Source organism: Shewanella sp., from assembly GCF_048265805.1.
Classification (GTDB): domain Bacteria; phylum Pseudomonadota; class Gammaproteobacteria; order Enterobacterales; family Shewanellaceae; genus Shewanella.
Genome location: NZ_JBLXAT010000006.1, coordinates 1 through 57,671 on the forward strand (window position 1 = coordinate 1; position 57,671 = coordinate 57,671).

Annotated in this window: 52 protein-coding genes and 1 other RNA gene; 29 read left to right on the forward strand and 24 right to left on the reverse strand. The window is 47.3% G+C overall.

Annotated features, from left to right (window positions below):
- Positions 1-322: 322 nt before the first annotated feature.
- The gene (locus ACN0TT_RS05640; protein WP_417761172.1) at positions 323-2,845 is read right to left on the reverse strand and encodes a penicillin-binding protein 1A; all 2,523 of its coding nucleotides are present in this window, start codon (positions 2,843-2,845) and stop codon (positions 323-325) included.
- A 178-nt stretch (positions 2,846-3,023) separates the two neighbouring features.
- On the opposite strand from ACN0TT_RS05640, the gene ACN0TT_RS05645 reads away from it, so the two are divergent.
- The 9 genes from ACN0TT_RS05645 to ACN0TT_RS05685 all read left to right on the forward strand — a co-directional run bounded on the left by ACN0TT_RS05645 (position 3,024) and on the right by ACN0TT_RS05685 (position 12,026).
- Positions 3,024-4,106 carry a pilus assembly protein PilM gene (locus ACN0TT_RS05645; protein WP_417761173.1) on the forward strand — a complete coding sequence of 361 codons (1,083 nt, stop codon included), beginning with the start codon at positions 3,024-3,026 and terminating at the stop codon, positions 4,104-4,106.
- Positions 4,094-4,681: a PilN domain-containing protein gene (locus ACN0TT_RS05650; RefSeq protein WP_417761174.1), complete on the forward strand. Its 588-nt coding sequence runs from the start codon at positions 4,094-4,096 to the stop codon at positions 4,679-4,681. The genes ACN0TT_RS05645 and ACN0TT_RS05650 overlap by 13 nt, the downstream gene beginning before the upstream one ends.
- Positions 4,681-5,310, forward strand: coding sequence for a type 4a pilus biogenesis protein PilO (locus ACN0TT_RS05655; protein WP_417761175.1), 630 nt, complete (start codon positions 4,681-4,683; stop codon positions 5,308-5,310). Before ACN0TT_RS05650 ends, ACN0TT_RS05655 begins: the two co-directional genes overlap by 1 nt.
- Positions 5,307-5,822: a pilus assembly protein PilP gene (locus tag ACN0TT_RS05660; RefSeq protein ID WP_417761176.1), complete on the forward strand. Its 516-nt coding sequence runs from the start codon at positions 5,307-5,309 to the stop codon at positions 5,820-5,822. Before ACN0TT_RS05655 ends, ACN0TT_RS05660 begins: the two co-directional genes overlap by 4 nt.
- Before the next feature lie 21 nt (positions 5,823-5,843).
- The gene (locus ACN0TT_RS05665) at positions 5,844-7,895 is read left to right on the forward strand and encodes a type IV pilus secretin PilQ (RefSeq protein ID WP_417761177.1); all 2,052 of its coding nucleotides are present in this window, start codon (positions 5,844-5,846) and stop codon (positions 7,893-7,895) included.
- 196 nt (positions 7,896-8,091) lie between these two features.
- Positions 8,092-8,607, forward strand: a complete 516-nt coding sequence (aroK, locus tag ACN0TT_RS05670) for a shikimate kinase AroK (RefSeq protein ID WP_238897145.1) — start codon at positions 8,092-8,094, stop codon at positions 8,605-8,607.
- Entirely contained in the window at positions 8,607-9,689 is a 1,083-nt protein-coding gene (aroB, locus tag ACN0TT_RS05675) for a 3-dehydroquinate synthase (RefSeq protein WP_417761178.1), read from the forward strand. Before aroK ends, aroB begins: the two co-directional genes overlap by 1 nt.
- 15 nt (positions 9,690-9,704) lie before the next feature.
- Positions 9,705-11,114 (forward strand): AAA family ATPase, encoded by a 1,410-nt coding sequence (locus ACN0TT_RS05680; protein WP_417761179.1) that lies wholly within the window; start codon positions 9,705-9,707, stop codon positions 11,112-11,114.
- A 45-nt stretch (positions 11,115-11,159) separates the two neighbouring features.
- Positions 11,160-12,026, forward strand: a complete 867-nt coding sequence (locus tag ACN0TT_RS05685; protein ID WP_417761180.1) for a Dam family site-specific DNA-(adenine-N6)-methyltransferase — start codon at positions 11,160-11,162, stop codon at positions 12,024-12,026.
- A 4-nt stretch (positions 12,027-12,030) separates the two neighbouring features.
- Here the strand turns inward: ACN0TT_RS05685 and ACN0TT_RS05690 are convergent, their stop codons facing one another.
- Positions 12,031-12,384, reverse strand: coding sequence for a hypothetical protein (locus ACN0TT_RS05690; RefSeq protein ID WP_417761181.1), 354 nt, complete (start codon positions 12,382-12,384; stop codon positions 12,031-12,033).
- 187 nt (positions 12,385-12,571) lie between these two features.
- Here ACN0TT_RS05690 and rpe point away from each other — a divergent pair, with 187 nt between their 5' ends.
- From rpe to trpS, 3 genes are read left to right on the forward strand one after another with little or no spacing between them, the layout of a single operon-like run.
- The gene (rpe, locus tag ACN0TT_RS05695; protein WP_417761182.1) at positions 12,572-13,243 is read left to right on the forward strand and encodes a ribulose-phosphate 3-epimerase; all 672 of its coding nucleotides are present in this window, start codon (positions 12,572-12,574) and stop codon (positions 13,241-13,243) included.
- Positions 13,243-13,926, forward strand: coding sequence for a phosphoglycolate phosphatase (locus ACN0TT_RS05700; RefSeq protein WP_417761183.1), 684 nt, complete (start codon positions 13,243-13,245; stop codon positions 13,924-13,926). The genes rpe and ACN0TT_RS05700 overlap by 1 nt, the downstream gene beginning before the upstream one ends.
- Positions 13,927-13,943: 17 nt before the next feature.
- The gene (gene trpS / locus ACN0TT_RS05705; protein WP_417761184.1) at positions 13,944-14,951 is read left to right on the forward strand and encodes a tryptophan--tRNA ligase; all 1,008 of its coding nucleotides are present in this window, start codon (positions 13,944-13,946) and stop codon (positions 14,949-14,951) included.
- 295 nt (positions 14,952-15,246) lie between these two features.
- On the opposite strand, the gene ACN0TT_RS05710 is transcribed toward trpS, so the two are convergent.
- Genes ACN0TT_RS05710 through ACN0TT_RS05725 form a run of 4 tightly spaced genes read right to left on the reverse strand, consistent with a single transcriptional unit; the run spans position 15,247 to position 18,603 of the window.
- Complete coding sequence (locus ACN0TT_RS05710; protein WP_417761185.1) at positions 15,247-15,822, reverse strand: BON domain-containing protein; 576 nt, start codon at positions 15,820-15,822, stop codon at positions 15,247-15,249.
- Positions 15,819-16,412 (reverse strand): phosphoheptose isomerase, encoded by a 594-nt coding sequence (locus ACN0TT_RS05715; RefSeq protein WP_417761186.1) that lies wholly within the window; start codon positions 16,410-16,412, stop codon positions 15,819-15,821. Before ACN0TT_RS05715 ends, ACN0TT_RS05710 begins: the two co-directional genes overlap by 4 nt.
- A 55-nt stretch (positions 16,413-16,467) precedes the next feature.
- Entirely contained in the window at positions 16,468-16,794 is a 327-nt protein-coding gene (locus tag ACN0TT_RS05720) for a YraN family protein (RefSeq protein WP_417761187.1), read from the reverse strand.
- A gap of 12 nt (positions 16,795-16,806) precedes the next feature.
- A complete protein-coding gene (locus tag ACN0TT_RS05725) occupies positions 16,807-18,603 on the reverse strand; it encodes a penicillin-binding protein activator (protein WP_417761188.1) in 1,797 nt (598 codons plus the stop codon).
- A 136-nt stretch (positions 18,604-18,739) separates the two neighbouring features.
- Here ACN0TT_RS05725 and rsmI point away from each other — a divergent pair, with 136 nt between their 5' ends.
- The 3 genes from rsmI to ACN0TT_RS05740 all read left to right on the forward strand — a co-directional run bounded on the left by rsmI (position 18,740) and on the right by ACN0TT_RS05740 (position 20,692).
- Positions 18,740-19,582 (forward strand): 16S rRNA (cytidine(1402)-2'-O)-methyltransferase, encoded by an 843-nt coding sequence (gene rsmI / locus ACN0TT_RS05730; RefSeq protein WP_417761189.1) that lies wholly within the window; start codon positions 18,740-18,742, stop codon positions 19,580-19,582.
- Positions 19,583-19,623: 41 nt separating this feature from the next.
- Positions 19,624-19,979: RNase P RNA component class A (gene rnpB, locus ACN0TT_RS05735), an RNA gene on the forward strand.
- 296 nt (positions 19,980-20,275) lie between these two features.
- Positions 20,276-20,692, forward strand: coding sequence for a hypothetical protein (locus ACN0TT_RS05740; protein ID WP_417761190.1), 417 nt, complete (start codon positions 20,276-20,278; stop codon positions 20,690-20,692).
- 60 nt (positions 20,693-20,752) lie between these two features.
- Here ACN0TT_RS05740 and ACN0TT_RS05745 read toward each other — a convergent pair whose 3' ends face one another.
- Together ACN0TT_RS05745 and ACN0TT_RS05750 are read right to left on the reverse strand one after the other, a co-directional pair.
- Positions 20,753-21,721 (reverse strand): ribonuclease Z, encoded by a 969-nt coding sequence (locus ACN0TT_RS05745; protein WP_417761191.1) that lies wholly within the window; start codon positions 21,719-21,721, stop codon positions 20,753-20,755.
- 714 nt (positions 21,722-22,435) lie between these two features.
- The gene (locus tag ACN0TT_RS05750) at positions 22,436-23,506 is read right to left on the reverse strand and encodes an aldo/keto reductase (protein WP_417761192.1); all 1,071 of its coding nucleotides are present in this window, start codon (positions 23,504-23,506) and stop codon (positions 22,436-22,438) included.
- Between the two features lie 436 nt (positions 23,507-23,942).
- Between ACN0TT_RS05750 and ACN0TT_RS05755 the strand changes: the two genes are divergently transcribed.
- Entirely contained in the window at positions 23,943-25,349 is a 1,407-nt protein-coding gene (locus ACN0TT_RS05755; RefSeq protein WP_417761193.1) for an HD-GYP domain-containing protein, read from the forward strand.
- 164 nt (positions 25,350-25,513) lie between these two features.
- Here the strand turns inward: ACN0TT_RS05755 and ACN0TT_RS05760 are convergent, their stop codons facing one another.
- Positions 25,514-26,173 (reverse strand): DJ-1/PfpI family protein, encoded by a 660-nt coding sequence (locus ACN0TT_RS05760; RefSeq protein ID WP_417761194.1) that lies wholly within the window; start codon positions 26,171-26,173, stop codon positions 25,514-25,516.
- Positions 26,174-26,355: 182 nt separating this feature from the next.
- Between ACN0TT_RS05760 and ACN0TT_RS05765 the strand changes: the two genes are divergently transcribed.
- A complete protein-coding gene (locus ACN0TT_RS05765; protein ID WP_417761195.1) occupies positions 26,356-26,946 on the forward strand; it encodes a TetR/AcrR family transcriptional regulator in 591 nt (196 codons plus the stop codon).
- A 73-nt stretch (positions 26,947-27,019) separates the two neighbouring features.
- On the opposite strand, the gene ACN0TT_RS05770 is transcribed toward ACN0TT_RS05765, so the two are convergent.
- The 3 genes from ACN0TT_RS05770 to ACN0TT_RS05780 form a co-directional block, all read right to left on the reverse strand.
- Positions 27,020-28,117: an NADH:flavin oxidoreductase/NADH oxidase gene (locus ACN0TT_RS05770; RefSeq protein ID WP_417761196.1), complete on the reverse strand. Its 1,098-nt coding sequence runs from the start codon at positions 28,115-28,117 to the stop codon at positions 27,020-27,022.
- Between the two features lie 106 nt (positions 28,118-28,223).
- The gene (locus tag ACN0TT_RS05775) at positions 28,224-29,840 is read right to left on the reverse strand and encodes a hypothetical protein (protein ID WP_417761197.1); all 1,617 of its coding nucleotides are present in this window, start codon (positions 29,838-29,840) and stop codon (positions 28,224-28,226) included.
- 350 nt (positions 29,841-30,190) lie between these two features.
- Positions 30,191-31,411, reverse strand: a complete 1,221-nt coding sequence (locus ACN0TT_RS05780) for a threonine/serine ThrE exporter family protein (RefSeq protein ID WP_417761345.1) — start codon at positions 31,409-31,411, stop codon at positions 30,191-30,193.
- Between the two features lie 157 nt (positions 31,412-31,568).
- On the opposite strand from ACN0TT_RS05780, the gene ACN0TT_RS05785 reads away from it, so the two are divergent.
- Both ACN0TT_RS05785 and ACN0TT_RS05790 read left to right on the forward strand, forming a co-directional pair.
- The gene (locus tag ACN0TT_RS05785) at positions 31,569-31,979 is read left to right on the forward strand and encodes an MAPEG family protein (protein ID WP_417761198.1); all 411 of its coding nucleotides are present in this window, start codon (positions 31,569-31,571) and stop codon (positions 31,977-31,979) included.
- A 122-nt stretch (positions 31,980-32,101) separates the two neighbouring features.
- Complete coding sequence (locus tag ACN0TT_RS05790) at positions 32,102-34,423, forward strand: YgiQ family radical SAM protein (RefSeq protein WP_417761199.1); 2,322 nt, start codon at positions 32,102-32,104, stop codon at positions 34,421-34,423.
- 339 nt (positions 34,424-34,762) lie between these two features.
- On the opposite strand, the gene ACN0TT_RS05795 is transcribed toward ACN0TT_RS05790, so the two are convergent.
- Both ACN0TT_RS05795 and ACN0TT_RS05800 read right to left on the reverse strand, forming a co-directional pair.
- Entirely contained in the window at positions 34,763-35,413 is a 651-nt protein-coding gene (locus tag ACN0TT_RS05795) for a glutathione S-transferase family protein (protein WP_417761200.1), read from the reverse strand.
- A 14-nt stretch (positions 35,414-35,427) separates the two neighbouring features.
- Positions 35,428-35,949 carry a GNAT family N-acetyltransferase gene (locus tag ACN0TT_RS05800; protein ID WP_417761201.1) on the reverse strand — a complete coding sequence of 174 codons (522 nt, stop codon included), beginning with the start codon at positions 35,947-35,949 and terminating at the stop codon, positions 35,428-35,430.
- Positions 35,950-36,200: 251 nt separating this feature from the next.
- Here ACN0TT_RS05800 and ACN0TT_RS05805 point away from each other — a divergent pair, with 251 nt between their 5' ends.
- Positions 36,201-37,238, forward strand: coding sequence for an acyltransferase family protein (locus ACN0TT_RS05805; protein WP_417761202.1), 1,038 nt, complete (start codon positions 36,201-36,203; stop codon positions 37,236-37,238).
- A 216-nt stretch (positions 37,239-37,454) separates the two neighbouring features.
- On the opposite strand, the gene ACN0TT_RS05810 is transcribed toward ACN0TT_RS05805, so the two are convergent.
- Together ACN0TT_RS05810 and ACN0TT_RS05815 are read right to left on the reverse strand one after the other, a co-directional pair.
- A complete protein-coding gene (locus tag ACN0TT_RS05810; protein WP_417761346.1) occupies positions 37,455-38,006 on the reverse strand; it encodes a YSC84-related protein in 552 nt (183 codons plus the stop codon).
- A gap of 355 nt (positions 38,007-38,361) precedes the next feature.
- Positions 38,362-38,790 carry a nitrous oxide-stimulated promoter family protein gene (locus ACN0TT_RS05815; protein WP_417761203.1) on the reverse strand — a complete coding sequence of 143 codons (429 nt, stop codon included), beginning with the start codon at positions 38,788-38,790 and terminating at the stop codon, positions 38,362-38,364.
- Positions 38,791-39,615: 825 nt separating this feature from the next.
- Between ACN0TT_RS05815 and ACN0TT_RS05820 the strand changes: the two genes are divergently transcribed.
- The 4 genes from ACN0TT_RS05820 to ACN0TT_RS05835 all read left to right on the forward strand — a co-directional run bounded on the left by ACN0TT_RS05820 (position 39,616) and on the right by ACN0TT_RS05835 (position 43,162).
- Positions 39,616-39,738: a hypothetical protein gene (locus ACN0TT_RS05820; protein ID WP_417761204.1), complete on the forward strand. Its 123-nt coding sequence runs from the start codon at positions 39,616-39,618 to the stop codon at positions 39,736-39,738.
- A 371-nt stretch (positions 39,739-40,109) separates the two neighbouring features.
- Complete coding sequence (locus ACN0TT_RS05825) at positions 40,110-41,426, forward strand: tyrosine-type recombinase/integrase (RefSeq protein WP_417761205.1); 1,317 nt, start codon at positions 40,110-40,112, stop codon at positions 41,424-41,426.
- A gap of 158 nt (positions 41,427-41,584) precedes the next feature.
- A complete protein-coding gene (locus ACN0TT_RS05830) occupies positions 41,585-41,902 on the forward strand; it encodes a helix-turn-helix domain-containing protein (protein WP_417761206.1) in 318 nt (105 codons plus the stop codon).
- A 12-nt stretch (positions 41,903-41,914) separates the two neighbouring features.
- Positions 41,915-43,162 (forward strand): type II toxin-antitoxin system HipA family toxin, encoded by a 1,248-nt coding sequence (locus ACN0TT_RS05835; protein WP_417761207.1) that lies wholly within the window; start codon positions 41,915-41,917, stop codon positions 43,160-43,162.
- 321 nt (positions 43,163-43,483) lie between these two features.
- Here ACN0TT_RS05835 and ACN0TT_RS05840 read toward each other — a convergent pair whose 3' ends face one another.
- The 5 genes from ACN0TT_RS05840 to ACN0TT_RS05860 form a co-directional block, all read right to left on the reverse strand.
- Positions 43,484-44,290 carry a hypothetical protein gene (locus ACN0TT_RS05840; RefSeq protein WP_417761208.1) on the reverse strand — a complete coding sequence of 269 codons (807 nt, stop codon included), beginning with the start codon at positions 44,288-44,290 and terminating at the stop codon, positions 43,484-43,486.
- Positions 44,291-44,292: 2 nt separating this feature from the next.
- On the reverse strand, positions 44,293-44,517 hold the full coding sequence (locus ACN0TT_RS05845) for a helix-turn-helix domain-containing protein (RefSeq protein WP_417761209.1): 225 nt from the start codon (positions 44,515-44,517) through the stop codon (positions 44,293-44,295).
- A 331-nt stretch (positions 44,518-44,848) separates the two neighbouring features.
- Positions 44,849-46,804: a Calx-beta domain-containing protein gene (locus tag ACN0TT_RS05850; protein ID WP_417761210.1), complete on the reverse strand. Its 1,956-nt coding sequence runs from the start codon at positions 46,802-46,804 to the stop codon at positions 44,849-44,851.
- Positions 46,805-47,080: 276 nt separating this feature from the next.
- Positions 47,081-47,482, reverse strand: coding sequence for a hypothetical protein (locus ACN0TT_RS05855; protein ID WP_417761211.1), 402 nt, complete (start codon positions 47,480-47,482; stop codon positions 47,081-47,083).
- Positions 47,482-47,676, reverse strand: coding sequence for a hypothetical protein (locus tag ACN0TT_RS05860; RefSeq protein WP_417761212.1), 195 nt, complete (start codon positions 47,674-47,676; stop codon positions 47,482-47,484). The genes ACN0TT_RS05855 and ACN0TT_RS05860 overlap by 1 nt, the downstream gene beginning before the upstream one ends.
- A gap of 95 nt (positions 47,677-47,771) precedes the next feature.
- Here ACN0TT_RS05860 and ACN0TT_RS05865 point away from each other — a divergent pair, with 95 nt between their 5' ends.
- Positions 47,772-48,041, forward strand: a complete 270-nt coding sequence (locus ACN0TT_RS05865) for a helix-turn-helix domain-containing protein (RefSeq protein ID WP_417761213.1) — start codon at positions 47,772-47,774, stop codon at positions 48,039-48,041.
- Between the two features lie 22 nt (positions 48,042-48,063).
- On the opposite strand, the gene ACN0TT_RS05870 is transcribed toward ACN0TT_RS05865, so the two are convergent.
- The gene (locus ACN0TT_RS05870; RefSeq protein WP_417761214.1) at positions 48,064-48,750 is read right to left on the reverse strand and encodes an integrase domain-containing protein; all 687 of its coding nucleotides are present in this window, start codon (positions 48,748-48,750) and stop codon (positions 48,064-48,066) included.
- Between the two features lie 799 nt (positions 48,751-49,549).
- On the opposite strand from ACN0TT_RS05870, the gene ACN0TT_RS05875 reads away from it, so the two are divergent.
- The 3 genes from ACN0TT_RS05875 (at position 49,550) to ACN0TT_RS05885 (ending at position 52,574) form a co-directional block, all read left to right on the forward strand.
- Complete coding sequence (locus ACN0TT_RS05875; RefSeq protein WP_275482505.1) at positions 49,550-49,753, forward strand: hypothetical protein; 204 nt, start codon at positions 49,550-49,552, stop codon at positions 49,751-49,753.
- Between the two features lie 206 nt (positions 49,754-49,959).
- Entirely contained in the window at positions 49,960-51,171 is a 1,212-nt protein-coding gene (locus tag ACN0TT_RS05880) for an NnrS family protein (RefSeq protein WP_417761215.1), read from the forward strand.
- Positions 51,172-51,218: 47 nt separating this feature from the next.
- Positions 51,219-52,574: an ammonia-forming cytochrome c nitrite reductase subunit c552 gene (locus ACN0TT_RS05885; RefSeq protein WP_417761347.1), complete on the forward strand. Its 1,356-nt coding sequence runs from the start codon at positions 51,219-51,221 to the stop codon at positions 52,572-52,574.
- 102 nt (positions 52,575-52,676) lie between these two features.
- Here the strand turns inward: ACN0TT_RS05885 and norR are convergent, their stop codons facing one another.
- Complete coding sequence (gene norR, locus ACN0TT_RS05890) at positions 52,677-54,215, reverse strand: nitric oxide reductase transcriptional regulator NorR (protein ID WP_275482502.1); 1,539 nt, start codon at positions 54,213-54,215, stop codon at positions 52,677-52,679.
- Between the two features lie 224 nt (positions 54,216-54,439).
- Here norR and hmpA point away from each other — a divergent pair, with 224 nt between their 5' ends.
- Positions 54,440-55,624, forward strand: coding sequence for an NO-inducible flavohemoprotein (gene hmpA / locus ACN0TT_RS05895; RefSeq protein WP_275482501.1), 1,185 nt, complete (start codon positions 54,440-54,442; stop codon positions 55,622-55,624).
- A gap of 401 nt (positions 55,625-56,025) precedes the next feature.
- On the opposite strand, the gene ACN0TT_RS05900 is transcribed toward hmpA, so the two are convergent.
- Entirely contained in the window at positions 56,026-56,976 is a 951-nt protein-coding gene (locus ACN0TT_RS05900; protein WP_133040660.1) for a TerC family protein, read from the reverse strand.
- Between the last annotated feature and the right edge of the window lie 695 nt (positions 56,977-57,671).

Below are 57,671 nucleotides of genomic sequence, written 5' to 3' on the forward strand. Positions count from 1 at the left end.
ACATAAGATTGTCAGATTAATGTTGTGTCACCAATCATGGTGATTGGAGTATGCATGAGCCGTATACGAGGCCCGTACGTACGGTTCTGTGAGAGGGATGAGGCGTTAGCGCCTCACCCTACTCGATGTTGCTGCGTTACTGGTCGAAGCTGGCGCACATCTTTCGTTATCGCAGCCGTTTATTCATCGCCACACGCTGGTGTGATGCGCTAACCAACCCTGCCCAAATGCCAATGCATGCGACCTGCTGTGGCGATCCTTTGTGGCATAAAAAGCCCCCTAAAGTAGGGGGCTGATGTTTGCGATAAGACAGTGTTATGCGCTAGAACAGTTCTTGTGTCGCTGCTTTGTTATCGATAAAGATATTGTTGTCTTCGCTGTTATTGTCCTGAGCGTATTCCGTTGGCTCTGTGCCTCGAATGAAATACTCAAAGTCGCTGGTATAGTCGGTCTTACGTGACAATAGCCCCGTCGCCAGATCGATACGTACTGACACTATGCCTTCTGGCGGTTGCATCGGTTGCTCTGGGGTGCCTTTCAATGCGTGGTACATAAACTGGTTCCACGCTGGTCCCGCAGTCTTAGCGCCTGACTCACCGCCGGTAATTTGGTCTTTTGGCGCATTGGCATTCCATGCTGTACGGCCAAGCTGACGGCCATGGTCATCAAAACCGACCCAAGCGGTGGCCACCAAACTTGGGTTAAAACCACTGAACCAGGTATCACGCGCTTCGTTAGTTGTACCGGTTTTACCTGCAATGTCATGCCGTTTGATCAAACGAGCTGCACGCCAAGCGGTGCCGTTCCAGCCGGTGCCATGGTTCCAGTCGCCACCGCCCCAGATGACACTCTTCAGCGCTTCGGTGATCAGGAATGCCACTTGCTTCGACACAATCCGTTTAGCATGGCGGGCTTTTGGGTTAGCACAGTTATATGCCATTGGCGACGCAGCGTTATCGTCAAAAGCTGGCGTTGGTGCAATATCGTTGCTATTAGGCAACTTAGCCTCGTCGCAGGCCAATGCGGGTTGCGCTTGCTCAATGGTTTTGCCGTAGCCATCATCAATATGGTCAATATAGTAAGGCTCGACCAAGTAACCACCGTTAGCAAAGGTGGTGAAGGCAGTAACTACTTGCAGTGGTGTGACCGATGGTGAACCTAACGCCAATGATTCGTTGCGGTTTAAGTCTTCACGGTCAAAGCCAAACTCTACTAATTTGTCGATGGCGTTATCGACGCCAACATAACGCAGCGCCCGTACCGCCATCACGTTAACTGATTGCGCTAAGCCGACTTTTAAGCGAGTTGGGCCGCCATAGACGTCCGGCGAGTTTTTCGGACGCCATGCGGTACCTTGGCGGAGGTCAGGCTTATTGATTGGTGCGTTATTAATTAGCGTGGCTAAGGTGTAGCCCTTTTCAAGTGCAGTGGTATAAATTAACGGTTTGATATTAGAACCCAATTGGCGCTTCGCTTGTGTCACGCGGTTATATTGGCTCATGGAAAAGCTAAAGCCACCGACCAGTGTTTGAATTGCGCCATCGAGTGGTGCCAGCGATACCATAGCGCTAGATACTTCAGGAATTTGCGATAACTGCCAGGTGTCGTTAATCGGACGCACCCACACCATTTCCCCAACCTTGAGCACATCGGCGGCAGTTTTTGGCGCAGCGCCTTGGCGGCGATCTGAAATATAGCTACGCGCCCACTTTATCCCATCCCAAGCGAGTTCAATCTGCTTGCCACTGGTTAACATTACTGTGGCATTTTGCTCGCCCAACTGCATCACTGCTGCGGGTTGAATATCATCGACAGCGTTGGTTTTGGCTAAGGTGTCCAAAATCTGCTGCTTGGCTGGGGCGGTATCAGTCCAAATAGTGCTGATAGCACCGCGGTAGCCATGACGTTCATCGTAGGCAAATACGTTGTCACGCACGGCTTGCTGCGCTTCATTTTGCAGGCGCGAGTCAATGGTGGTGTAAACGTTGTAACCACCAGTGTAAGCCTCTTCTTCACCGTACTTTTGTACCATGTAGTCGCGCACGAGCTCCGACACATAAGGCGAGTACAGGTCGATTTCCGCACCGTGATAGCTGGCGGTAATCGGTGCTTGAATTGCGGTTTGGTATTCTTGCTGGTTGATGCTGCGTTTTTCTAGCATGCGGCTGAGTACCCAGTTACGACGATTCAGTGCACGGACTGGATTACGCAGTGGGTTAGCGGCGGAAGGGGATTGCGGCAAACCAGCAATCATTGCCATCTCTGGCAGCGTCAGTTCACTCAGGCTTTTGCCGTAATACACTTGCGCTGCAGCGCCAACGCCGTAGGCACGGTTCCCTAAAAACGAACGGTTGAGGTATAAGGTCAAGATCTCTTGCTTAGTGAGCACTTGCTCAATCTTCAGCGCCAGTATGATCTCTTTAACCTTACGGATATAGGTTTTTTCACGAGAAAGGAAGAAGCCCCGCGCCACCTGCTGAGTAATGGTACTCGCTCCCTGACTTTTCTTACCGGTCGTTACCAAAATAAAAGCAGCACGCGTGATACCAATCGGGTCAATCCCCATATGTTCAAAGAAACGAGCATCTTCAGTATCTAATACAGCGTTAACTAATTGCGGTGGTACTTGGTCATATTCCACCGGAATTCGTCTTTTTTCACCGAATTGTGAGATCAGCTTACCGTCTTTTGAATAAATTTTGAGAGGTGTCTGCAATTGCACAGTTTTTAATGTGGCAACATCCGGCAAATCAGGTAAAACGTAAAAATAAATTGCGGTTACTGAGATGACTCCCAGCAACATTAAACTGAAAAAGGCAATGACAATCCGTTTTAACCACTTCACAGGATAAAATTCCGCTCGTTGTTTTGGCGCCTTAGTATATAAGGCCAAGGGGTCAGCGTGAAGTAAAAAGCTGCGTTAAAAACAAGCAAAACAATGTTAATGCTAAACTTGTTTTGATCACATATGCGTAAACTATGTGCTACGCTAGAAATCAACAACTAAAAGACGGCACGGGACTATGCTTTCAAACTTATGGAGGCGTCAGGCACCGCAGATGGTGGGGATAGATATCGGTTCCCATGAAGTCAAAGCCATTCTGCTGGGTAAGGTCGCTGACGGTTATAAAATTTTGGCTCATGCCGCTGTGCCAGTGAAAAAAGGTGCCGTGAATGACCATGAAATAAGGGATTTAGATGCGGTGATCGAATCGCTGCGTCTGGTGCGACGTTTGTTACCTAAATCATCAAAATTCGCGGCAGTTTCAGTGTCTGGCTCGGCGGTGATGACCAAAGTGATCTACATGGACGCCGCGCTCAGTGAAGTCGAAATGGAAGCGCAAATTGAGATTGAAGCTGACACTCTCATTCCGTATTCTCTTGATGAAGTCAGCATTGATTTCGAAACGCTCTCCGTTAACAAGAACGACAACACCAAGGTTGATGTGTTACTCAGCGCCTGCCGCACAGACAACATTGATGCTCGTATTGATGCCCTCGACGGTATTGGTATGGAAGCCAAAGTGGTGGATGTTGAAGGTTATGCCCTAGGGCGTGCCTATCAACTCGTTAAAGCCCAAGTGCCAGAAAACATTCAACAACAAGGCGTGGCGGTGCTAGTGGATATCGGTGCCAACATGATCACCATTGCGGTGGTCGAGAATGATGAAACCACCTTCATCCGCGAACAAGCCTTTGGTGGCGAACTTTTCACTCAATCCATCCAATCATACTACGGCATGCCATATGAACAGGCGGAGAAAGCCAAAATCGATGGTGATCTGCCACGTAACTATATGCTGGAAGTGTTATCGCCATTCCAGATGCAGTTACTGCAGCAAATCAAGCGTACCTTGCAAATCTATTGCACCTCTAGTGGCAAGGATAAAGTGGATTTTCTGCTGCTTAGCGGTGGAACTTCTAAACTGGAAGGTATGGTCAATGTGCTCAAGAGCGAACTGGATGTGCAAGCCGTCATTGCAGATCCTTTCAAAGGAACATTGAAGGCTGACGATAAAGTGCGGCAACTGCTTCAGAAAGATATCAATAAATACTTGGTTGCTTGTGGGCTCGCATTAAGGAGTTATGGTCAATGGCGAACATAAACCTGCTGCCTTGGCGGGAAGAAGCTCGCGAGAAAAAGAAACGCGACTATTTAGGCGTACTCGCATTAGTATTTATTGCAGCCGCTTTTGGCGTTTATCTCACGATCAGTTTTATCGGTTTACTCACCGAAGACCAGCGTGAGCGTAACGCTTATTTGCAAAATGAAATTCAGCTACTCGATAAACAAATTGCCGAAATTAAAAAAATTCGAGAGCGCAAAGCCGATATTGAAAAACGCACAGAGATTATTTTAAACCTTCAGCAATCGCGAAATCTGCCGACTCATATTTTAGATGAGTTAGTTCGTGTGATTCCGCCGGGCGTTTATTTATCCAGTGTGGAGAAAAAAGGAAGCGTTATTTGGATTGAAGGGCGTAGCGAATCCAATAACAACGTCGCTAACATGATGCGTAAGATCAAGGCCTCCGAGTGGCTACAAGATCCATCTATGCAGTCGATAGTTTCCCAACAAGAAGATATTCGTGAATTACAGCGGTTCCGCTTAAAGGTAACGGTTAAAGGGGTTACTCAAGATAACCTTGATGCCACCAAAACCAAGGGAGCTGGCAAATAATGAAACTAGATTTAAGCCAGTTTAATGATCTGGATATGGAAAACATTGGTGGTTGGCCAACCCAAGTCAAAACCGTATTTGCCATTATATTAGCCTTATTGGTATTCGCCGGTGGTTACTATTTCTTTGTGGGGGATGCGTTAGATAGTTATGACGCCGAACAGCGTAAAGAAGTGCAATTGCGACAGGATTTTCAAAGCAAATACCAACTGGCTGCTAACCTTGAGTTATATCGCCAACAACTGGTTGAAATGGAAGCACAGTTCGCTGAATTGTTAAAAATGCTGCCTTCACAAAACGAAATGCCTGGACTATTGGATGACCTGACGTTTGTGGCGACCGATTCCGGTTTAAAAATTCTCAGTATCGACTGGGACGCTGAAATTCAGCGAGAGTTTTATATCGAATATCCCATTCGAATGTCGGTAGAAGGCGGTTATCACCAACTGGGCAGCATGGTATCTGGTGTCGCTGATTTACCGCGCATTGTGAGTTTGCATGACTTCACGATTAAACGTGATGAAAGCGGCGAGCAGTTATCGATGGAGATATTGGCGAAAACCTACCGCTTTAAAGAGGGCGCGGCTCAACCAGCAGCAAATGCTAAGACACAGGGGAAAGCCAAATGAGATTCCTACTAATTGTCTGCATGATGCTGTTGCTGGTGGGCTGTATTGGCGACCGCGCCGATTTAGAACAATTTGTGGCGTTCACCAAAGAAAATCATAAAGCGCGCATTCCGCCGCTGAAGGAGCCGCCCAAGTTTGAACATTTTGTTTACCAAGCAGAATTGTTACGCAGTCCATTTGTTCCGCCTGCACGAGAATTAACTGAAGAGGTGGTGGATAGCTCAAGAGATTGCTTGCAGCCTGATTTGAAACGCAAGAAAGGCCGTTTAGAAACCTACGCACTCGATAATCTCAAAATGCGTGGCACCCTCAGTCAAGGCTCGGTGATTTGGGCGTTGGTGGAAACCGCGGATAGCAGCGTGTATCGCCTAGGCGTGGGAGATTACTTGGGGCTGTACCATGGACGTATCGAGGCAGTTTCTGCAAACAGTATTAATATCAGAGAGTTAATTCCTGACGGTGCCGGCTGTTGGACTGAACGGAATAGCAGCCTAGAACTAACAGGCGAATAACTGGCGAAGGATGAGAAAATAATGAGATCTATTGTGGCGCATAGCCGACCTGAAAAGACAGGCACATGGTTGCGACTCGCATTGGGATGTGTTTTGGCGGTTAGTCTCATTCCTTGTGCAATGGCAGACAACCAGCTCTTGAATGTCAAATACCACACCATTATTGACCATCAATTAGAGATGGAACTGGTATTTGCTGATCCTATTGTTGAACCCAAAATTTCCCTTGATGCTAATCCTGCAGGTATTCGTTTAGTCTTTGCCGATACCTCTTCTAAGTTGGAAAAAAGCGAGTTGCCGATTAACCAAGTCGGTGTCACTGAAATGACCACCCAGCAGCAAGATAGTGCGTTGCAAGTGGTATTGACACTGAAAAAGGTAAAACCTTATCAAGGTAAAGTGATTGGTAACACCTACCGCTTAACCATCAATGACGAAGTGATGGATCCCAAAACGCAAGACAGCAATCCTTTTGTTAACAGAATTAAAAATATTGATTTTCACCGTAGCGGTAGTAAAGGCGGAGAACTGGTAGTGGAGTTGAATAACTCTTCCGTGGCAGCCAATGTAGAGCAGGTTGGTGCCAAACTGGAAGTGAAGTTTTTCAACACCGACATTCCCGATGACATGCTGTATGTGATGGACGTACAAGACTTTGCCACGCCAGTTACTAGCTTTGAAACCTTTAGAGATGGCATGACTACGCGGTTTATGATCGACGTAAAAGGTCAGTATGAATTTAGCTACAAGCAAGAAGGCACTCAGTTTAAGGTGGTAATGTCAAAAGCCGAACAAGCTGCTTCTATTGAGCCGAAAAAGAAATATTCTGGAAAGAATATCTCGCTCAACTTCCAAACGATTTCTGTCCGTACTGCCTTGCAGATCATTGCTGACTATAACAACTTCAACTTAGTGACCAGTGACACCGTCGAAGGCAGCATTACTTTGCGTCTAGATGATGTGCCATGGGATCAAGCGTTGGATTTGATTCTGCAAACCAAAGGCTTAGATAAGCGTATTGAAGGCAACATTTTGATGGTCGCGCCAGCGGAAGAGATTGCTATCCGTGAAAGCCAGAACCTGAAAAACAAACAGGAAGTGGCACAGTTGGCACCGCTGTACTCTGAGTATTTGCAAATCAACTATGCCAAAGCGACTGATATTGCGACTTTACTGAAAGGTGAAGGCTCCAGCCTATTGTCTGAACGCGGCAGCGTGGCTGTGGATGAACGCACCAACACCTTATTGGTAAAAGATACTGCCGAGACATTAGAAAATGTGCATCGTTTGATTGATGCGCTCGATATTCCTATAAAGCAGGTATTGATTGAGTCGCGCATGGTGACCGTGAGCGACACCGTGGCACAGGATTTAGGCGTGCGCTGGGGCGTGACTGATTTACAAGGTGACTATGGTACATCCGGCTCGTTAGAAGGTTCATCTGGCTTGGTGTCTGGCACCACACCAGATCTCGCCGACCGTCTTAACGTTAACCTGCCTGCCGGTGCCAGCAACGCGGCCAGTATCGCCTTTAGTGTGGCAAAACTGTCGGATGGTACCTTATTGGATTTAGAGCTGAGTGCACTGGAGCAGGAAAACAAAGGCGAGATTATCGCTAGCCCACGCATCACTACGTCTAACCAGAAAGCGGCCTACATCGAGCAAGGGGTGGAGATCCCTTATGTGGAATCAGCGTCGAGTGGGGCTGCAACGGTACAGTTTAAAAAGGCCGTATTGTCGCTGCGGGTAACGCCACAGATCACGCCAGACAATAAAGTGATTCTAGATTTGGAGATCACCCAAGATTCGCAAGGTGAGACAGTACAAACGCCATTAGGTGAAGCAGTATCGATCAACACCCAAAAAGTTGGCACACAGGTATTGGTTGATAATGGTGAAACGATAGTGCTGGGTGGGATCTATCAACAGCAGCTGATCAACAGTGTCAACAAAGTCCCTGTTTTAGGTGATATTCCTGTGCTTGGTGCTTTGTTTAGAAACACCACTGACTCTAACGAGCGCCGCGAATTGCTGATTTTTGTGACACCTAAAATTGTCACTGAGAAGCTGTAGTAACGCCCGTTAACATAAAAGCCAGCGATGTCGTCGCTGGCTTTTTCATGATTAAGTGTGAACGGTTACTTGCTAACAGAGGGGATTAACTGAGATAATCCCAAATCAAGTCTCTAAAGAGCAAGGTAACAATCCCGTCGATTTGTTGCCAAATCGACTTTCTGCAAACTATTCATAAGATTCAGACGTATAAGAAATGGCTGAAAAACGTAATATTTTTCTAGTAGGGCCTATGGGTGCCGGTAAGAGCACGATAGGACGTCACTTGGCGCAAATGCTACATCTTGAGTTTTACGATTCAGATCAAGAAATTGAAAGCCGCACTGGTGCAGACATCGCTTGGGTGTTTGATGTTGAAGGTGAAGAAGGCTTTCGCCGTCGTGAAGCTCAGGTCATCGCTGACCTGACTGAAAAGCAGGGTATTGTGTTGGCAACGGGTGGTGGCTCTGTTCAGAGCAAAGATATTCGCAACTATCTTTCTGCTCGTGGCATTGTGGTTTATCTGGAAACAACCATTGATAAACAGGTTGCGCGTACCCAGCGTGATAAACGTCGTCCGCTACTGCAAGTAGATAATCCACGCGAAGTTCTGGAAGATTTAGCGGATGTTCGTAATCCTCTGTATGAAGAGATTGCGGATGTCATCGTTAAAACTGATGAGCAAAGCGCTAAAGTTGTCGCAAACCAAATCATCGATAAATTGGAGTTCTAATGGCGTTGGCTCAGATCCAGGTTGAATTAGGAAATCGTAGTTATCCCATCCTGATTGGCCAAGATCTGTTGGCGCAGAGTAGTACCCATTTATCTCATCTAGCAGGGCGCACCCTCTTCATTGTGACCAATGATGTGGTGGCGCCCTTATACCTTCAGCAAGTCACCGATGTGCTTAGCAAAATTGCTAAGGTGCAGGCGGTGGTGTTGCCTGATGGTGAGAAATTTAAAACCCTTGAGCAACTTAACCATATCTTTACTGCCTTGTTAGAACATAACTGCGGGCGTGATGTGGTGATCGTCGCGTTAGGGGGCGGTGTAATTGGTGATATGGCAGGCTTCGCTGCCGCCAGTTACCAACGTGGGGTGCAGTTTGTGCAGATCCCCACCACCTTATTGTCGCAAGTCGACTCGTCCGTTGGGGGGAAAACTGCGGTTAACCATCCACTGGGCAAGAATATGATTGGTGCGTTTTATCAACCGCAAAACGTATTGATCGATACCCAATGTTTAAGCACGCTACCAGCCCGTGAATTTGCGGCTGGTATGGCCGAAGTGATTAAGTACGGTATTATTTGGGACAGCGAGTTTTTTACTTGGCTTGAACAAAGTGTCGATGCGCTGAAATCCCTGCAACCCGCCGCACTTACCTATACGATCCAACGTTGCTGTGAAATTAAAGCAACCGTGGTGGCTGAAGATGAAACCGAGCAGGGGGTGCGCGCCTTATTAAACCTAGGGCATACTTTTGGCCACGCGATTGAAGCGGAAATGGGTTACGGTGTGTGGCTACATGGAGAAGCTGTGGCTGCTGGCACAGTCCTTGCTGCGCAAACCGCGGAACTCATGGGATTGATTGATTCGTCAATTGTCCGTCGCATTACTGCACTATTGGCCGCCTTTGATCTACCAATCGCGGCGCCAGATAGCATGGGTTTTGACGCATTTATTAAACATATGCGGCGCGATAAAAAAGTGCTTTCTGGTCAGATTCGTTTGGTGTTACCCACCAGTTTAGGAAGTGCTGCCGTCTTTAGCGAAGTGACCGATACTTTGCTGGAGCAGGTCGTTAGCCGCAAGTAACCTACGGGTGACCCTGTGGCACACGACGAACTGCTTTTACCCTCACAAGAAGCGCTCATCCAACGTCTGACTCACCTTGCTAGTTACGGCCAGCAGTTGGTGTTGTTACGAGGCGTCAAAGGCAGTGGCAAAACCAGTCTACTCACCGCTCTGGCTAATGAGTTGGATAATCGCAACCTGTCATTAGTTAGTTGTCCACAACATGTTTCTGAGCAAGAGATCCGCCGCAAAATCATCATGCAATTGCTGCCCGATCCACTGTTTGATGATGAGGTCTCGCTTGCCGATACCTTGCTGCGCTTTACCGCCAATTTGCAGCAGCCAATCCATATTTTGATTGACGATGCCGACCACCTGCCGCTGGCATTGTGGGCTGAATTGCTGCTGCTAACTCAGCTGCATTGTGCCGGTTATCCCATCACCATTACCGCATCGGTTTCAGCAAGTTTTGCCCAGCAGTTACAGCATCAGTTACCGGCAGCGCAACGCGCGTTGTTACTCCCGATTACTATTCCTGCACTTAACATGGCTGAGCGTGAAGGTTTATACCAAACCTTGTTAACGCGTTCACAGCAACGCACCTTTACGCCGCGCAAGATTATTGGCCCTAAGCTCGCTGAACAATCGGGTACGCCAGCAGAGGTGTTGGCTTTATTGGCGTTAGCGCTGCACGGCACGCCAGCTGAGCCGCGTAAGCTGCCGTGGATAAAATGGCTGCTGAGCAGTGTTGGCTTGTTGCTGTTTGGGTGTGTGCTAGCTTGGTACTTACTAAGAGCAAATACGCCACTGCCAACCGTGCCGCAATCGCAAACCGTATTAGCTCAAGTTTCGCCGTTGTTGACCTATGCGGAGCGATTACTGGAGCCCGCAGCGCTTGCACCGCCACTGACGGGGCTTGCATTACTCGAAGCGCTACCAATGCCCGTCGAGGTAGCGGATGACCAGCTTGATAGCGCTGATGCGAGTCTACCGAGCAGCAATGCCGAAGACAGCGACTTATTAAAAGATGCCCGCAGTGTTGCCGATGTGGCGACCGCTGAGGTTAGCAGTGACAAGCCCGCCACTGCTGCAACGATTGTCGGAGCGAAAGGGACAGAGCAAGCTAAGCCCGCCGCAACCGACTCGGCTAAAAATAGCCATTTGTCGGTGCTGCCTCGCACCGGTTACACCCTACAGCTTGCGAGTGTACAAAGTCGCGCCTCATTGCAACCGATACTGGCGCAGTTGGCGGATGAACCCTATATCATCTGTCGTCATCAGCAATGGTGGGTGGTGTTCGTTGGTAATTATTCACAGCGAAAAGATGCCAGCGCAGCAATGAAAAAGTTTACTACTAAGGGCTTTAGCGAACCGTGGTTACGTGCTTGGAAGGATATTCAGGATTATCAACCACAATCAAGAATTGGCGATGAAATTTCTCAGTGAAACGGGTAGAATCAGCCTTTTACATTTTCTGTCTGGCATTAATTAATGATGAAAAAACAGCGGGCGTTCCTAAAATGGGCGGGAGGAAAGTTTAAGCTGGTTGATGCCATTGTCCGTCATTTGCCTGCTGGCAATCGTTTAGTTGAGCCTTTTGTTGGTGCCGGTTCGGTATTTCTGAATACCGATTATGACAACTATCTATTGTGTGACATCAACCGCGATCTGATTGACATGTACCGCATCATTCAGCGCGATCCGGAGCATTTTATAGGCCTCGCGGGCGAATTATTTATTGATGCCAACAACGATGCCGATTTTTACTACAACACCCGCCAACGTTTTAACGGTGCTAAAGATAGCCTCGACCGTGCATTAGGCTTTCTCTATCTCAACCGTCACGGCTTTAATGGCTTATGCCGATACAACCGAAAGGGCTCGTTTAACGTGCCATTTGGTTCCTATAAAAAGCCTTACTTTCCCGAAAAAGAGATCCGCGGATTTTCGCAAAAGTCGCAACAAGCAGAATTTGTCTGTATCGGTTATCAACAAGCCTTTGATATGTTGACGGAAGGTGATGTGGTGTATTGCGATCCGCCTTATGCACCATTGTCGACCACTGCCAGTTTCACAACCTATGTAGGCGCAGGTTTTAGCTTGGATGACCAAGCAATTTTGGCGCGTCGTTCACGCCATACGGCGCAAGAGCGTGGTATTCCGGTGGTGATCAGTAATCACGACATACCATTAACGCGCGAGCTGTATCGCGGTGCGACATTGGAAGTGATCAGCGTACAACGTAATATCAGCCAGAAAGGTGAATCACGTAAGAAAGTGGATGAATTGATCGCTTTGTACGCAGCGGAGCGACAGCAACAAGTTGGACAGATAGTGCCGTTTAGACGAGCGAAATAACAGATTAGCTTTGTGAGTTGCGGCTGCTGTTAGGTGTGACAGAATCAAGCGGTTTACTTTGATGGCCGTTGAGTAACTCCATCAAGTCAATAAAGTGGAATTGGCCTGAGCGACTCTTACCACTGAACCAACTACGCCAAGTCAGTTCTTGTTGCTGGTTAGCACAGCGGTTGCTTGGATGACTGCTGGGTAACGCCGCGTTATATTCGTTTTGTGTACCGCAATTCAATGCCAATTGGTCATTTCGCATGGTGACCCGTTCAATAACAAATACCGCAATTACCACAACACCTGCCGCGGTCAGCATGACTGCAACAGATCTTAAGTTAGGTAATAATGCTTGCGGTTTGGCGTCCATTATCGGTTCACAAATTGTTACGACTTTTGGAGTATATCAAACGCGATGATAAATTAAACACCTTTTTTGAGCTCAACTATCAGTAAGGTGTTAACGTCAAACTGCACCATAAATCGCTAATGAATAGTAGAGACCGCCTAAGCGGGCGGGTAGAATAGACCACTTTCCGATAGCTCGTGAGAACATTATGCGTCCATATTTAATTGCCCCTTCCATTCTAGCTGCTGATTTTGCTCGACTTGGTGAAGAAGTCGATAACGTGCTGGCAGCTGGTGCTGATGTTGTGCACTTTGATGTGATGGACAATCACTATGTTCCCAATCTTACCTTTGGGCCAATGATTTGTAGCGCGCTGCGCAAACACGGCGTGACGGCAGAGATTGATGTGCACTTGATGACCAAGCCGGTAGACAGCTTGATCCCTGATTTTGCCGCTGCTGGCGCTTCAATTATCACCTTTCATCCAGAAGCTACTGAGCATGTGGACCGTAGCTTGCAGTTGATCCGCGAGCATGGCTGTAAAGCGGGCTTAGTCTTTAATCCAGCGACGCCATTAACTTATTTAGAGTATGTGATGGATAAACTGGATGTGATTATGCTGATGTCGGTGAATCCCGGCTTCGGTGGTCAGTCATTTATTCCGGAAACATTACGTAAGCTCAAACAAGTACGCCAACTAATTGATCAAAGTGGTTTTGATATTCGCTTAGAGGTTGATGGTGGCGTCAAGGTCGATAATATCGCCGAGATTGCCGCGGCAGGCGCAGATATGTTTGTGGCGGGCTCGGCTATTTTTGGTCAGCCTGACTATGCGGCAGTGATCCAACAAATGAGGAATGAACTCGCAAAGGGAGCCTAATGAATAACTTCAGTCAGATTAAGGGAATAGCATTTGATTTAGACGGTACATTGGTCGATAGCGTGCCTGATCTTGCGGTGGCAACACAACGCAGCCTAGCAGAGTTGGGGTTAGCAAATGTGACCGAGGCGCAAGTGCGTAACTGGGTTGGCAACGGCGCGGCTAAGTTGATGGAACGTGCCATCACAGCGGTGACTGGCTCGACGCCCAGTGAGACGCAGTTGGATGAGGCCATGCCGATTTTTATGCGCCACTATGCTGATTGTTTAGAGCAATACAGCTCGCTGTATCAAGGGGTACAGCATGTGTTAACTCAGTTACATCAAGCGGGTTATTTATTAGCAGTTGTGACCAACAAACCACATAAGTTTAGCGTGCCACTGTTAAACTCCTTCGGTATTAGCCAATTATTCGATCCGATCTTGGGCGGCGATAGCTTGGCAAAGATGAAGCCTGATCCCCTGCCGCTCAACCACCTGCGAGAGCAATGGCAACTGCAACCACAGCAATTGTTGATGGTTGGTGATTCCAAAAATGATATTAAGGCAGCGAAAGCGGCGGGTATCGCGTCGATTGGCTTGACCTACGGTTATAACTACGGTGAAGATATCGCACTTAGTGACCCGGATGCGGTCTGCGAATCTTTTGAACACATTCTGGCGTTGTTAACGCCAGAGCAATGAGCGGAGCAAACGAGCAAATGAGCAGTAATAGTAAACCCATCGTTTTTAGCGGTGCCCAGCCTTCCGGCGAGTTGACCATCGGCAACTACATCGGCGCGCTGCGTCAATGGGTGAATATGCAAGATAGCCATGATTGCCTATATTGCGTGGTGGATCTGCATGCCATTACTGTGCGTCAGGATGCCGAAAAATTACGTCAAGCGTGTCTTGATACCTTGGCTCTGTATCTGGCCTGTGGCGTTGACCCGAAAAAAAGCACGGTATTTATGCAGTCACATGTACCGCAACACACGCAACTTTCTTGGGTACTTAACTGCTACACCCAGATGGGCGAGCTGAGTCGTATGACGCAATTCAAAGACAAATCCGCTCGTCACTCAAGTAACGTCAACGCCGGTTTGTTTGATTATCCCGTGCTGATGGCTGCTGATATTTTGTTGTATCAAGCGAACGAAATCCCTGTCGGCCAAGATCAGAAGCAACATCTGGAATTGACCCGTGATATCGCGATTCGCTTTAACAACGCTTATGGCGATACCTTCACAGTGCCAGAGCCATTTATTCCCCAGCAAGGCGCTAAAGTGATGGCGTTGCAAGATCCAACCAAGAAGATGTCTAAATCAGATGATAACCGTAACAACGTTATCGGCTTGCTGGAAGATCCAAAAGCCGTGCTGAAAAAACTCAAAAAAGCGGTCACCGATAGTGATGAGCCACCGGTCGTTCGTTTTGATACTGATGCTAAACCCGGCGTATCTAACTTGCTGAGTTTGATGTCTGGTGTGTCAGGTGAAAGTATCAGTGCACTGGAAGCACAGTTCGAAGGCAAAATGTATGGCCACCTGAAAGTGGCTGCCGGTGAAGCGGTGGTTGCGATGCTAGAGCCGTTGCAACAACGTTATCGCGAATTCCGCGAAGATCGTGCTTTTCTTGATGCAGTGATGCGTGACGGTGCGGAAAAAGCGCAAGCACGCGCAGAAGCTACCCTGAAAACGGTATATGAAAAAGTGGGTTTCTTGGTCTAGCACCAAGCGTTGAATAACAAAAAATCGGTCTACTATGACTAATGAATGCCACTCGCTTAAGATCGAGTGGCATTTTTATCTCTAGAGCGTGATGGGTATTTCTGTTTAGCAAACGTATTGAGGCGATATTTCTGGCAAAAAACTCGGCGTTAATCTGTAACTCTGTAGAGAATTTGTATAAAAAATCGGCCTCAACAATGTTGAGACCGATTATGAAGTCTGCTCAGGATCGTTCAATGACTTAAAGCGCTCGGCATTATCTACTATGTTCGGTTTTTTATGGATGAATCAACGTTTAGCTAGCGGCATCGGTGTATTCAAATACCTTGATGACCCGCCGCACACCTGAGGTGTTACGGGCAATATCGACGGCCAAATCGGCTTGTTCACGGCTGACCAAGCCGAGCAAAAACACTTCGCCATTTTCGGTCACCACTTTAATCCTAGTCATATCCAAGTTTTTGTCATTGAGCATGCGCCCTTTAACCTTGGTGGTAATCCAACCGTCGTTACTACGGGTAGTAAAAGAGATCGGGTTACCAATGCGGATCTGGTTGTGGATCTTACCGCCGAGTTTTAAGTTTTGCACTGTGCTGACGGCCAAATCGCGCAAGCGCGAGCTAGGCGCTTGACCTATCAGTAGCACGTTGCCATTCATCGAGATGCCTGACACATTGCAGTTCTTGCGCAATTCTTCATTGGCACTCAAGGCGTTATCAATGGAGAAGTCGGCACTCGAGTCGTCTAGCTGAGTTGAGATAGAGCGTTCGTCGTTGAGCATTACCGCACCACCTACCGTGCTTGCCATCATGGCCCCAGCACAACCGGTGAGCGTAAAAACCATAAAACTCAGCAACATCCAAAGCTTCATTGAGCATCATCCTGCGGAAACAGCGTCTTATCAATGTTGTCACAAAGGCAGTGAATAACCAAGAGATGCACCTCTTGAATACGCGCGGTGATGTTGGATGGCACGCGGACTTCGACATCATTGCTGCTCAGCAACCCTGCCATTGCTCCGCCATCTTTACCGGTCATCGCCACAATGGTCATATCGCGGCTCAGGGCGGCTTCCATCGCTTTAATCACGTTACGTGAGTTACCGCTGGTAGAGATAGCCAGCAGGATATCGCCCGGTTGACCCAGCGCTAATACTTGCTTAGAAAACACTTCGTCATAGCTGTAATCGTTAGCAATTGCGGTCAGTGTTGAACTGTCAGTGGTCAGTGCCAATGCTGGCAGTGGTGGACGTTCAATCTCAAAGCGGTTCAACAGTTCAGCGGAAAAGTGTTGGGCATCCCCCGCGCTACCACCGTTACCGCAAGCCAATATTTTATGGCCGCTCAACAGGCAGCTCACCATCATCTCTGCCGCTTTGGCAATCGAATCTGGTAATGCTTCGGCTGCATCGATTTTGGTTTGAATCGACTCAGTGAAACTGGCTTTAATATTTTCTAACATTCACATATCCTCAAAAACACGGCTTGTTTGGCTTGGCACGAGCCAAAAATCTTGGCTAAAACGCCCCGCGTACCCAATCTATTTGCTGCTTATCAATGGCAACTAAATCAAAACGGCAGGGAGCATCAATTCGATGCTGTTGTAAATAACACGCGGCAGCCTGACGGAGTCGTTGTACTTGGGCTGCACCCAGCGCCTGTACTGCCCCACCAAACTGCCGATTGGAACGATATTTCACTTCCACAAAGACCCAGTGTTTGCCATCCCGCATGACTAAGTCCAATTCACCAAAACTGTAGCGTACATTTGCAGCAACAAAAGTTAGACCGCGCTGCGCTAAGTACCTTCTGGCGCGTTGTTCAGCATCCTTGCCGATGTCCATGAAATCATTCCTTTAGTTTGAACGTAGCACTCCGTGGTTATATTGACCCCACTTGAGTTGGCGATTGATCACGCCATCTTTGTTGACCGACAGTAAGCCCGTATGGCCACTTAATTGGTAGCCTGGGAAAGCGCGCATTTGCGCCAGCTTATTAACCAGCGACAAAGCATCAAAGCCCATGGCGTACAAGCGTTTTTGCGGGTTACCCCAGCTTGGCCAAAGTGACGCTAAATTACTGCTACCGTTGGCTCCCATCAACCAAGGAATATCACTGATAGTGATTTTATTAAGTTCTTGCACGGTTTGACGGCTATCGTCTTGGCGGGCACGGCTGCTGGTGTATAACTTAGCGGGTTCGGCAAACACGCTAAAGTTTACGTCGATGAACGGTTTCAGCAGCGTCAAATCTTGGGCGCTACAGATCATATAGATAGCGTCAACATCACGGCGAGAACGGAAATCGGCTTTGACGCGTGTGCCCAAGAGTTTTTTCACCGCATCAATGCGTGCTTCGCTGTCGGTCACGCCGAGCGCGTTCTGCACTGTGTTACGCATTTTATCATTGGTAAAATAATGGATTTCAGCAGATTTATCAGTAAGTTGTTGCCAACTGAGATTGAAGCTTTCTGCCATGCGATGGCCGATTGCGTCATCACTGGCGAGTAGCAGTGGCTGCTCAATACCGTCTTGGTACATGCGTTGGGCGGCATCAACCGCTTCCTGCACTGGCGACAACGCAAAATAAAACTCATCGTTATTTTTGCTCAGCGCTTCAGCGTTGTTGAGGAAAAGCTGCGGCGGCAATGGTGTGGCATCTGCTTGCTTGCTGTGCGTGGTTTTATATTCAATCACCTGCTGCACATTGTCTTGTAACAGTGGGCCAATCACAAAATCTGCCCCAGCGCTAATGGCGGCTTGGTAAGCGGCCGCAGCGCCTGTGGCGGTATCGTAAAATTGCAGTGCTACGTTGCTATCTGGGTCATCCATATAACCCGCGGTGATACCATTTTTCAACGGTTCCGCCACTTTGGCACGTTCACCTGTAAGCGGCAGCAATACGGCAATTTTTTGTGGATGATAGGGTTTGGTGCTCAACGCATCTTGTAGATCTTGTGGCAGTTGCATTGCCGCTGGATGACCAGGGTTGGCGCTTTGCCAACGGCCTAGCTGGCTTACCAATGAGCTAGGATCTACCGCGTAATGCTTGGCCAAATAGGCGAGTTTCAACCAACCTAGATAAGTCGCTTCGCCGCCTTGCTGAATGTAATACTCTATGGTTTCTTCCTGTAAGGCATTAAGTTGCGACCAAATTTGGCGATTCAGTTCAGCGTTTTCTTCACTTGATAGGTATTGCGACAAATGGCACAGCTCGCGCACCTGCTCAACAGGACGCTTAGTTTTGGCATACAGGGAGGCGCGTAGTTGATAATAATTGCGCCACTGCCAATCGGCTAACGGCCAGCTACTAACATATTTCAGCTGTTCCAGCGCATCGGCCAACATGCCCTTGTGCTCCAGCACCTGTGCTTGCAGGTAACGGTGCTGCGCTTGTAGCTCGGCCACATTCACTAATGAACCACGCAGCGCATCAAGGATTTCGCTAGCGGCTTTCAACTGATTGGTGTTGATATACGCTTGCACCGCTTGCAACAGATAACGTTGGCGCGTTTCGGCGTCAGTGGCTTTAGCTGCGGCATCCAAATAGAAAGTGGGTGACTGTTGGCTGCTCTGTAATGAGGTGCTGGATAGCGGTTGTGGTGCTTGAGAGGTTGAGCGTGGTTGGCTACCACAACCCCAAAGTGCCGCCATCAGCGACACTGCTAACACGTACTTAATGCTATTCTGTCTTTTTAACACAGGACGGTACTCTGGTAAGATGCTGGCCCTAGTTTAACCTTACATGTTGGCGAGTGAAAGGCCGTTAACATTTGTCCCAGAGGTAAATATGACGTTACCCGTCGCCCTTTACATAGTTCCTACACCGATCGGCAACTTGGCGGATCTCACGCCGAGAGCGCAACAGGTGCTTGCCGAGGTGACGTTGATTGCCTGCGAAGACACCCGCCACAGTGGTAAATTATTGAGTCACTTTGGTATTACGACGCGCACCGTCGCGTTACATGACCATAACGAACGCGCAAAAGCTCAGTGGTTTATTGAGAAATTAGCCGCTGGTGAAGCGGTGGCGTTGATCAGCGACGCAGGCACGCCATTGATCTCTGACCCGGGCTATCACCTAGTTTCGCAAGTGCGTGAGGCGGGGTTTAATGTGAGTCCGTTACCCGGTGCTTGTGCGGCTATCACCGCCTTGTCTGCCTCTGGCTTGCCGTCAGATCGTTTCTCGTTTGAAGGCTTCCTACCCGCTAAAGAAAAAGGCCGCATCGACAAGCTCACCGAACTGCGCGAAGATCCGCGCACGCTGATTTTCTATGAATCGCCGCACCGTATTGTGCCAAGTCTTGCATCATTGGAGCAGGTATTTGGTAGTGAGCGCCAGATGGTGATGGCGCGCGAGCTGACCAAAACCTTTGAAACCTTCCTCACCGGCACCATTAGTGAAGTGCGCGCCATCGTAGAAAGTGATGCCAACCAGCAGAAAGGGGAAATCGTGCTGATGTGTCACGGCTTTATTAGCCAAGATGACGACGAGTTTCCGCTAAAATCGCTGGAAACATTGCAACTGCTGTGTGGTGAACTGCCACTGAAAAAAGCGTCAGCCATCACCGCCGAGATCTTCGGTTTGAAGAAAAACGCGTTGTATAAATACGGCTTAGAGCAAGGTTGGTAGAAAAGCTTGGTGCTGGAGGCCAGCTAGGCTATAATCCGCGCCGAGTTGGCCGGGCAGTCGCTGCGTTCGCAAGAACGGGGAGGAAAGTCCGGGCTCCATAGAGCAGGGTGCCAGATAACGTCTGGGCAGCGTGAGCTGACGACAAGTGCAACAGAGAATAGACCGCCTGCCTTCGGGCTGGTAAGGGTGAAACGGTGCGGTAAGAGCGCACCGCGCGGCTGGCAACAGTGCGTGGCAAGGTAAACTCCACCCGGAGCAAGATCAAATAGGGTTCCTTATGGCGTGGCTCGCGTTGGAACCGGGTAGATTGCTTGAGCCTGCGAGCGATTGCAGGCCTAGAGGAATGGCTGCCGCTCCTTCGGGAGAACAGGACCCGGCTTACAGGCCAACTCACCTCATTCAATAAAGCCCAGCTAATGATTAGCTGGGCTTTTTCTTTTGCGCTAGCGCTGGGTTAATTTGCCGCTTTCACTTTGCGGTTGAACAGTTCCACTCGTCCAGTAAGATAGTAACTCATGCTGTAATTACCTGATAGTTGCCTACAATAATTACAGTAGCGGCTGTTCTATGGGGTTCGATGGCTGGGTGATATGTTGTTGCTGAGGCGATGTTTACGCACCACAGAATGCCGAATGGCTTGATCACGTTGGATTTTAAGAGTGTAACAACCAACTCTTACAGAGGGAGACTGTAATGAATAAACGCCTAAAACTCGCGCTAGCTATATTGATGTTGGCATCGGTGGCTGGTTGCTCCTCCATGGACAGTGCACAGATTGTCACAGGAGAGCGACGTGACAGTATCGACACTGACCAAGTGGTTTTGTATGAAACCGCGCCAGCTAATTACCGCATTCTAGCGATGATCTCAGCCCGTTCGGCCGAGAACATCGGCAACAGTGACGAGCGCAAACAGCAAGCGATTGAATACCTGAAACAACGTGCTGCCGCCATGGGTGCCAATGGTATTTTGATTTATAGCATGGCGGGTGACACCGATATAGCAGACCGTGTGGTGTACAACACCTTTACTGGCGGGGGCGTTGTCGTTACCGATGAAGAAAAACCTAAAACGGTATTTGGTCGCGCTATTTATGTCGCTGATAAATAATGTGGTTTCTACCAAGTAACATGGCACCTCAGCAGGTGCCATTTTTGTTACCGCATAAAGCTATTTGTCTACGGTGTTGCTGAGCTCAAACAATTGCCCATCTTTGTGGAGTTCAAATTCAGCAAAGTCGCGTGCTAAGAATAGTTGGCCATGGTATGCCGCCTTCGCCTCGTTGTAGATATCCCTCACGGTTGCGGGGCCATTCTCCTGATAGCGAGAACTAAAGTGCGTTAGCACCAGATGTGGTAGTTTGATCGTTTCAGCGAATCCCGCAATCTGCGCCGCATAGCTATGCATTGGGCCACTGCCTACCTTCTCGGCCACCGCTTGAGTGTATGTGGCTTCATGCACTAGCATGTCAGTGTCTCGGCAAGTGTCGGTCAGTAATTGTGGCGTGTCATTGTCGCCCGCCACCACAATTTTTCTCGGCGCTGAGGTTGGCAGCAAGTAGTGTTGGGCGATGACGCGGGAGCCCGCAACCTCAACATCTATCCCCTGTTTTATTTGCCCCCACAACGGCCCGCGGGGAATACCATCTCGTTGTAGCTTAGCCGTATCAAGTTGAGTGCTCACTGTTGTTTCGGTAAAGCTGTAGCCGTAACAGGGCACGCGGTGTGATAACGCAGTGGTGGTGACTGTTAGCTGATCAAACTCCACGCAAGGCAAACTGGCCGCATCAATAAATTCCAGCTCATAGGGTAAGTACAGCTCAGTGTGCAGTATGGTGGCCGTCAGCCAATGTTGAATCGCGGCGGGCGCGATGATCTTAAGCGGTGTTTTACGGCCGTTCATGGCCGCGCTGGCTAACATACCGGGTAATCCATAGCTATGGTCGCCATGGACATGGGTAATAAAAATGGCGTGAAGCGTATTGAGAGTAAGCCGTGTATGTAACAGCTGGTGTTGTGTGGCTTCGCCGCAATCAATCAGATACCAGCCTTTGCCTTCACTTTCACTGAGCGCTAAGCCCGTTACGTTACGCTGTTTGGTGGGAACGCCGGCGGAAGTTCCCAGAAACTGTAGTTTCAAAATATCTCATCTCTTTGTCATTTTCATGGGCGTATGCGTGAGCTGTACTTCCCCCATCATGTGGCTGTTGGAAGCAAGCTTAAATGAGTGCGCCATGTGGTAAACCAGACGTCAAGCGCATGATGGTTAAGCGCCATTCTATCAAGCGAAGGAAGGAAAACCATCACGGGCTCATACCAAGTGGTGCTTGGCAAAGATTATCTCCGCGCGATTACAAATCCGTTTGCGCAAGTCGTAAGGCAGATATGGGATGAGCATCTAAGCCAGTTGTCTACTTAAATGGTTGCTAGATTGATTCTTTAGTACCTCATTCCTCATACCAATAGCCTGTACTCCATTGATTTATTTCGTTCCTACTTGGATGTGAAGTGTTTGAATTTTATATAAATCAATATGTTATCATGTTTTAATGCGATAAATAACTGAATTTAAGGAGAGCACCAATTACCCCTCGGCGCGGCGAAGATGGCCAACCAGAAGCGTCGTAGCGTTTTGTAACGCCTGTGGGTAGGGGGATTGATAAGGGGGCTAAGCCGTCTAGCCCCCTTATCCTCTGGTATGGAACGAGTCTCACCGCTGTCGCACATCCATATGCTCCGCGGTATTAATACTTCCTGTGTGTCTTCCACGATTTTGGCAAACACGGTTTGCTATGGCTTAAGCCACAATAAATCGCTGGGCGGTAAATCAAAGCCCGCCGATCGTATATAAACATCAGCTCGATGACTTTTTAAAATCATCAATATACGGTTGCAATAACTGTAAATCATTGCTTGAGAGTCGATCGGTGGCGGTGGTCGCTTGATGCCAATAGGGATATAGCAGTGGCGGGCGGCTAACTTGCTCTAATTTAACCAGCTCATCTTGAGTCAGCGTTAGCGCGGCAGCTTGTAGGTTGTCTGTTAACTGTGCCTCGGTGCGTGCACCAATCACTATTGAACTCACTCCAGCGCGGCTCAATAACCATGCGAGCGCTACTTGTGCTGCTGATACTTGGCGTTGTTCGGCAATCTCAACCAACACATCGACAATATCGTACAGTTTGTCGGTGTCGTAAATTGGTGGTTCAGTCCAACCTTGCAGGTGACGCGCTTGTTCCGGTTGTTGATTGCGACGATATTTACCCGACAGCAAACCGCCAGCGAGAGGGCTCCACACCAGTACACCAAGATTGCTATCGCGGGTGATCGGCAGCAGTTCGTATTCTGCTTCGCGCGCTTGCAGAGTGTAGTGGATTTGCTGTGAGATTGGTCGTAGATAGTGATTTTCGGCGGCGCTGCCAAGGGTTTTCATCAGTTGCCAGCCAGTGTAGTTTGACACACCGTAGTAGCGTATTTTACCGCTACGCACCAGCGTATCCATCGCTTCTAAGGTTTCTTCAACTGGGGTAATGCCGTCCCATTCATGGATTTGATACAGGTCGATATAGTCGGTGCCGAGGCGTTTTAGTGAGGCTTCACAAGCGTTGATAATGTGATAACGCGATGCGCCGCCTTGGTTGATGCCAGTGCCCATTGGAAAGCGCGCTTTGGTGGCAATCAATACCTCATGCCGCTGTTGTTGCAGCGCTTTACCGAGGATCTCTTCTGATAAGCCATCAGAGTAAACATCTGCGGTGTCGTACAAATTCACACCAGCTTCCATGCACAAGGCTATCTGAGATTTTGCCTCGGCTAAGCTGGTGTTACCAACGGAGGCGAACTTACCTTGTCCTCCAAATGTCATGGTACCAAGGGTGAGGGTGGACACCCGCAGGCCTGAATGCCCCAGTTGACGATATTCCATTAATGCCTTCCTCTTTCGTCTAAAAATAGTGGACGGTAATGCAACAAGTTCAGTGCAATATATGCAGCATTTAAACACAATTTGTCATACTAAATACAATGCCTTTAGTGGATTGATAGCCGCTTTTTTAGCATAAATAACCGTTTGGGATGTATTGATTAATCTTTTGTATTTAAATGATTTTTACTGTCTATCTGTGCCTGTTGATCGTGGCTGGCAGCGTAAAGGGGGGCCACAGCAAAAAACGAGGCGTTAAACGCAGTCATGCTGGTGACATACTGAGCCAATTAAGCCTCAGGTAAACAACTCGCGGCGCTGTGGTGTGCAACGGTTTGTGTCATGATGCTCAAAGACAAAATAGCGCGACTTAATTTTCGTCAAAGGGGATGGCGTTCACTATGCTTATAGCCTCCAATATTCGCAGGAATTGCGCTTTATGATGTCGTTTTCTACTCCTCACGCTCAAATACCATTGGCTGAACTGATTGCTTCATTAACCGTGGCGTTAGATATGACAGAAGGTCAGCCGCCAGAGCACAGTATGCGTTGTTGTTGGATTGGTATGCATATTGGTCAGGCGTTGGGGCTGTCTGACAGTCAATTGCACGATTTGTATTTTACTTTGCTGTTGAAAGATGCTGGTTGCAGTAGCAATGCAGCACGTATTTGTGAGCTGTATGCGACTGACGATTTACGCTTTAAACAACGTTATAAAACGGTAGGAACCAGCTTAACCAGTGTCATCAATTTTGTGATGAAAAATGCCGGTGCTGGTGAGAGCTGGCGTAAACGATTGACGACGGCTGTCGATATTTTGAAAAACGGCAGTGAGTACGCGCAAGAGCTCATTCAAACCCGCTGTACTCAAGGCGCTCAAGTGGCGCGCGAGTTACGTTTTAATGAAGACGTTGCTCAAGGTATTCAAAATTTAGATGAACATTGGGATGGTTCGGGGTGGCCATTAGGCCTTAAAGGCGAGGCGATACCTCTGTATGCGCGCATTGCGCTGTTGGCACAAATTACCGATGTATTTCAGCATGAGTATTCGTTGCAAACGGCTTTCAAAGAGCTGCAGCATCGTGCTGGGCATTGGTTGGATCCTCAGTTGGTGGTGATTGCGCAAACGCTGGAACATAACCGCGAATTTGTGTCGGTATTAACATCGCCATCCATTGCGCCGCAGGTGCTTTCCATGTCACCTGCACAGTCGATGTGTACGCTGGATGATGATTATTTTGATTGTATTGTCAGTGCCTTCGGTAAAATCGTCGATGCTAAAAGTCCATTTACCGCAGGTCACAGTACTCGTGTCGCATTGTTTAGTACGCTGATTGCGGAAGAGTTGCAGTTAGACGCTATCGAGATCTTATGGTTAAAGCGTGCCGCGCTGTTGCATGACTTAGGCAAGCTCGGGGTGAGTAATACGATTTTGGATAAGCCGGGAAAACTAGACGATCAAGAGTGGGCGGAGGTGCAGTTGCATGCCACCTACACGCGACACATTTTAGCGCATCTGTCGCCACTGCAAGCGTTCGCGAAAATGGCAGCGGCACACCATGAAAAACTCGATGGCAGTGGTTATCCCGATGGACTGGTTGCCGCCGAAATCTCGCTGATGACGCGCATTATCACGACCGCCGATATTTTTGATGCCATTACCGCCGAGCGGCCATATCGTGGCGCGATTCCCGTGCCCAAAACCTTAGAGATCATGGCCGAGAATATTGGTACCGCGATTGATACTGACTGCTTTAAGGCACTGCAAGCAGCGTTAGCAAAATTGCCGGAAAAGTACACCCAAGGTTTGGGCAGTGACGCCGTGCCGGCATCACCTTTACTGTAGCGTCCCTGATGTGGATTCATACCGTCCAACTAGACGGTAGGGAGCTTGCATGTTACCGATGCCAGCGGGTCGGCTATCAGCCTGAACTTGAGTGAACGAGAGGGAGCGATTGCGTCAGCGAAGCGAATGGGGGCTGCGGTAGCAAGGCCATTAAGCACATGGTGTTAGTCGAACAATTCCGCTGCCAACTTATGCACTTCAGCTTGTACGCCAGCGACCAACTCCGGCGCTGCCGAGCGTGGGCTGCCACTGTTAAATGGCGGTTGTGGGTCATATTCCAACAGCAGTTGCAATGTGTTTGCGGCCGCAGCGCCTTTGATCTCAGCCACTAATGTCAGGGCAAAATCCAGCCCTGCGGTAATGCCTCCACCGCTGATGTGGTTACGGTCAATCACTACTCGTTGGTCAACCACTGTCACATTAGGGTAGCGCTGAAATGCGGCTTTGTAGGCCCAATGGCAGGCGGTTTGATAACCATCGAGCACGCCTGCACTGGCGAGGATCAATGCGCCAGTACACACAGAAGTGATGTACTGCGCTTTGCTGGCGGCTTGACGTAAAAAATTCTGAATTTCAGCATCTTGCATCGGTTGATGGGGGTTGCCACCACCGGCGACCAGCAAAATGTCGATGTGGGGACAACTGTCAAAACCGTAGTTGGGCAGCAGGTTAACCCCGGCATCGCAAGGGACTGGCTCGGCGGTTTTGGCAAAGGTAAAGCAGTGAAAGCCTTCGGCGAATGACAAGAGTTGCAACGGGCCGTAGGCGTCGAACATGGTCATGCCGGGATAGAGAAAAATGCCGATATTAAGCGTGTTGCTCATGATGATTCCTCAGGTAATGGAAAAGGTAGGCTGACTATCATAGCCAGCCGCTTAAGTGCAGGCGTGCGACACTTAGTGGCAACTGTTCCGGACGGAACAGATCGGATTAATTGTTCCAGCGCGCTTGTTCCTGCGCAGCAGAGTAGTTAGGGTGAGCCATCACTTTATTATCGCAACCTGTGATGAACACCATTAACGAGCCGAGTGACGAGCTCAATCCCGTCAAACTACGCGTCATGCGTGAATTTCTTAACCTACTAAAAAGTAAAGATTATTGTGACATCTCAGTGTCTGAGTTAGCCCAAGCCGCGCAAGTTGGGCGCACTAGTTTCTATCGACTATTCAACCGTAAGCTCGATGTATTATTGGCGTGCCATGAGCAGCTGTTTGCTAAATTGTTTGTTGGTAAGGAGACGGCAACGGATTGGTTATCGCCTGAGCCAGCTGAGCATTTAGTGGAGATGCTGACTTTCTTCAACAGCAATAGTGCGTTTCGACGGTCGATGGCTTATCAGTTAGGCAGCGATATGGCATTAGCTAATCGGCTATTGCGGCAGCAGTTGGAACAGGTTATCAGTGAGCGTTTACAGCAATGTTTTGCTGAGCAACTGCAGATCCCTGCGGATACGCTCGGCTGCGCTATTGGCGGTCTGTACTTTAATCTGTTTACTATGGGGATTATGGGGGGCGCCAATGAATCGCCAGCTAACCAAGCGCGTTATTTGCAGTTGTTAACCCGTGCACAAATAAAAGCGGCGTTAGGTGAGTGTTAAGGATGGTGCGAACAAGTCCCGCGTGTCACTAAGACTTATTCGCACCTTTCTCTCAGCAAGAGGCATCGCTAATTTAGCGGTGTAATAACGCCTTGAGCCCGTGTGGTTGGCAACGCAGATATTGTGGAGCGGCTTGCACTTCGGCGCCCAGCTTGGCGGCGGCATGCCACGGCCAACGTGGGTTGTACAAGATACCGCGCGCTAACGCGACAGCATCGGCTTGGCCGTTTTCTAAAATCGCTTCAGCTTGCTCTGGCTCAGTAATCAAGCCCACCGCGATCACCGGCATGGAGACTTGCGCCTTAATCGCTTGTGCCAGTGGCACTTGGTAATCCGGGCCAACGGGGATCTGTTGCTGAGGTGACAAACCACCGCTAGATACATGCAAGTAGTGGCAACCACGTTGATCCAGTAACTGCGCCAGCGCGATGCTCTGTTCAAGATCCCAACCACCTTCAACCCAGTCGGTAGCGCTCAGGCGCACGCCGACCATAAAGTCTTGTGGCAGAGTTTCTTTAATGGCATCGAACACCGCCAGCAGTAAACGCATACGGTTTTCTAAGCTGCCGCCGTATTCATCTTGGCGTTTATTGCTAATTGGCGACAGGAATTGGTGCAGTAGGTAACCATGAGCGGCGTGGATCTCTACACCGTCAAACCCTGCCGCACGCACTCGCTGCGCCGCAGCCACAAACTGATGTACCAGTTCATGAATTTCTGGTTGAGTGATTTCACGTGGCGGCACATCTTCGGCTTGGAAAGGGATAGGGCTTGGCGCGAGGGTGTTCCAACCGTTGGCATCCGATGGCGGCAGTTGGTTACCACCGTCCCAAGGTCGATTGCACGACGCTTTGCGACCCGCATGACCAACTTGCACAATGGCGGGCATGTTGGAGTCACGGCGAATATCTTGCAACAACTTACCGAGCGCATCCTGACAATGAATATTCCAAATGCCCACATCGGCGTGAGTGATTCGGCCTTCAGGTGCTACCGCGCTCGCTTCAATAATTAGCATGCCAGCGCCAGATTGCGACAAGTTACCATAGTGCTGCCAGTGCCAAGGTTGTACTAAACCATTTTCGGCCGAGTACATACACATTGGTGCAACCACGATACGGTTGGTTAAGGTGAGTGGGCCAAAAGTTATCGGTGTAAATAGATGGGGCACAGCGTAATCTCCCGCTTATCCACAAAATATAATCGTGTCATCCTAATCTCGTACAGCGGATTTTGCAGCTAAAATCGGTGGTTAGACTTTTCGTGATAACAATTGGTTAAAATTGCCGTTTCACTTCGAAACGCCATTCCCAACCATCCACGTGTTCACTGTCGCTAAATGGCATGCTGAAGTCGATATGCACGACGTTACCATAGCTCGAACGGGATGAATAAATGCGAGCGCCAACGCCAACCGCACCTATCGCTCCGGTAATCTCATTATGTTCGGCTAGCTCCCCACCAAACGCGCGGCCGACATCCACAAATGCCACCCATCCTAATTCAGCCAACTGGTACAGGTTAATATTGGGATAGTTGCGCAGCTCAGCGGTAAACAACCATTGGTTATCACCGAGTTGAAACTCGTTGGGATAACCACGCACGCCGTTGGCATCGCCTAGCCCTGATGGCCAGTCGAGATAACGGTTTTTACTGGTTTGTAGCCGCACATGAGAGTAAGCCACCCACTTTCGGTTAAAGCGATAGAAGTATTCAGCATTGGTGCCCGCGCTGTAAAAGTTGGGCTGAGTGGTGCCGTGGGTTAATTGTAGCTCGGCACTTAATAGCAACAGTTGTTGCTCGCTACTGTAGCCTCGGGTGGTGTCCCACCAAAAGTGATAACCCAGTCCGTCATTGTCATGAGTTTCTAAGCCAAGCTTGGCATGGTGATGCCAGCCTAAGTTAATGTCTTCATTGAAGTTAATTAGGTGGATGTTTTGCATCACCACAAAGTCATCTTGCAGATATTCCCACGACAACCACGGATACAGAAACTGACGGTCTCGCGGGACAGGAATGCGTGTGCGGCTGCCTTCGCTATCAAACTCGTGAAAATCTTGGGTAATCCCTACCCGCAAACGCTGTCGGTCACTGCTGGACTCGGCAAACTTTACCCCCCAGTACAGTTGATTAAACTGCGACCGTTCTCGATATTCGCTGATATCTTCACCATTTTGGCGAAATGTGTTGATGCGGTTATTACGGTTATAACTGGCGCCATAGCCATAATCATCTGCCAAGGTATAAAACGGTTTGTTAAAAGCTAAGAACGCCTCAGTGCCATCGTTGTTGCTGGTAAAATCCCCCGCAATTTGCCCATGTTTCACCCAAGATATTGGGGCTTCCACTTTCAATTTATAGCCGTTTCGGTCTTCATCGGTTTGGTATTCGAGTTCACTTTGAATGCCTGAGCCGAGAATGTTGTCGTCTTTAATCCCCAGCGAGAAGTGGTTTTTACCGCCGGAGCGGCCAAAGTCGATAGTGGGCAGCAGCGACCACTGGTCCCAAGTTTCTACCAGCACATTGACCGTGCCTTGCGGTTGTTTGGCGGCGGGATCGGCTTCGGCAATGGTTACGCGCGCATCACGCAAATAGGGTTCGGCGCGTAAAATCCGCTGTGCTTCATCCAACATTTTGCGGGTAACGGTGTCCCCCTCCTCAAAACTCAAGCGATCGCGAATCACATATTCGCGTGTATTCACATGCAGTGAGTTGGCCCAATGGTGCAGAAAGATAGCGTTGTCGGCGGATTCATCAAAAATAGGGTTGCTGAGAACAATGATTTTGCCAACTTGATAGTGCAGTTCTTCAGCGTTGAGAGGGGCGGTGGCTGCAACAACAGAACAACTGATCAAACTGACGATCAGCAATACAACTCGGCAGCTTTTGGACATAAGCGTTTCCCCTAATAGTGCGGCGCAAAAAAACTGGCCGACGTTTTAAAAGGATAGACGTTTTTTGTGAATAAGTTGTTAGTTTATGTTGAAATTTGTGTTTAATTTTTGTTCAAGTTGAACGCGTTATAAACGAGGCACGGCCAGTGACGCTTAGTCAACTAAGCAAGCTGGGCGCAACAACGTTCAGGAGGCGTTTAAATGAACCCTTCGGGCAGCACCAGAGCGCCATGTATTCAGCGTTAGGTGTGTTGGTGGAGAATAACTACACGGCACATCACCTGCCTTGCCTAATTCACGCTCTGCCAGCTGCAAAAATAACCAGAAAAGGTCAGCAGACCCTAGATGCTTTAAAGTGTTGAGCGCGGCGGAATGACCACGTTAGAGAAAATCAAACCTGCAATCAACGACATAAATATCAAAAATAGTTGGGGGCCCAGATGCGACATATTCAACATGCTCTCGCCGGAGATAAAGGCATTAAGCCCCATGTAGGTCTTACTGCCGGGCACGAGAATCACGATGCCTTGCAGCAAGGCGATGGATGCAGGCGCTTTGGTCCAGCGTGAAAACAGATTGGCGTAAATCCCGACGACTAACGCACCGACAAAAATCCCGATGGAATCGCCCAGATAGATACCGCCTGCCATGGCGGAGAAAAAGGCCAGGACCCCAGCAAAGATGCCCCAAGGAGCATCTTTTAGGCGTGCCTTAAAGATAAATACCAACGCGGAGGATAACAGCGGCACAGCTAGCCAACTGGCCCAGCGTGGCAACGGCAGCGGTTCAATAAACAGATACTCGCCAAAGATGGCATTGCCGATGGCAACACCAAGCACTGCGCCAAAATAGAGTTTAAACAGCAACATCATCGCATCCATGATGCGCATAGTGCCGGACATCAAATCTCGCGCGGCCAACTCGGCCAAGCCGAGGGTCAGCGCCAAACCCGGAATAAGCACAATAATGCCGGAGAGGATCACTACCGGAATATTGATCGACGCATCAAATTGGCTAATCACGCAGGCGGCGATACCCGCAACCAGCGACGCGACGGGCTCCAGTGTTTCTGCCATGCGTTTAGAACGTTCCGCACGGTAGGCCAAACCGTAGACCAATAGGCCGACGATGCCCGACCAAAACACGTCGTTCCAGCTGGTGGCCATCAACATGGCAAAGGCCGCCGCCGACGTACCAAAGGCGCATAAGGTCAGCAGCGGGCCATAGGGATTGGGCTTGTTAGCAATATCTTCCAACCGCTCCATCGCTTCAGCCAAGGTGCGTTGACCAGTACGCAGCTCTTCAACCAACTCATCGGTCCGTGCCAGCGAACCCAGATCTAGCTCGCCGGGTTTAACCCGCGCCACATGGTTATATTCTTGGTCGGTATCGTGTTGTAACACAAAGGTCATTGAGGTGGGGGAAATCAGAAAATAGCCGTCTAAGCCTAAAGTGAGCGCCACGGTTTGTAGATGGGTTTCAAGCCGATAAGCGGGGGTGCCAAATTTGTGCAGCGCTTTACCTAGCTTGATGATGAAACGGCGTTTTTCGATAAATTCCAGATTATCCACAGTAAAACCTGCCACATATGGGGTCATGACCGGAGCCAGTCAACTGGCGCGCATTGTAAGTAACTGTGCGATAAAAGGCAGCATGACACAATAAATTAATTTTTGAGAAACAATGTCATACTTAGCAGCATCAGGCGGACGCAAAGGAAAGCCATCAATGACATTTTATATTTCAGGGTTATATGCTGGTTTAACCGGATTATTGTTACTGCTACTCAGTGCGGTCGTGGTATCGGTGCGGGTAAAGACCAAGGTTGGCATTGGCGATGGCAACCAACCCGCATTGATTGCGGCGATGCGGGCGCAAGGCAACCTTATTGAATATGCGCCGCTGGTGTTACTGCTACTGGCAATGGCCGAGGCTGCCCATTTGGACGCTGTTTGGTTACACACCTTTGGCATAGCTTGGTTACTTGGCCGTGTGTTGCACGCTGTTGGTATGATTAAAGCGCAGGGCAATGTGCATAGTGGGCGTATGATCGGCATTTTGCTGACATGGATAACCCTACTGCTATTAAGCTTATTAAACAGTTGGTACTGGGTGGCAAGTTACTGGTTGGCAAATTAGCCTATGTCGCGGTGAAAATACGATTTTTGCTGAAATATTGTTCACACTGAATCACGGGCTGCTGTTATACTCCGCGCCCCTGACAAGTGTTGTCAGTCAGCAGATTTCTACGGGTTAAGTTCATGCAAGTCGAATCCAGTTTATTCCACCACACACCTTATCGCGCTGATCTCAAGCCTGCGCCTTTTTTACCTATGTCAAAAAAGGAGATGCAACAGCTTGGGTGGGATAGCTGTGACATTATTGTGGTTACCGGTGATGCTTATGTCGATCATCCTAGCTTTGGGATGGCAGTCATTGGACGTCAGTTGGAGGCGCAGGGATTTCGCGTCGGTATTATTTCTCAGCCCGATTGGCTCAGCAAAGATGACTTTATGCAGCTCGGACGGCCGAACCTGTTTTTCGGCGTCACTGCGGGCAACATGGACTCGATGATCAACCGCTATACCGCCGACCGTAAGCTGCGTCATGACGATGCTTACACCGCCGGCAATGTGGGCGGCAAACGCCCAGACCGTGCAGTGACTGTTTACACCCAGCGCTGTAAAGAAGCCTATAAAGATATTCCGGTGGTGATTGGCGGTATTGAGGCCAGTCTGCGCCGCATTGCACATTACGATTACTGGCAAGATAAAGTACGCCGCAGTGTGCTGTTTGATGCCAAAGCCGACATGCTGATTTACGGCAATGCCGAGCGCCCACTGGCCGAAGTGGCACACCTATATGCCCGTGGCGCCAGCGTTGATGAGATGCAAAATGTACGTGGCACCGCGGTTTTGCGCCACGAAGCGCTACCAGAGTGGCGCGGCGTTGATTCCCGTAAAATCGACCAACTGCATAAGATTGAGCCTATCCCGAATCCTTATGGCGCGGACGATGTTGGCTGCCAAAACTTATCTGGCCCAAGTGCCGCGAAAGTGTTTGATAATGACGCGCCGAAGGCCATCAGTGTGCAGCCACCTAAACCTCGCCCATGGGAAAAAACTTACGTGTTGTTGCCAGCGTTTGAACGAGTAAGCGAAGACCGCTTTCTTTACGCTCACGCGTCACGCGTATTGCACCAAGAAACCAACCCAGGCTGCGCGCGGGCATTGTTCCAAATGCATGGTGATCGCGGAGTGTGGGTGAATCCACCCGCTTTCCCGTTGAACACAGATGAGATGGATGCGGTGTTTGATCTGCCTTATCAGCGTGTGCCGCATCCCATCTACGGCAAGGAGAAAATCCCTGCCTATGACATGATCAAAACCTCGATCAACATTATGCGTGGTTGTTTTGGTGGGTGTTCGTTCTGCTCTATCACTGAGCACGAAGGCCGCATTATTCAAAGCCGTTCGCAAGCGTCGATTGTTAAAGAGATCAAAGACATCCAAGCCAAAGTGCCTGGGTTTAACGGTGTTATTTCCGATCTCGGTGGCCCAACTGCCAACATGTATCGCTTAGGTTGTAAGAGCGAAAAGGCAGAGAAAACCTGTCGCCGTCTGTCATGCGTTTATCCGGCGATTTGCGGCCACTTAGATACAGATCATCAGCACACCATCGACCTGTACCGAGCGGCGCGTGATGTGCCCGGCATTAAGAAAGTGCTGATTGCGTCTGGTGTGCGCTATGACTTGGCGATTGAAGACCCACGCTACGTGAAAGAGCTGGTCAAGCACCATGTCGGCGGCTATTTGAAGATTGCCCCAGAGCATACCGAAGAGGGGCCATTATCAAAAATGATGAAGCCCGGTATGGGCACCTATGACCGTTTCAAAGAGCTGTTTGACCAATATTCGAAAGAAGCGGGTAAAGAGCAGTTCTTGATCCCGTACTTTATCTCGGCGCATCCCGGCACCAAAGATGAGGACATGCTCAATCTGGCGCTGTGGTTAAAGGAGCGTAAGTTCAAGCTGGATCAAGTGCAGAACTTCTATCCATCGCCAATGGCGAATGCCACCACCATGTATCACACAGGGCTGAACTCACTACGTAACGTCAAACACGACAGTGAAGAGGTGCCGATTGCCAAGAAGGGACGCCAGCGTCGCTTGCATAAAGCCTTGCTACGTTACCATGATCCGGCGGGTTGGCCGCTGATCCGTGAAGCGCTAGTGGCGATGAAACGCGAAGATTTAATTGGTACTGGCCCTCAGCATTTGGTGCCACCAGAAGGTCGTGCCGAGCAGTTTGCCCGCAAGAACGGTGGTAAGCCGAGCAAAGGACAACAAGGATTAACCCGTTTTAGCTCGAACCAATTTAATCAAGCGGGGCAGGGCGCGGCCAATAGCGGCGCAAAAGCGAACAATCGCAACAGTAATGGTGCCAAGGCCGGCGCTAAACCTGCTGCCAATAATGGGCAAGCGAGTAAAGGCGGCAACAACGCCAGTCGTGGTAATCCTCGGCCCGGCGCTCGCCCAAAATTTGGTACTAAGCCCGCAGCGCAAAAAGTGAAGCAAGGTTAATTCGTCCAACGCCTAAAAAAATAACGCCAGCATGTTGCTGACGTTGTTGTTTGCCCAACGTGTTAGGGGCTGTTTATCTTTGCTGGTTGTTTTTGCAGTAGGCAGCGCGTGATTTAGGCAAGGCAGGTGATGTGCCGTGTATATTCTCCACAAATATCACCTAACGCTGAATAAGTTGCGCTCTGGCGCTGCCCGAAGGGTTCATTTAAACGCCTCCTAAACTTTGTTGCCTCCAGTCTACTTAGTTGACTAAGCGTCACTGGCTGCGCCTTGCTCATAACGCGGTTAATTGGAACAAAAATTAAACACTAAAGATAAACAGCCCCTAGTTTCACAGCGCTATTTAGCGCGAGTATCGGCTTGCTGATGAGCTGGACGTGCAGCCACTTTATCTAAATACGCGGTAATATGATCTAAGCCGCTGATGTCGGCACGGTTGGCCGCAAAGCGTAGCGCCAGTTCCATTTGAAAATCAGCGCCACTGATGCTGTCGCCTGCAAACCATTCATGGTCTTTGAGCCAAGTGTTAACCAACTCAAGTTGCGGTTGTAACCGCAGCATAATAAAGCCTTGGTCGAGCGCATCCATTAGCTTGCGTGCAATGGGTTTAACAAAGAACGGCATCGGCCGCTCTTTAACTTTGACAAGTACCAAGCGCATCACCAGTAACGGCATCATTGAGCCTTCAGCAAAGTGCATCCAATAGCGATAGTCGAGCAGCGCTTGGCCGCTCGTCGGACGGTACTTGCCCTCGGTGTCGTATTTGTCCAGCAGGTATTCAATGATAGCTGCCGACTCGGCAACGGTAATATCGCCATCGGTGATCACCGGCGACTTGCCCAGAGGATGTATCCGTTTTAGGGCGGCTGGTGCGCCGTAGGTTTTGGGATCTCGCCGATAGGTGACTAGCTCATAGTCCACGCTAAGTTCTTCAAGAAGCCAGATGACGCGAAATGAACGGGATAATTCGAGATGATGTACTTTTATCATAGCTGTCCGTCAGTTTAGTGTTTCGGCAAGTAATGTGACGCTCGCAATGAGGTCAATACATGGTCTTGCCACTCGCCATTTATACACAAGTATTCCTTGGCAAGCCCTTCTTTTTCAAAGCCCAGCTGTTGCAGCAGCTTAGCTGAACGTGCGTTGTGCGGAATGTAATTCGCCATAACACGATGCAGCTTTAGCCGATTAAAAGCAAATGCCAATGCGGCATGGCACAGCTGCGGCATTAACCCCTGTCCTTGATAATCTACGTCAATTCCATAGCCCATGTGGCAGGCTTGAAATGGCCCAAGTACCACGTTACTCAGGGCACAATGGCCGATTATGCGCTGTTCATGTTCGAGGGCAAACCAATACTCGCTACGTGGTTGGGCAAACATATGATTAAGCCGCTGCTGCCAGTTGGCAGTGCTGTGGAAGCCAGTTGGGCGTAGTGGGTCCCACGACTTAAAGTGCGGCTGATTACGTAGAAAGTAATCCGATAATCGCGCTGCATCGGTTTTATCTATTGCGCGAGCTTTCATGAAACTGTCCTTTCTGTATGGACTGCAGAGTTTGTTTTTTTGTTGGTTAAATGTTGTGATTTAGCACGATAATTTTAGCAGCAAAAACGGTTTAACATAATGAAGTTATTGGCGAATAATTATTATTTGCGTATATATTGCCTCGTCGAAAAAAAACGTTATTATCAAGCCTGTACAGCATTCCATCAGCCTTTCAGCAGCACGATTATCTCCTATTTGTTTGTTTCCTTTCCAATATCATCGAGGGCAACATGCGTCAGAAACAGTTAGAGTTTGTTTACATGCGGGGCATCGCCATCATGCTGATTGTGGCGGGGCACAGTATTTACAATTCAGGTGAAGGCTTTCCGTTACTGCTGGAAAATCTGTTACGCGGTGGCACCGCGTTATTTGTGTTTATCTCAGGTTATTTCTTTCATCGCGTATTTTACAAGCGCTTTGAATTTCGCAGCTTTATGCAGAATAAAATCAATAACGTGCTGTGGCCGTTTTTGATCATCTCTTTTATCGGCTTGTTTGCATTAATTCCGCAATGGTTGCTGTTGGACAAACACCCGCTGGAGCAAGTGCCGCTCGATATGTGGTACACCTTACGCAACGGTTACGTGCTGTATCCTCACTGGTATATTCCATTTATTTTGGTGGTATTTTTAATTTCACCGCTGTTTATGGAATACATCAAACTCTCAGCTAAAGCGCGTTGGGGCCTATTAATAGCCTTGTCATTGGTGGCAATTGTGGTGCAGCGGCCGATAGGCAACGTCAATGTATTGCAATCGGTACTGTATTTTACGCCCTTTTACATGTTGGGCATCTGCTACTCTCAAGATGATACGCGCTTAGCAAGCATAAAAGTGCCCTTGCAGTGGGTTTCTTGGGGGGTACTGGCGCTTACTTTAGTGATGCAAACTTATGTGGAAGGCCATTTAGGCAACTACCACAAAGATTTTTGGCAATATACTGGCATCGATTGGCAGTTTATTCAGAAAATGGCGCTGTGTGTGTTGGCATTGCAGGGCTGTGAATGGCTGGCGCAAGGCAAAGAGATGCCTTGGTTGACCCGTTTAGCAGATATGAGCTTTGCCATTTTCTTCCTGCATCCACTGCTGACAATTCTTATCGGTGTTGTATCACAACAGCTGCATTTCCGCTTGGCGCCAGACTCTGCGGTTACCTCTATTGCTTATTCTGTGGTGTTGTTCAGCATACAGTTGTGGGGCAGCGTGCTGATAGCGCTGTGGTTGAAACGCTGCTTTGGCGACCGCAGTAAAACGGTCATGGGGTGGTAAGTTTTCAGCTATAAGCCGTAAGTTGTAAGTTGAACAAAGCTCTCTACTGGGAGCTTTGTTGTTTTCGGGGGCTTGACAAGATTTGGCGTCCACAACAGCACAGTGGCGGACTAGTGATGCTGAGTGGGTAGCGTCGCTAACCGAATGGCAGTGGCCGATGCTGACAAGCGGTCACAAAAAAGGGAGGCAGCGCCTCCCTTTAGCAAAGGGTTAAGCTTAGCGCTGTTCGTAAGTGAATGATTGTCCAGCCAGTGCAGCTTCAAACATCAAACCCCCTTTAGCTGCGGTAAACACCGCCATGCCGTTGATGTAGGCCGCTTTTGCTGATTGGTTACCACCGTGTTGGCCTGCGCCAGCTGAGTTACCTGTGGTGCCAGCTTGGGCATTGGCGCCGACATTAATCGCGACGGCTGAAGCCTGTGCGCCAAATTCAAAACTGCCACTGGTAAAATCATTGTATGACTTGGCGTCTTTGAAGAAGATGATTTCACTATAGGCTTGGCCACCCAACTGAAAGCCAATAGACAGTTGCGTCAGGGTGGAATTACCGGTGTAAACGCCGCCGCGATACACTCGACCTTTGCCGTATGCTGCGCCGATACCAATACCGCCTTTACCTACGGTAGGAAATACCGCATAGCCATAGGCGGTATCAAAAAACTTTTGTGTTTCAGATGCTTTTTGGAATTCAGCCAAAGCCGCACCGTAGCTGTCATCTGCTGCGGCGCTGGTGGCTAGCAATGCCCCTGTCAACATCGTTACCATCATAACGGTGAATTTTTTAAATAAAGTCATAAGCACCTCCATTCTGTATTTTCATCATAAGTGCTGACGGCATAAGATTACCTATGCCGTGTCAAATTCCTAGTCACTGATACAGAAAAAGCGTAGTTGACCGTGCCTTTTGCTTTTGCTGTCAGGGGCGATTCAGTTTATTTAATTGATTTGTTTAATAGATATTGCGTTCACGTCATTTGAAAGACTCGGCAGATTCAGCCGTTGTAACTCTCGTTAAAGGATACGCTAGTCCTTGGATTTACACCCGATGTTTATGACGTGGCACGCAGATATATTCTTAGGCAGGGCATTGGCGAGCGTGTGCTCGCGGGCAAGCTGATGAAGCTTAGTGGTTATCATGTTCAGTTGCGGCAATGCCAGCAGTTGTCTTTGCTTTATCATCGGCTTGCGCGCGCAAATAACGTTGAGATTGATTGTGTGGCGGCTGCGTGGGAAATGGACGTCGCTCACGGCGTAAATGGCGCAGCGCCAAAAGCGGATGGCGTAGTAACATTCTTGGGCCGCTATAGCGCATGATTTGCTGGATCGACGCTTTAGGCTCCGGCTTATAGCAATGAATTGGACAGTGGCGGCAAGCGGGTTTGCTATGGCCGTAAGGGCAGCGGTCTAAGCGAGTCTCAGCATAGGCGATGAGTGCTCGACAATCATCACACAGCTTGTCGGTCGGGTGATGGTGCACGCGACAATAGAGTTCGGTCATGGCCGCTATGGTGGCTAATTCAGTGGCAAGTTCGCCGGTGAGCACTGAGGTCATCGCCTGTCTCCGCTAGGGGCTGTTTATCTTTAGTGTTTAATTTTTGTTCAAATTAAACGCGTTATGAACAAGGCGCAGCCAGTGACGCTTAGTCAACTAAGCAAACTGGAGGCAACAAAGTTCAGGATGCGTTTAAATGAACCCTTCGGGCAGTGACAGAGCGCCATTTATTCAGCGTTAGGTGATATTTGTGGAGAATAACTCCACGGCACATCACCTGCCTTGCCTAAATCACGCGCTGTCTACTGCAAAAACAACCAGCAAAGATAAACAGCCCCTAGAAAAGCCGGTCTTAAAAAACAACTAAACGTGCTGAATTATTGACCTTTTTCTGCCAGCTAGAACCCTGTGAAGTTGGAATGGAAAGCTGCGGAGGGGCCGATTATTGGGCAAGAGAACGCGAAAAATTTGGGCATAAAATCAAAATGATGGCACCTCAGTGCGTTGCGCCACACCGTAAAGGAATTAAAACGATCAGAATGATGCGCAGGTAATATCTGAAGCTGCTGGTAGGCCAAATATGCAATCTATTCCGGTCAAAAATGAGCAACAACATGCCGTATTAGCGTTACATCGTGTTCGTTACTCGTTGGAGAACGTACTGCACAAGTGAATCAAATTCGAGGATTACTTTTAGAATGTGGCGTGGCAATGCCTCAAAGGCGTGATAAGGTCCGAGCCTCGCTCCCTTGGTTGCTTGAGGATGCTGAGAATGGGGGCCATCATTACTTAGAGAATTACTGTTTAGCGATTATGTGAATTAGACAAGCGTCTGAGCGCAAGATTGATACGATTGCTAAGCAAGATGAAAAAGCCCAGCGCCTTATGAAACTTGAGGGCATTGGACCCATAACGGCTACAGCAATGATTGCATCAGTCGGTGATTTTAGCGATTCACATTGTTTGACGCTGAACCGCTATGCCGCACAGGAAGCAATTTGGTGGTGAGTATTGATAGCTGATGTTGGCGTATGCCACGAAATGCTGTGTTAGTTTCTTCAGTCGCACAGAGGTAACACAGTAATCACCCAGTGAATTTTTGAATATAAATTAGTGAACGATAGAAAACAAAAAAGCCTGTAAAAACAGGCTTTTTTGAGAAATTTGATGGTGGCCCCTCACGGACTTGAACCGTGGACCTAACGATTATGAGACTAGATATAGTGGTTTACTGATAACTACTTTTTTATCGGTTTAGCTAATATTTTATCTAAGTATATCATTGGGTTATTGCTATTGGTGATACCTCTGATGCATAAATCATTATGTAAATCAGAGCACTAGATATTGTGTTCAAAGTAGCACAGAGGTAGCACCCAATGACTCAGGTTAAGTTTCGCTTTACTGAATCAGCATTAGAAAAGCTCGCAATTCCTGCTAAGCGTAAGCGTTATTTTGATACGGCAATTCAAGGTTTGGTATTAGATGTTACTGCGAATGGCAACAAATCATTTCGCGTATATCGGAAAATTCCTGGCCGTTCAAATCCCATTTCCGTGACTTTAGGCGTTTATCCAGCCGTTAGTGTTGATACAGCCCGTAAAATGGCTCGTAAGGCGTTGGCTGACATCGTGGAGGGGATAAACCCCAATGATAGCAAACGTCAGTTTCGAGCGGCCTCGGTTACGCTTATAGAAGCATTCAATGCTTTCATGGAAGCAAGACCCCATAAGCCTATTACAGCCCGTGGTTATCATCAAATCATGAACTGCTATTTGCGCGACTGGCATAAAAAGCGCTTATCAGATATTACAGAAACACTGATTTTTAAACGCCATAGCGACTTAACCAAACGCAGTAAGGCACAGGCTGATCTAGCTATGCGAACTGTTAGGGCAATATTTAATTTTGCCAAAGCTGAATACAAGTCGTCTGAAGGGCGCTCACTCTTCCCGCTGAATCCTGTAAGTATTCTGTCTGAAAAGCGTGTGTGGAATAACGTGAAGCGCAAACAGACACGCTTACGACAGTCACAGCTTGAGCCATTCATTAAAGCGATTAACCAAGTGCGGAATGATGCGATGAAATATCGCCAAGATAGTCAGGTCGCTATCTGCGATTATGTTGAGTTCATTGCGTTCACAGGACTACGTAAAACAGAGCTGCTTGAGCTGGAATGGAAAGATGTTTTTATGGAAGACCGATTATTTTGGATCGGGAATACAAAAAACGGTGACGGCGTTGAACTGCCCATTACTGACCGCTTGGCCGAAATTCTAGAGCGCCGCAAGCTGTATCGAGTGTCCAATTATGTATTTGGCTCTGATAATAAACATGGGCGGATTATTGAGCCCAAAAAGACGGTTGCCAAAATCAACGAACTTTCTGAAATCAAATTCGCGTTACATGATCTGCGGCGAACATACATCTCGATTGCAGAAAGCCAAGGAGTTGGGAGCTATACGCTGAAACGGCTGCTAAACCACCGAACCTCACGTGATGATGTCACCGGTGGTTATACCATTCTCACTGCGGAAGAGCTGCGTGAGCCAGCAGATCGCGTTGCGAAAAAATTGGAAGAATGCGCCGGTCTTCGACAGCCGAAAGTGAAATCTGAGCTTGATTCGATGAAATCCTTACTCAGCGAGCTGACAAAAGAACAAAAGCTCGAACTCATGAGCAGCTTGTTAAGCTGATCCCCTCCGTTTAAAGTGAAACTATATTTTCATTAAATCAAGATTTATGAATCTATAGTTTCACTTTTCTATTTAAGACATATTGCAATCATTGACTACTAATCCAGTGTGAAACTATAATTTCATTTATTCTCTATAAGTGAAAATATAGTTTCATTATGAAAGGCAGTGAATCTCAAACTAAGCGTGGTGCGGTGGTATTTCCCAAAAATCAGAAAATCTTACAGATTATGGGGGAAAACATCATGCTAGCCATGAAGCGCCGCAGGATAAGCCAAGAGCTAATGCACAAACGAACAGGCATTTCTAAGCCGACCTTAAGAAAAATCGTAAGCGGCGATCCAACCGTATCGATTGGGCATTACATCAATGTACTTGCTGTGCTTGGTTTGCAAGCTGATCTAGGTAAGGTGGCATTAGATGATGAACTTGGCAGGAAGCTCCAAGACATCGAGTTATTACACGGTAAACGGTAGGGGACGGCTACAATGGAAATTTATGTCTATGCTGACTGGATCGATGATGCAGACATGCCCTTATCCGTTGGCATTTTGCGTTCATCGATAATTCGGGGCAAAGAACATTTCAGCTTTAAATACGATGAAACTTGGCTTGCTTCGAAGTTCGTTCATCAGATTGATCCAACTCTGCAGTTGTACACAGGTGAGCAACACGCAGAGGATGATAGAAACTTTAAGATTTTTCTGGACTCATGCCCTGACCGTTGGGGACGGCTGTTGATGCAGCGTCGAGAAGCTGTCATTGCTCGACAAGAAAAGCGTAAGGCTAAAACTCTATTTGAGACAGATTACTTACTTGGAGTGCATGATTCGTTTCGAATGGGTGCTCTACGCTTCTGTATCGAACGAGGAGGCCCTTTTCTTGATAACAATGAAGCTTTAGCCGCGCCAGCGATGACTTCGCTTCCTGAGCTGCAACAAGCGGCTAATGGTGTGGAGGATAAACCTGATTTTGATAATCCTGATTATCTTAAATGGCTGAACATGCTTATTTCACCAGGTTCATCGCTCGGTGGTGCTCGTCCAAAAGCATCTGTGAGAGATACTGATAACACGCTTTGGTTAGCTAAGTTCCCAAGCCGCCACGATTCATATGACATCGGACTGTGGGAGTTTGTTGTTTACCAAATGGCGCTAGATGCGGGGATTCAAATGGCTGAGTCTAAAGTGCAAGCTATTGGTTCAGAACATCATATCTTTCTTACTAAACGGTTTGACCGTACCGATAATGGACGCCGACTACATTTCACTTCAGCAATGACTCAGTTGGAGTATTTTGACGGAAATGACGATGGGGCGAGCTATCTTGAGCTAGCAGAGTTTCTTATCCAGCACGGTTCGAATACTCAGGAAGATCTCGAACAGCTTTGGACTCGAATGTTATTCAATATCATGGTGTCCAACAGCGATGATCACTTACGCAATCACGGGTTCATTTTTGATATGGCAGGCTGGCGCTTATCTCCTGCATACGATATCAACCCTACGCCGAATTCTGTGGGCTTACACCTCAATATCGATGACGTCAGCAATGCCCTTGATGTTGAACTTGCCTTTGAAGTGGCTGAATACTTTCAACTAGGCAAAAAGCAGGCTGATGCCATTTACCAGCGCGTAGCTAATGCTGTTTCGCGTTGGGAAGAACTGGCGAAGCAATCTGGTATTAGCAAAGGCGAACGTGACTTACTCAGAGATTGTTTTACTCCTCGCATTTAACGTCTAAAACATTCGTAAGCTTGGCATTGTCAATCGATTTCTGGCAATGCACATAGCTTAGTTTTTAACGGATAAATTTTAGTGCTGCAGCGACTAAAAAATAAAATATTATTGACGACCAATTATAAGATCTTTTTCTTTTTATCTTAAAGATCTGAGTACTAGCTTATAAGTCAATGTCATACCTTTTAAAAACAATATGTTACGGCGTATCTTTTATGTTTTCAGACATGTAATACGCATATTTAAGACAAATATTAGTTTGTTCTTATGTTTTATTTGTGCACATTAATCACAATGTTTAACTACTTTATCCACAAACTATTTTGCGGGTAAAAGTTCACATTTTTTGAATATTATCGTTTCATTTCTCACCTCGAATTCTAACTGTTGGAAGATTTTTTTTAGGAAATTAAGAGAATTCTTTAACTCGATTTTGAATTCTCCTACACTTTTATCGCTATGAAGATTGAATATTTTATCTTTCATAGTGTGTAAATTTAACTCTATATCTCCAGTTTTTAGATACTTAAGCTTTTTTGTTAAATATATGTAGAGATCTGGAGCAAAACTTTGTCTTTCAAGTCGGCATAGTTGCAACACTCGAATATCGATTGGTGTAAACTTAGCTAATTTATCTTCATAAATGCCTGTAGGGGTGTAGTAGTACTCTCGCCCGCGTTTTTGCAAATGACCGATAAGTTTAGTGAAACAGCCTAATTCTTGGTTGTATTTGTTTGAAAAATAAGTGTTATTAACCTTGGATAACTGCTCTTCAAAGACTTTCTGCATGTCAGTTGTGATGTTGCCACCAGTTATCTTTTTAAATAGTTCTCTCGTTGAACGAGCGACTCTAAACTCAAAAATATTTTCTTGATGATATTTGAATTTTTCGATATGTGAAAAGTGTGAAATTATCAACCTTGCATAAATACCAAAAGGCAATCCCAATGGACATACGATAATGTTCATGTTGAATTTGTGTTCGCAGCATGAGTATGTTTTACTCGTTTCATTCATTGGCAGAATAAAAGGATCAATCAATGGGGCTGGGTATAACTTTAACGTTTTAGCTTTTAATGCTGTTTTGGTTTTTATTTTTCCCAATAAAACATCATTGTTTTTCATGATTAGATATCCTCTTTATTTGAGAATACTAAGTCTTGAGTGTTCATCCATTGCTGAAAATCTTTGACAGGGAACAGCGTTTTTCCGCCATGTTTAACGTAGGGCGGTATTTTGTGTTTCGCACCGTGTTTTCTGTTTTCAGTAATTTTGTTATACAACGTTTGTTTTGATATTAATAAAAAATCTGCAACTTCAACTGCGGTATAAAAGAATTTTGCTTTACGCATATAGTACTCCTTGTTCTACTGTTTGAATTGAACAGTTACTATTTATACATAAAGCAATAACGAACGATGTCGAAAACCCCGGGTCAATTTTCAGGGGGTTTTTCTCAAATCAGTTAAACATACTGTTTGTTGGCTATATCTTAAACAGTAAAGCTAGGTTGGTAATTTATATCTATATGAATTTAAAGTTTTTTGTTGTTATGTTTGATATGAAGGAGAATTGTATAAATGCGGATGAATTTCGCTTAAATATTTTTTTGAGGTAAAGAAAAAGGCATTAAATTTTTGGCATGCCAAAAAAAATAATGCCCGTTATAAGGATTTTAGGTGACTATTTCATCATTCGTTTTCTACGGAGTAGGGCGGTGATCCCGAGTAAAAACATTCCTAAGCCACCAAGGCTGCCACCACCTCTGCTTTCATTAGACTCATTGCCAGTTTGACCGTTGTTCGCTGAATCATCGTCGGTGATAGTCAGGATGACAGAAGACGCTGAAATGGTCGCTTCACCTGACAGATTAACAGTAAATGTACGACTACCATCTACGGATGAATTGCCCATAATGCCGACCGATAGTGTTTTAGTGGTTTCACCCTCTGCAAAAGTCACATCCTGATCTATTGCTTGATAGTCGGTGCCAGCCTTTGCTGTACCGTCTTGTGTCGCAACGTTCATTGAAACTGCATCAGCAGAACCATCAGTTCGTGTGATGGTCAGTGTGACACTGCCAGCAGATTCTGAAACGGATGATGCACTGGCTGTTAGCGCAAATGTGCCTTGAGCTGCGGGAGTAGGGTCATTATCAATTATAGTGATAGGTAGCTCTTGAACATCGTACTCGGCACTGTCGTTAGCAACAGAGATAACGAGCGTTAAGGCCTTGGATGATTTGTATTCCGTATCATCAATGGTGTTAAACGTCACCGTTGCGCTGGTTTGGCCCTCGGCAAACAACACGTTTTGATTTAGCTCTACATAGTCACTACCAGCCATAGCGGTGCCACTAACGGCTTTAACGTTTACCGCTACTTCACCAGTGCCACCGGCGCGGCTAATGACAAATTCAGCATTGTCGCCTTCGGTTATGGACGTTGCACCGCTAATTGAAAACACACCGACATAGCCCGTTTGATTACCATCCTGTACTTTCGCTTGTGCGGTGGCCTCTGTAACAGACAGCTTATACGGGTATTTAAGTGACAGAGTGAAATCTTCAATGCCCTCGGCGCTACCATCGCTCACCATAGGGTAGGTTATCGTTGCGCTATCTTCACCTGCAGCAAAATTTGCGGTGATATAAGCATCCAGAAAATCTTCGCCCCATACTGCACTACCATTCTCAGCAAACACTTTTACGGATGCCGCTTGGCTAATATCGCCAGTGCGTTGTAGTGTGATATTGACACCATCTTGCTCATTACCTGAATACACGGTGTCGGTGAAAGACACTACGCCAAGTGCTGCGACACCTTCACGGCGTTGACTGACTCTGGGGAAGTTCTCAACCAGCACTCGGGCATTGTCAGCAGTCTCGGCATCACCGCATGCTTCGCCGTTATAGGTCATATCCGGCGTTGAGTAGTGGTTAAGTGTATCGGCGTGAGTGGTGGCAGAATACATGATGGTTTTCATGCCTCCACAGGTCCATGCCCGTGCATATTCAGGCCCGACAAAGGCATTGGCCGCTTCGTGATTCATACCAATGTTATGACCGATTTCATGGGCGAGTGTGCTGTTTCGCTCAGGGTCGGAGCCATCATCCAATACGCTGGCGTATTCACCGCCAATGCCACCAAGTCCCAATACCGTATCTGCATCGCGCTGTTCACGGATATACACCACGATATCGGCCTTTAGCCGCTCTTGGTACGCGGTGTATTCAGGACTACCAGTGTTCAATGCTGCGATTGAGAAGAGATATTCCGCACCATCTTGGATAATGTTACCGTTTTCATCGAGTACGTCTTGAAATGGCGTATCGTCAGGAATTGATTCAACAGGCAGTACATCGGCAATTGATAAGCGGTAATTCAAGCCATGTGCTTGATAGCTGGCATTAGCGACGTTCACCATTGCTTCAATACGGCGATAGCCTTCATATTCACCGTAGGTAGCCATAAATGATGGCTGATAAAACACGGCAATATCAACAACCGTTTCTTCGCTACTATTTGCAGCGGCTGCAGCGAGGAATTCAGCTGACATTTCGTTGTTGGAAAGAGGGCGGATATCACTGGCTTGCGCGGTCGTTGCTAATAGCAACAGTGGTAGGGTTAATCGCTTCATGTGTGGTCAGTCTCCTATCCGGCAGCATTTGCGATAGTTAGACTGCCGTACATCAGGCAATAAAATAGATACGCAAAGCATCAAGCTTGCGAATGATTTAACTCAGTTGGGTATAAATTTTTTTGGCATGCCAAAAATAATCAGTCATAAAAGCCAATCGCTTTGAAAAAATGATGTAACCGAATAGCGATGTTGGTGATAAGCCAGCCAATAACGCACATCGAGAAAATTACAAAGGGGCTCATGTCATACTCCATTTTTTTGGCATGCCAAAAATTATTGCAGTTGCACACCGCTGTAACTGCCATTGATTTCCCAATCACACAAGCTAATAATCCACGTGCTGATTAGAGTGAGATACTCGGCGTTATCGATGTAGTGAGAGCGAGTAACGTCGTTATGGCGCGAGATAAAATCGCTGTAGGCTTCTTGAGTGATATCCCAACGCTCACCATTGGGCGCTTCATAACGATACTGCCAAAGCTGCATGCTGAGCAGGTGCAGCATGATTTCCTCTTCTCTTAGCGCTACCAAATCACTCAGAAACGCCACATCGGGTTCATTGATATCAATTAAGCCGTTTAGCCTTGATAACAATACTTCCAATGCTGGAAGAAAAGGGCGGACTTCCGCAGGAAACGCCTGATTAGTTTGGACGAACGAGTGAAGATTTAGCATTACCAGTAGAAATCTCCACGGTCATAAGCCTCGCTTGCTTCGCTGCCGGTATAGCTCTTGCCATAATAATTAACACCACCTAAACCATCACCGTGTTCTTCCATAAAGCGCTTCTTCTCGGGGTTTTGCTCCTCATCAGGTAACAGAATTTCAACGGCAATCCATCCAACAACTTTAAGTGCTTTGAGTAGCATAATATCCTCCAGTTAATGTGTGCTAAGTTATACTTAGTATCTGGATTTTATTTAACCTAAGAAAATCTTAGTTTTCAAGAAAAACTTGGGTTTGAATGAAAGCTAAAGAGATAAATCCGTTTGCTAAACGTCTTAAGCAAGCACGTCTTATGCGTGGTCTATCGCAAAAGCAATTAGGCATTCGAGCGGGACTGGATCAGTTTGTCGCATCAGCGCGCATGAACCAGTATGAGAAAGGGGTTCACATACCAAACTTTGCTACTGTGTACGGTATAGCGACTGTACTAAGTGTCCCTACCGCATATCTATTTTGCGTTGAAGATGAACTCGCAGAACAGATCCTTGAATGGGGCAGAAAGCGCTAATTTTTTTGGCATGCCAAAAATTTTAGCTGCCAAGGTAGGTGTAAGTAACGCTAAAGCGACCGTGTCCCAGCTCTTCACTGATCTGTAAACGCACTATCGTATCGTGCGCTAAGTCCGCTTCTGAAAGTGATTTTCTGCTTGGTCCACCGTCAGCAGGGCATTTCCATCCGGTCAGTTCTAAATATCGGGCTCTTGCATAGTGATGACGCAAACCGTGGTTCTTGTTTAAACCAGCTTCGGCTGTTTCACGTTCATATTTGCGCAGTTGTTGCTTATAGTTATTTGGGGCAGGAATGAGCGAACCGCCTTTGGCAAAAGCTTTTATTTCATTTAATAGCTGGCGTTGTGCAGCTGTGGTAACGGGAACTTCACGGTATTTACCGCCTTTGGTCCAAGAGCCCTTAAGGCGAATATGAACGCCTTGATCTGCGTAGGCTACATTGAACTTGATAGCTTCTTCTCGTCGTAAGCCAAAAGCTTGCTGCAGTCTCAATGAATGTTGCACGAAAGGGCAGCCGATTTTACTTAGCTTCTTTAGGTCTAGCTCTTTTGATTTTCCGATTGGACTAGATTTCACCGTACCAATGCCGTAGTCAGAATTTTCGCGCGAGACGACATTAGGTTTACCAATCGCGCGTGACCACCACCGCAATTCCGAAAGGCGATTTTTTAACGTTTTGTCAGCAATGCCTTCTGACTTCCATGCCAAGTTGACTCATAGCTGTTTTCTCACACGTAAAAAGAATGAAAAGAAATATGAGAAAAGCCTGGGGTCATAACATGAATAAATAAGCAAAGATCAGAGGGCTAGAAGCCGAAATTTGGTGAGTTTTAAAGCCGCGAATCACAGCCTTGGCTATGATTGCCGTTTGAAATACAAACGCAGGGGCTAAACTGATCTAAAGCGAATAAGCTGAGCCAAGTGTTCCTGTTGGAAATCACAATGGGTCTACGATGCTTATTTATCGGTCTGAGATGACCCGAAGACTAATAATGGGGAGATTCATGGTAGCTGCTAATGCAGCCCTCTTTACGTGTTGTAGGCAGTCGGATGACACCTGTTTTGATTGCTCTCTAAGAGCTATTGACAGGATTTATGTTATCAAACTGATCAGTTATTACAAGTCTTTTTGAACGCCCCCAAACATTACTTGAAACTCATTTTTGGACATTTTCGTGTTAGGTCCTTAACTCTAACGCATCTGTTTCGGATAAAAATTTCTATGGATTAACACCCGGTTAAACTGGTACTTTGCATTACTCCCTCTACATTAAGTCACTTGTAGCATTAGGAAAATGAGTAAGGGCCGTCTCATATCAAGTGGCGACTTGTAACTACTGAAATTATGCTGTTTAAAACACACCACTTTGTAGTCCTCACGCTGTACCCACAAAGAGATAAATTTACTTATTAAAGCCAAAAAACCTTGTATCAAAAACACACAATCCTTACATTTATGATACAAGAATTTAAAATTTTGTGATATTTCCGTGACGGAGAAAACGTTATGAAGACATTAGCGTTAACTATTCCGCAGGAAGCACCAGTTTGTATGGATGCACTTTTCGACTACGTCCGCACATGGCACTCCAACAGCTACGTTTATGAACTTGGACAACTTGAAATCAAAGTTGAAAAAGAAATTATCCAAAGCGAGCTAATGATATTTCGCGAACATTTTCCTTGGCTAAACACAAACATAATTAATTGACGAGAGTATTTTGAGTAGTACAAATTGTTCCCTAGGAGCCAAAGGTCATCTGGAGTATTCGCAGGATCAATAGAAATAACCCAAATCTCAATGGATGTATCAAAGTGAGATGTTGATACCAAAATTGGAGCCTAGATTTGGTATGGTGATGCCAAAGCGATAAACTGCATAATATATACACCTTATGGCTTTGGCAGTAACTGAACATGTTGAATATTGATGATCCAAGCAAAGTTGCTAAAACACCGGCCATTTGGCGCTTAGGTTTTCGGCCCTTTTTTCTTGGTGGGGCGATTATTGCTGCTCTCTACATCCCTTTGTGGGTGTTAACTTGGCTCCTACCAGCATACTCCTTATTTGAAGATACATTCTGGTCGCCAATCCTACCGTTGTGGTGGCACCCTCACGAATTGCTATTCGGATTTGCCATGGCAATTGTGTCAGGATTTTTGCTGACAGCAGCACAAAACTGGACAAATCAGCCATCTCTTAAAAATTGGCCATTAGCGCTAACATTTTCTTGTTGGGCGTTGGCACGCTTGAGCTTGCTCATCCCTACACCGCTCCCCATTATTCTGCCCGCCGTATTCGACATACTATTTTTAGGAATAGTTGGCTCCACCTTATGGAGGAGTATTTATAAGGTAAAACAGTGGCGCAATATTGGATTTCCACTGATGATTATTGTCGCATTATGTATCAATATTCTCAGTTACTATTCATTGTATGTCCGTGATTTTATTCTGGCACACCAAATTTGGCAGTCGATGCTTTGGTGGCTTTCGTTACTGATCACGATTGTTGGCGGTCGAGTGATTGGCTTCTTTACTGCAATGAGATTGAATGCAATCAAGCAACCCGCATTACCTTGGGTAGAATATCCGTTATTACTGATCATGCTCACGCTGGTTTTACAAGCATTATTCGAGCTATTACCAAGTGCATTTATCCAAGTGCTGCTATTCATTGCGGGTGTACTCCACCTGATCAGAGCTTCTCGCTGGATGCCGCTAAAATCTTTCAGGGAACCACTGCTTTGGTCCTTACACATTGCTTATTTTACGTTGCCAATAAGCTTACTGATGATGAGCTGGTATTTTAACGACGAATTTGCTTATCGCTGTCTGCTACACTTATTCGCAATTGGCGGCATGGCAATGCTTTGCCTATCAATGATTTCGCGAGTTTCACTCGGCCACACTGGGCGCAATATCTACCAAGGACCCAACATGCGAATCGCATTTATCTGTCTGCCTTTGGCTGCAATTTTTAGAGCCATCATGCCGATTTACTTTCCCAGCCAAACCCACCTTTGGCTATGGTTTGCAGCAGTGTTCTGGTTTGGTTCATTTGCCATTTTTGTGTACTACTACACCAAGATTTTAACGCGTCCAAGAGTTGATGGACGTCCAGGATGATGCAAAACACTTTGGATAAATTGAACGTGAGACCATCTATGAAAATAATGTCGCCTCTGAACCTAAAACTGTGGTTATTCATTTTGCTTGGTGCCTCCGGCAATGCTGTTGCAACCGATGGAACAACTGATATAGCTAAATCCTACCCAAAGCAGTACAAAACGTGGGAAGCAACGCAGGAGCAATCAGAGCGAGAAGATGTACTAGCAAACAACCCGCGAAATGTCATTCTTTGGGCAGGGTCTTCGTACGCCAAGGAATACCACACACCTCGTGGCCATCAATTTGCTGTAGCCGACGTGAGTCATACACTCCGAACCGGCGTTGCGCCAAAGGCAGGAGAGAAAGGGCTATCTGCGAGTTGCTGGACATGTAAAACTCCGGATGCGCCACGCCTGATAGGCGAACTTGGCTTTGAAGGTTATGCAGCGAAAAACTTTACCGATTTAGGCTCTGAAATAAAAAATGTGGTGTATTGCAGTGACTGTCATGAATCTGGCTCAGAAAAGCTAACGTTGCCGCGCCCTCACGCCCGTGACGCGATGGCCAAAATCCATCAACCCTTTGAACAGCAAAGTGCCACAGTTCAAGGTGCTCAAGTCTGCGGGCAATGCCACGTTACTTATTATTTTCGCCCAGAAAAGAGCAATGTTGTTAACATCCCTTGGATCTTTGGTAATTCCGCTGATGACATAGAAAAATATTACGACACTCGTCGATTCTATGAGTGGATCCATCCGATTTCAAAAACGCCAATGCTTAAAGCTCGTCATCCAGAGTATGAACACTGGAATCGCAGTAAACATGCGGAACTTGGTGTAACCTGCGTCACCTGTCACATGCCTGAAGCAATCGATGAAAATGGTAAAGCATTTACTAACCATAAAGTTGATAAGGCCATGCCCTACTTTAAGAGCAGTTGCAAAGGCTGTCATAGCAGCCAAGAAAAAATGAAGCAACGCCTTACGAACTTGAAGCACGAGATAAATGCTATGGCAAAAGACGTAGAAGAACTACTGGTTAAGGCGCACTATGAGGCCAAAGCCGCATGGGTCGCCGGCGCGAATTGGGAACAGATGAATGACGCCATAATGGACATTCGTCACAGCCAATGGCGCTGGGATTTTGCCATGTCATCACACGGAATTTACGCTCATAACCCAGAGGAAGGTAGACAGCTGCTCAATAAAGCTATCGAACAGGCAAAGAGCGCACGTAGCTCTTTGTCAAAAATATTGAAGCAACTCAAAGTCGAGCATGTCTATTATCCCGACATCAGTAGCAAAGCCAAAGCCCAACAAGCCGTGGGGATAGATGAAGCAGAATTAGTCCGTGAGAAAAAGGCGTTCATTGAGGAAGAAATCAATAAGCACTGGGATCCGGTTGCCCAGCGCGGTTACTAACTAACTGCATGATATTCCCCATCCTGATATTTAGGGATGGGGAATAAGCTGGATTTTCTTCATGCCTCTGCAACTTTTTAACACTGATTATGTTTAAAAATGTCATTTCAGTCCAAGCCGCCTCGCGAGCTTATGTAAATTGCTAGGGTCAAGCTTTAATAAACGGGCTGCTTCCGCCCAATTATCTTGTGTTGCAGCCAAAGTCTGTTGGATAAACTGACGTTGGAAATCTTCGATACTGTCCTTTAATGAACGTCCAGAGAGCACTGACGGTTCAGGCGACGTGCTATCGAGAGCTTGACTAAAATCACGAGGATACGTAAGCAATTCTTGATCCAAATGACGCGGTTCAATGGTCACAATTTCGGTCTTATTGGCACCTTGACTTACAGTACGCAAAGCTGCTCGACTGATAACATGTTCTAGCTCACGTACATTCCCAGGCCATGGATAGCGCTGCAACAACTGCTCCGTCGCAGGTGCCAAACGTAAACTGCGAAAACTGAAGCGACTACGATTCAATTCCACAAAATAACCCGCTAACAACAGGATATCATCTCCGCGTTCTCTTAGTGGCGGAATGACCACCGGATACACGGACAGGCGATGGTATAAATCGGCACGAAAATCTCCTCGTTTGACCATCTCTGCCAAGTCCCGGTTCGTGGCGGCAACAATACGCACATCTACTTTTATTGGTTTATCTGCGCCTAAGCGCTGGATTTCACCGTTTTGTAGTGTTCTCAATAGCTTGGCTTGAACGGTCAACGGCAGCTCACCTATTTCATCAAGAAACAACGTGCCACCATCGGCAGATTCCACGCGACCAGCACGTTCTGATGCGGCCCCAGAAAATGCACCTTTGACATGGCCGAACAACTCACTTTCAACCAATGTTTCCGGCAGAGCAGCACAATTGACGTGGATCATTGGAGCAACTTTACGCTGGGAACGCTGATGTAAGCGCCAGGCAAATAGCTCTTTACCAACGCCCGTTTCCCCTTGGAGTAATACAGGTAGATCTGAAGTCGCCACAACATCTAGCTCTTTCAATAAGTTTTGTACCTGTGGATGCTGCCCAATCAGCTCTTGACTAGCGGAAATGCTACCATTGTCCTGTTTCAGTTGCTCATCAAACTGTCGTAATGCCCGCATTTCACTTTCAAGTCGATTAACTCTTAGGATGGTTTCACAATACACCGCAAGTTGCGGTATGAACGCTATCTGCTCGGCGCTAAAATGGCCTTTATACAGGGAGTCAAGCGTTAACACCCCCCAACATTTACCATCGGGCCATAAACTAATGCCCATACAGTCATGTACCGGCAGCGGCACTCCTTGCTGCGTAGCTAACAATCCATCATAGGGATCTGGTAAAGCACTGTCGGGAGCAAAATGTACTAGTTTGCGTTGCGATAAAATGGCCGACAACCGTGGATGATGAGCCACTGCAAAACGGCGTCCACTGGTTGTAGTCACTAAACCTGCGAGCGCCACAGGTTTCAGAATGTCGCCATCAAGTTGTAGCAGTCCGACCGCGTTACAGTCTAACAACTGTTGAACCTGATCAACGAAACGCTGTAAGCGAACCGGCGGTGACAACTCGTGCTTTAAGTCACCAAAATCTAATGGGAATAACATGGTTTATTTTACCCCAATGGTAAATTATACCCGTAATTATAGGGTAAAATTCACCATATAAAAATATTCATTTCTATATATTTCAACTAATTAACACTTGGCACGTCGTTTGATATAGACCAAGCAGAACAGTGAACGCCTCAGTATGAATTACCCCGTAACGACGTCACTGCTTTGGCATCACATCTCGGTGATTGCATTTTCATTTTCAGGAGTTGAAGTTTATGAATGAACAGCAAAAAGCTTTGGTTCGCGCGACAATACCAGTATTACAAAGCAGCGGTGTCGCCTTAACAAGCCATTTCTATCAACGGATGCTAAGCCATAATCCCGAACTAAAACACATCTTCAATCAGGGGCATCAGAGCGCCGGTCGTCAACAACAAGCACTGGCAGGTGCCGTGCTAGCCTACGCTCAACATATCGATGATCCCTCAGTATTACTCCCTGTGGTCGAACGTATTGCCCATAAACATGTGAGCTTAGGTATTCGCGCTGAGCACTATGCGATTGTTGGCAAACATTTATTGGCCAGTATTCAAGAAGTCCTCGGCGACGCGGCCTCCGCCGAATTGATTGATGCTTGGGCGGCAGCCTATGGCGAATTAGCACAATTGTTTATTGGGTTGGAAAATACGCTTTATCAGCAAAGTGTTGATAACACTGGTGGTTGGAGTGGCTGGAAACCCTTCCGTATCGTGCGCAAACAGCCTGAAAGTGACGAAATAACATCTTTCTATCTGCAACCTATTGATGGAGGCCGTCTGCCGAACTATCAACCCGGCCAGTATATTAGCGTCCGAGTATATGTTGAAGAGTTAGGGATTTTCCAACCTCGCCAATACAGCTTGTCAGACATTGCCGGTGGTAGTGCACTGCGTATTTCAGTTAAACGCCAAGGTGCCGGAGAAACCTCACCCGAAGGCAAAGTTTCCAATCTGCTGCACAGCCAATATGATGTGGGGCAGATTGTTGAGTTATCTGCGCCAGCAGGCGAATTCGTCCTACAACAATCTTCCGAACGTCCGGTAGTATTGCTCAGCGGAGGTGTCGGTATTACACCAATGATTGCTATTAGTCGTACGTTGGCACAACAAGGTAAGCGTGATATCCATTTCGTACATTCAGCGCGTAACCGTCATGTACATGCGTTTAGAGACGTCAGCGATTCATTGGCCGAAAACGGGGCAAAAGTACATTACTTCTATGATCAAACTGACGCACAGGATCAACATGCCCGCCCCGCACCATTTGCGTTAACCGATGTCCTACCTGAAGCACCACATGATGCAGAGTATTACCTGTGCGGTCCTGCTGCGTTTATGCGTCATTATCTTTCAGAGTTAAAAGCCCACGGTGTACCAGAAACGCAAATTTTCGCGGAAGCTTTTGGTTCTGGCGGCGTATAAACCATTTAGCCAAAGGGAGCATGAGCAGTCCCTTTTTAACATTATAAAGCAGCTCAAACATAACAAGACGCTTAACTAAATTAGTTGGGCGTCTTTTTGTATTCGAGTCGAACGGGCTTGCCACGGTGAATCGCCATTTATCAACTAGTCACTTTGTAGCATTACTAAAATTCGGTCAATCTGGTAAGGCCCGAGAAAATTAGATACTTTCGAAATCCTCAAAATACAGCTCCTCACACTCTGCTAGCGACTGAATTGCCACAGTCAAAGTAGCCACCTCTGTAGCATTACAAAAATTTGGTCATCAACCATGACTCGATAGCTATCAGCGAACGACGCCGAAACAAGGAATGGGGCAAAAGTATATCGACTTAATTTTTGCCCCGGTTGCATCACAGTAGTTAATGATTTTTGCGATTAATCCATACACTAGCAACCAACGTTGTGACAAGGATCAGTGCAACGACACCAAGCGAAATCGCAACGGGTATATGAATGAAATCAACCATTGTCATCTTTAGCCCGATGAACAGTAAAATGGCAGCAAGCCCATATTTAAGCAACGCGAACTTTTCTGCCATACCGACTAACAAGAAATACATCGCCCTCAGACCTAGAATCGCGAATAAGTTGGAGGTTAGTACAATAAAAGGATCTGTTGTGACAGCAAAAATCGCTGGAATGCTATCAAGGGCAAAAATGACATCACTCAGTTCAACCATCACCAAAGTCAAAAACAACGGTGTGGCGTACCAAAGACCATTATGTTTCACTAAGAAATGTTCATTTTCTAGTGTGTTAGTGACCCGTAGGCGTCGTTGTAACCATTTGATTAGTGGATTATCAGCGGTATTGGCTTGTTCATCACCACCGAAAAACATTTTGATCCCGGTAAAAACTAAAAAGGCACCGAATACATACAATAGCCAGTCAAATTGGGCAATTAACCAACTGCCCCCGAAGATCATTAATGTCCGTAATATAATAGCGCCTAACACGCCATAAACTAACACTCGGCGCTGTAAGGACGGTGGAACTGCAAAATAGTTAAACAGCATTAGCCAGACAAACAGGTTATCCACGGCCAAGGCCTTTTCAATCAAATACCCGGTTAAAAATGCGACAGACTGCTCTGTCGCTACTTCACGCCCAGTAGTATTAGCTAAATACCACCAAAGACCGGCGTTGAACGTTAATGATATTGATACCCAAATGATCGACCAGGCAGCAGCCTGTTTAACAGACATGCCATATTCGTCTCTGCGGCCTTGAATCATCAAATCAATAGCAAGCATCGTAAAAACTATGAGCGCAAAAAAGCCCCAGAGCATTGGTGTTCCGATTGTCGTCATAAAATAGCTACTCCTTAAAAACAAAATGGCCAACACAGAAAGTGTCAGCCATTGATTTTTGAGCAGCAATAGACCTCGCCTTCCGGCAAGGTCTCACTTACAACCTAACTAAACAGGCTGCTCGGAGACCGGATGCTTTAAGCATCGTGATGACGATCTACCGACAATGAAGTTACTCCCCTTTGCAGGACTAAATCTATAATGTGCCAAAAAACGAGTCAATCAAGTTTAGGATTATTTTGGTAAGGTCAACTCGCGAATACGAGTGCTGTCACTGGCACAGTCCCCTTTTCGCCGCATTACTAAAATTTGACTAGCGGGTATTACTTAGCCTGTCTGTGCGACAGCTCTGTAACGCACAATATGGTATATTAAACTACTAGCAGCCAGTGCCGCCATCACCGCTTCCACCATCGCAAAAACTTACTCCAACGCCGCCAGCATCCGCTTCACGTTTTACTGACCAACTATTGCCGACAAGATGTTTCAGCATTTCTTTCTCATTTACTGCGCCACACAAAGGGCATTGGATTTCTTCATTTGTAATCTGAAAAGGTAGACTCTGATGGCATTGAAAACATTGCCGATACATTGGCATCACTCCCTGTGGCCGACTCTAATTGCCAACACTCTGTATGATTACTGATACTTGGTCAACTAGAGCTAATGAAAACTGCTGTTACTTCTTGCGCTGT

Coding starts and splice junctions, on each gene's coding strand:
- ACN0TT_RS05855 (WP_417761211.1), bottom strand. CDS start 47,482: ATGCTAAATCTTCACTCGTTCGTCCAAACTAATCAGGCGTTTCCTGCG.
- ACN0TT_RS05665 (WP_417761177.1), top strand. CDS start 5,844: ATGAGATCTATTGTGGCGCATAGCCGACCTGAAAAGACAGGCACATGG.
- ACN0TT_RS05715 (WP_417761186.1), bottom strand. CDS start 16,412: ATGTTAGAAAATATTAAAGCCAGTTTCACTGAGTCGATTCAAACCAAA.
- ACN0TT_RS05800 (WP_417761201.1), bottom strand. CDS start 35,949: ATGAAAGCTCGCGCAATAGATAAAACCGATGCAGCGCGATTATCGGAT.
- ACN0TT_RS05660 (WP_417761176.1), top strand. CDS start 5,307: ATGAGATTCCTACTAATTGTCTGCATGATGCTGTTGCTGGTGGGCTGT.
- ACN0TT_RS05830 (WP_417761206.1), top strand. CDS start 41,585: ATGAAAGGCAGTGAATCTCAAACTAAGCGTGGTGCGGTGGTATTTCCC.
- ACN0TT_RS05880 (WP_417761215.1), top strand. CDS start 49,960: ATGTTGAATATTGATGATCCAAGCAAAGTTGCTAAAACACCGGCCATT.
- ACN0TT_RS05795 (WP_417761200.1), bottom strand. CDS start 35,413: ATGATAAAAGTACATCATCTCGAATTATCCCGTTCATTTCGCGTCATC.
- ACN0TT_RS05810 (WP_417761346.1), bottom strand. CDS start 38,006: ATGATGGTAACGATGTTGACAGGGGCATTGCTAGCCACCAGCGCCGCA.
- aroK (WP_238897145.1), top strand. CDS start 8,092: ATGGCTGAAAAACGTAATATTTTTCTAGTAGGGCCTATGGGTGCCGGT.
- ACN0TT_RS05700 (WP_417761183.1), top strand. CDS start 13,243: ATGAATAACTTCAGTCAGATTAAGGGAATAGCATTTGATTTAGACGGT.
- ACN0TT_RS05835 (WP_417761207.1), top strand. CDS start 41,915: ATGGAAATTTATGTCTATGCTGACTGGATCGATGATGCAGACATGCCC.
- ACN0TT_RS05845 (WP_417761209.1), bottom strand. CDS start 44,517: ATGCGTAAAGCAAAATTCTTTTATACCGCAGTTGAAGTTGCAGATTTT.
- ACN0TT_RS05815 (WP_417761203.1), bottom strand. CDS start 38,790: ATGACCTCAGTGCTCACCGGCGAACTTGCCACTGAATTAGCCACCATA.
- ACN0TT_RS05865 (WP_417761213.1), top strand. CDS start 47,772: ATGAAAGCTAAAGAGATAAATCCGTTTGCTAAACGTCTTAAGCAAGCA.
- ACN0TT_RS05750 (WP_417761192.1), bottom strand. CDS start 23,506: ATGGAATATCGTCAACTGGGGCATTCAGGCCTGCGGGTGTCCACCCTC.
- ACN0TT_RS05655 (WP_417761175.1), top strand. CDS start 4,681: ATGAAACTAGATTTAAGCCAGTTTAATGATCTGGATATGGAAAACATT.
- ACN0TT_RS05785 (WP_417761198.1), top strand. CDS start 31,569: ATGACATTTTATATTTCAGGGTTATATGCTGGTTTAACCGGATTATTG.
- ACN0TT_RS05900 (WP_133040660.1), bottom strand. CDS start 56,976: ATGACGACAATCGGAACACCAATGCTCTGGGGCTTTTTTGCGCTCATA.
- ACN0TT_RS05645 (WP_417761173.1), top strand. CDS start 3,024: ATGCTTTCAAACTTATGGAGGCGTCAGGCACCGCAGATGGTGGGGATA.
- ACN0TT_RS05775 (WP_417761197.1), bottom strand. CDS start 29,840: ATGTCCAAAAGCTGCCGAGTTGTATTGCTGATCGTCAGTTTGATCAGT.
- ACN0TT_RS05760 (WP_417761194.1), bottom strand. CDS start 26,173: ATGAGCAACACGCTTAATATCGGCATTTTTCTCTATCCCGGCATGACC.
- ACN0TT_RS05860 (WP_417761212.1), bottom strand. CDS start 47,676: ATGCTACTCAAAGCACTTAAAGTTGTTGGATGGATTGCCGTTGAAATT.
- ACN0TT_RS05720 (WP_417761187.1), bottom strand. CDS start 16,794: ATGGACATCGGCAAGGATGCTGAACAACGCGCCAGAAGGTACTTAGCG.
- ACN0TT_RS05740 (WP_417761190.1), top strand. CDS start 20,276: ATGAATAAACGCCTAAAACTCGCGCTAGCTATATTGATGTTGGCATCG.
- ACN0TT_RS05685 (WP_417761180.1), top strand. CDS start 11,160: ATGATGAAAAAACAGCGGGCGTTCCTAAAATGGGCGGGAGGAAAGTTT.
- ACN0TT_RS05885 (WP_417761347.1), top strand. CDS start 51,219: ATGTCGCCTCTGAACCTAAAACTGTGGTTATTCATTTTGCTTGGTGCC.
- trpS (WP_417761184.1), top strand. CDS start 13,944: ATGAGCAGTAATAGTAAACCCATCGTTTTTAGCGGTGCCCAGCCTTCC.
- ACN0TT_RS05850 (WP_417761210.1), bottom strand. CDS start 46,804: ATGAAGCGATTAACCCTACCACTGTTGCTATTAGCAACGACCGCGCAA.
- ACN0TT_RS05805 (WP_417761202.1), top strand. CDS start 36,201: ATGCGTCAGAAACAGTTAGAGTTTGTTTACATGCGGGGCATCGCCATC.
- aroB (WP_417761178.1), top strand. CDS start 8,607: ATGGCGTTGGCTCAGATCCAGGTTGAATTAGGAAATCGTAGTTATCCC.
- ACN0TT_RS05875 (WP_275482505.1), top strand. CDS start 49,550: ATGAAGACATTAGCGTTAACTATTCCGCAGGAAGCACCAGTTTGTATG.
- ACN0TT_RS05710 (WP_417761185.1), bottom strand. CDS start 15,822: ATGAAGCTTTGGATGTTGCTGAGTTTTATGGTTTTTACGCTCACCGGT.
- ACN0TT_RS05725 (WP_417761188.1), bottom strand. CDS start 18,603: ATGGCGGCACTTTGGGGTTGTGGTAGCCAACCACGCTCAACCTCTCAA.
- norR (WP_275482502.1), bottom strand. CDS start 54,215: ATGTTATTCCCATTAGATTTTGGTGACTTAAAGCACGAGTTGTCACCG.
- hmpA (WP_275482501.1), top strand. CDS start 54,440: ATGAATGAACAGCAAAAAGCTTTGGTTCGCGCGACAATACCAGTATTA.
- ACN0TT_RS05820 (WP_417761204.1), top strand. CDS start 39,616: ATGAAACTTGAGGGCATTGGACCCATAACGGCTACAGCAATGATTGCA.
- ACN0TT_RS05690 (WP_417761181.1), bottom strand. CDS start 12,384: ATGGACGCCAAACCGCAAGCATTATTACCTAACTTAAGATCTGTTGCA.
- ACN0TT_RS05765 (WP_417761195.1), top strand. CDS start 26,356: ATGAACACCATTAACGAGCCGAGTGACGAGCTCAATCCCGTCAAACTA.
- ACN0TT_RS05790 (WP_417761199.1), top strand. CDS start 32,102: ATGCAAGTCGAATCCAGTTTATTCCACCACACACCTTATCGCGCTGAT.
- rpe (WP_417761182.1), top strand. CDS start 12,572: ATGCGTCCATATTTAATTGCCCCTTCCATTCTAGCTGCTGATTTTGCT.
- ACN0TT_RS05650 (WP_417761174.1), top strand. CDS start 4,094: ATGGCGAACATAAACCTGCTGCCTTGGCGGGAAGAAGCTCGCGAGAAA.
- rsmI (WP_417761189.1), top strand. CDS start 18,740: ATGACGTTACCCGTCGCCCTTTACATAGTTCCTACACCGATCGGCAAC.
- ACN0TT_RS05825 (WP_417761205.1), top strand. CDS start 40,110: ATGACTCAGGTTAAGTTTCGCTTTACTGAATCAGCATTAGAAAAGCTC.
- ACN0TT_RS05840 (WP_417761208.1), bottom strand. CDS start 44,290: ATGAAAAACAATGATGTTTTATTGGGAAAAATAAAAACCAAAACAGCA.
- ACN0TT_RS05755 (WP_417761193.1), top strand. CDS start 23,943: ATGATGTCGTTTTCTACTCCTCACGCTCAAATACCATTGGCTGAACTG.